Here is a 57,149-nt window from a genome sequence, read left to right on the forward strand (position 1 = left end):
TTCAAATATCCTCAGGTATTAAAAGTAACACTGGCAGTAGATCGCCAATTACCATGGGGTATCATCGGTACATTAGAAGCCAATTACTCTAAAGATATCAATGCCGTATATTTCCAGAACGTAAATCTTCCTTCTACCGGGTTCCAGCTGGACAGCACACCTGATCACCGTCTCCGCTACAGCGGTTCAAAGATTTACGGAGCAGGTACCAGCCTGGGAAATCCTAACATCAGCGATGCTATCCTGATGCGTAACACCAGTAAAGGATACTCTTATTTTGCTACTATACAGCTGCAGAGAAATGTAAATAATCTTTACCTGAGTGCCGCCTATACCTACAGCAAGGCGCGCAGCGTAAACGATGGTGGTTCCATTGCACAGAGCAACTGGCGTGATCGTCCGGTTCAGGGAGATCCTAATGAAAATGTATTGGGATATTCCAACTATTACATGCCCCATCGTGTGGTGGCTGCTGCTACTTACAGATTTACCTGGGCTAAACATTTTGCCACTTCCGTTGGTATGATCTACGAAGCCGCGCCTAGTGTGAACGTACTTTACAGCGCTACTTCTTATACTTACAATGGCGATCTGAATAATGATGGTTCCGGCGGTAACAATGACCTGATCTATATTCCGAAAACCAGGAATGATATCAAACTGGTACCAGTAGGTTATGGTGACAAAGGATTTGATCCAGCTACTGCTGCTGATAAACGCACCGCCACTATTATTTGGAACCAGCTGGATAACTTCATTAAACAGGATAGTTACCTGAGCAGTCACCGCGGTGAGTATGCAGAACGCAATGCGGTGGTATTACCTTTCGCTAAGAGAATGGATGTAAATATTACACAGGATATCTTTGTATACAGTGGCAAGGAAAAAAACAAGCATACTATCCGTATCAGTTTCGACATTATTAACTTCGGTAACTTCCTAAATAAGAACTGGGGCATTTCCAAAATACCTAATGTACCTTCTTTCCTGAAGTATGAAGGTCAGTTTAAAGATCCTACCGGTGCTACCACCAATGCAGCCGCTTTCTCCTTCCCATACCAGGATGCAGCTAACCAGATTCCGGTTACTAATTCGTGGAGAGATAATACGAATGTGATTTCACGTTGGCAGGGTCAGGTGGGAATAAAGTATTTATTTAATTAATAAAAACAGACATTGTATAAAATGAGAAAAGTCCGGGTAATCCGGACTTTCTCTTTTACATGACTTTATCTTTTACATAAAAAAAATATAACGACTGTTCATCCTGTGCATAATAAAAATCATTCCTCAAACAATTTCTCCAATATACTATGCGTTAATAGAAATGAAAGCTAGAAATAGCATCTGTACTATCCCTCCCTGAAGATTTCCTGATTTTAATGTAAATCACTCTTTATATAGAGGCAGCTTTAAAAAAAAGACCTGCAAGCTAAAAAACCCGCAGGTGTTCATAACCTATGCCAACTTTAGAGTAATCGTTAAAACTTAAACTGTTAATAATCTATAAAGCTTAAGTCCTGTAATATTTTGAGTATTGTTCTTTTTTGTATTTGAGTGTTTGTAGATATAACGTAATGGAAAATGTATTTGTTCAAAAATTTATAAAATAATTTTGGTCTTATCTTTTTTGTGCCCTTTTGGGGGGTGTTTCATAATTACTTACGAAGGGATAATTCCTTTGGATTGCTAAAATGGAAAAAAAGTTAAAAAATTTATTATTATTTATATTTGAAATATATAAGTAAATGTCTACTTGATCTCCTGACAAATCTCTATCAAAACTCCGTTACTATGCTTTGGATGCAGGAAACAGATCAGTTTATTATCCGCCCCCTTTTTTGGTGTTTCCTGTAATAAAACAAACCCTTCTTCCTGTAATCTCTTCATTTCCGCATAAATATCTGCCACCTCAAAAGCGATATGATGCATCCCTTCTCCCTTTTTATCCAGGAATTTGGCAATGGCACTGCCTGGACCGGTTGCTTCCAGCAGTTCTATTTTGGTTTCTCCCTGTTGAAAAAAAGCCGTCATCACCTGTTCACTACTCACTTCTTCCTGTTTATAACAGCCGGTATTCAGCAGCTTTTCAAACAGTGGAACGGAGTCTGACAATGAGTTTACCGCGATACCAATATGTTCTACCCTGAGCATGTTTAATAGTTTATCGATGTAGTTGAAATGCAGTATCCGTAAAGCTTTTTCGGAATATGCTTAACCCGGTAAAAATAGAACTTATGTTGTAAATTTGTTTGGTTCGGATTTTAATATAAATAGAAAGATAAATATGTTACAGCTGCCTGTTTACCTGGACAACAACGCCACCACCCCCTGCGACCCAAGGGTTGTAGCTGCCATGTTACCTTACTTCACGGAAGTATATGGTAATGCCGCCAGCCGCAGTCACCCGTTTGGATGGGCAGCAGAGGAAGCGGTAGACTATGCCCGTGAGCAGGTAGCGAAGCTGATTGGTGCGGAGCCCAAAGAAATCGTGTTTACCTCCGGGGCAACGGAAGCTGTTAACCTCGCCATCAAAGGCGTATATGAAATGTATGCCGGCAAAGGTCAGCATATTATTACCGCCGTTACCGAACACAAAGCGGTACTGGATACCTGTAAACACCTGGAAAAGCAAGGGGCGCAAATCACCTGGCTACCGGTGAACCGGGAAGGAGAAATAGATCTGGCGGAACTGGAAGCTGCCATTACGCCGCAAACCATCCTTATTAGTATCATGTATGCTAATAATGAGGTAGGGGTGATCCAGCCAATACGTGCCATCAGCGATATAGCCAGAAAGCATGGCGTTCTGTTTATGACCGATGCCACACAGGCTGTTGGGAAAATCCCCGTAGACGTCAATACAAACGGTATAGACCTGCTCACCCTCAGCGCGCATAAAATGTATGGTCCCAAAGGAATAGGGGCGCTATACGTGCGCAGACGGTCACCACGTGTAAAACTCACCGCTCAGATAGATGGAGGCGGACATGAAAGGGGGATGCGTTCCGGCACCCTGAATGTACCCGGTATTGTAGGCCTGGGAAAAGCCTGCGAACTATGCCAGGCAGAAATGGCGGCAGATGCCGCAAGGATAACACCTATGAGAGACCGCCTGGAAAAAGCCTTGCTGGAACTGGAACAGTCTTATGTAAACGGTTCCGTTTCCCATCGCCTGCCACATACCACTAACCTGTCTTTTAAGTATGTAGAAGGAGAAGCCCTGATGATGGGCTTTAATAAAAACATTGCCCTCTCTACCGGTTCCGCCTGTACGTCGGCATCACTGGAACCCAGCTATGTGCTGAAAGCACTGGGCCTGAGCGATGACCTCGCACATGCCTCCCTCCGTTTCGGACTGGGACGTTTTACCACAGATGAACAAATAGATTACGCCATCCGAACCATTACCGATGCGGTCAATAAACTGAGGAGTATGAGTCCTGTCTGGGAAATGTATAAAGATGGTGTAGACCTCGATACAATAGCCTAAAAGGTAATAGCGTTTAGCTATATTTGTATCTTTACTAATATCCTAATCCTTACAAACTGTTCATGCTAGCCATCTTTAAGAAAGAGATAAACCAGTTTTTCAGCAGCGTCACCGGCTATGTAGCCATCATCCTGTTTTTGCTGGCAAACGGATTATTACTTTTCGTTTTCCCGGAAACCAGTTTGCTCGACACCGGCTACGCCAACCTGGATCCGCTATTCAACCTGGCGCCACTCATTTACCTCCTGCTCATCCCCGCCATCACCATGCGTTGTTTTGCGGATGAATTTAAAAGCGGTACCATGGAATTACTCAGTACCAAACCACTCACCGGCTGGCAAATCGTAATGGGTAAATTCTGGGGCAGCATGGTCATTGTGCTCATTTCCCTGGTGCCTACCATTGTATATTATTTCGCCATCCGGCAGTTAAGTGTAGATGCCCAACAACTGGATACCGGCGGCATCATAGGGTCTTATATAGGACTTTTACTGCTGGGCGCAACATTTACAGCTACCGGCATATGGTCATCTTCCTTAACCAACAATGCGATGATCGCCTTTCTCATTGCGCTTTTTACCTGCTTTATACTTTATAATGGTTTTGATGCCATCAGCAAAATACCTGCTTTCAGCGGCGGGGCAGATTATTACCTGCAAATGGCTGGTATCAAGTTCCATTATACTTCCATCAGCCGTGGCGTAATCGATAGTCGTGACATCGTCTATTTTATCAGCATCATCGGCCTGATGCTCTATCTCACTAAATTATCCCTCCAAAGAAAACTCTGGCAAAACGGGTAAAGACCTGCCTTACTAAATGATATGGCTACACGAAAAAAATACATACAACGTGCAATAGCAGTAATACTGGTACTCACGGGCATTAATATAGCAGCCGCTTACTTTCATAGCAGATGGGATCTGACAAGCGAAAAAAGATATACACTCACCAACAATACGCGGCAAATGCTGCGGAAGCTGGACAGTCCGGTTGATATTGAAGTTTTCCTGAAAGGCGATTATCCCGCCAGCTTCCGGCAGTTGGCACAGGCCACTACCGAATTACTGGAAGAGTTCCGTGAATATGGCAAACAAAACCTACGGTTTACTTTTATCAATCCCGGACAGGGCATGACAGATACTGCCCGCATGAAGTTCCTCGGAGAACTGACGGCGCAGGGCATCATGCCTTTTAATATGAAAGTACAGCAGGAGGCCAATGACGGCTTCGCGGAAAAACTCATTTTCCCCGGTGCACTGGTGCATTATAAAGGGAAAACGATGGGGGTAAACCTGTTAAAGAACCAGGGAGGACAAGATCCGCTGCAAACCATGAACAACTCGGAAGCTTTGCTGGAATACCAGTTTGCCAACGCTATCAGCAAATTGCAGGAAAAAGAAAAGCCACTCGTAGGGTATATGCTCGGACATGGTGAATCATTAGGAGCAGAAGTATATGATGCGCTGAGCACCCTGCAAACCAACTACGCACTGGATACACTTACTTTACAGGCCGCCTCCTTTATTTCACCCGAATTTGATGTGATCCTCTTTGCCAAGCCTGCCGGCGCTTTCAGCGATGCAGACAAACTCAAAATAGATCAATATGTGATGAATGGCGGTAAAGTGCTGTGGTTTATTGACGAGTCCAGCGCTACCATGGACAGCTTACATCAACACAATGAATTTGCGGCTGTTGATCGTGGATTAAACCTGGAAGATCTGCTGTTCCGCTATGGTGTGCGTATTAACCAGGACCTGGTGATGGATCTGCAGAGTGATGTAGTGCCACTGGTGGTAGGCAACGTAGGCAACCGGCCACAGATACAGCCGGTACCGTTTCCCTACTTTCCGATGCTCATGCCTACCAAAGCACATCCTATTGTAAAAAACCTGGATATGGTGCTGAGTCGTTTTGTGAGTTCTATAGACACGATAAAAAATGACGCTATCAGGAAAACTATTTTACTGACCACTTCCCACAACAGTCGTACTACCAGGCTGCCGGCGGAAATCAGCTGGGACGTGGTAAAAACACAACCCAATCCCCGTGAATACCGTCAACAGTATATACCAACGGCTGTTTTACTGGAAGGACACTTTACATCTTTATTCCATAACCGTCAGGATCCCGCAGTAGTAAGTGAGCTGCAACGGGCATCCGGCAAGCCTTTCCGGGATGTTACCGATACCATTAACAAGATGATTGTAGTGAGTGACGGTGATTTGATTGCCAACGCTGTATCCCGTAAAGAAGGCCCATTACAAATGGGTATCAACGAATTTAACCCGGGCTTTGCCTTTGCCAATAAAGAGTTTTTCCTCAACTGCCTGGAATACCTCAGTGGTAACAGTGGCATCATGGAAGCGCGCAACAAAGAACTGACGCTGCGCCTGCTTGATAACGAAAAAATCAGACAGGAAAAAACCAAGTGGCAGGTGATCTGCTTCCTGGTACCTATTGGGCTGGTACTGTTGTTCGCAATGGTTTTCCAGTTTGTGCGGCAACGGAAATTCGCAGATTAATACCGCCAACATATTAGCTTTTAGCGTTTCTATACACAATCTTTGGCAGAAACACTAAAAGCTAACTCCTAAATGCTAACAGCCGTTTTCTTATCTTTGCTCCTTCATAAAAAAAAATCGTCACATGACATCCATACAATGGACCTATCTCATATTCTTTATTGTGGTAGTCATTGCATTAATTTTTGATCTTGGTTTATTTAGTAAAAAAAACGAGAAGACTAGTATCAAAACCGCGCTATGGCAAAGCATTTTCTGGGTAGGCCTTTCCGTTTTGTTTTTTGGATTCATGTGGATTGTTGATGGTTCTGAAAAGGCAGTCAGTTTTATGAGTGCTTATCTGATGGAGAAGTCATTATCCATGGATAATATTTTTGTATTCATTCTCATATTTGGTTTTTTTAAGATAAAAGAAGAATACTATGCCCGGGTGTTACTGATCGGTATCATATTGGCGATTGTTTTCAGGGCGATCTTTATCAGTGTTGGCGTAGTGCTGATACAGCAGTTCGAGTGGATCCTGTATATTTTTGGCGCATTTCTGCTGTATACCGGTTACAAAATGTTTACCGCCAACAGTGATGATGAATTCAAACCGGAAGAAAATTTTGCTTACCGGTTCATGAATAAATATATGCGGGTAACAACAGAAGAGCCAAAAGGGCGTTTTGTTATTCGTAAACATAATAAGGCGTATCTCACCACGTTATCATTAGTAGTGGTAATGCTCGCGGTCACTGATATTATATTTGCACTGGATTCTATTCCAGCTGTATTTGCCATATCGAAAGAACCAGTAGTGGTGTATACCTCCAATATATTTGCGGTATTAGGACTCAGGTCCTTATTCTTTTTACTGAGGGGAGCGGTAGATAAATTTGATTATCTGCCTCAGGGTATTGCAATTGTGCTTATTTTCATTGGACTGAAAATGCTCATAGAATCTTTCGTTCACATACCCGTATTGGCAAAGTATTATATTCACATACCGGTATATGTATCGTTAATCGTAATTATACTATGCCTTGGAGGTTCCATCCTCTATTCTCTCTATCATGAGAAGAAAAAATTACCGGAAGCAGAAGAGAAGTAAAAAGCAGCTGTAGACAATGTTTTTGCGGCCGCTAAGTGATTATTCAAACCTGATAAACGTGTATAACGCAGCAAGCATCAACAAGACTTTGAAAGGGGAATTGTTGCAAGAGACCGGATTTACTGAAATTGACCATCTTTTATTGGACAGCAGGAAGCTCAGCTTCCCCGAAACATCTCTGTTCATTTCTTTGGTTAGCCCACGGCGCAATGCGCATCAATACATTGAAGAATTGTACCGCAAGGGAGTGAGTAATTTTATTGTGAGTGAACCTGTGCCACTGGAAAAATATCCAAAAGCCACTTTCATCCTGGTAAAAGATACATTACAAGCCTTGCATGCACTGGTGGCCTTTCACCGTCACCATTTTCATATCCCTGTTATTGGCATTACCGGCAGCAATGGAAAAACCATTGTGAAGGAATGGCTGTACCAGTTACTGGAAAAGGATTACAACATTGTACGCAGTCCTAAAAGTTATAACTCCCAGATCGGCGTCCCCTTGTCTGTATGGCAAATGAAGCCGGAACACCAGCTGGCTATCTTTGAAGCGGGCATTTCACAACCCGGTGAAATGGTGAACCTGGAAAAGATTATCCGTCCTACTATCGGCATTTTCACCAACATCGGTGAAGCCCACAGTGAAGGATTTTTAAATATCCGGCAGAAGATCAATGAGAAGCTGGTATTATTTGCCAAAAGCGATATCCTCATTTACTGCAAAGATTATCTTGCCCTGAATGAGTGTGTGCTGGCCTTTCATAACCAGGTAGGTAAAAAGGAAAACCAGGAAGGTGGTCCTGAATTGTTCTCCTGGTCCAGGAAAACAGATGCCGACCTGCGCGTGACCAGCGTAGATAAAAAAGATAACCATACCCGCATAGATGCCCTGTACAAGCAGGAACCACTTCACTTCACTATTCCTTTTGTGGATGAAGGCTCTATTGAAAATGCCATTCACTGCGCCGCACTGATGCTCTACCTGGGCAAGGAACAAACGGTGATACAACAACGGATGGATCAGTTGAGCAACATCGCTATGCGACTTGAACTGAAGCAGGGTATTAATAACTGTTCTGTTATCAACGACAGCTACAGCCTGGATCTGGGTTCTTTAACCATTGCCCTGGACTTCCTGCAACAGCAGCAACAGCACGCTACCCGTACTGTTATTCTCAGCGATATCCTGCAAAGTGGCAAGAGTGATGCTACCCTCTATGAAGAAGTAGCGGATCTGTTACAGAAAAAAGGCATCAATAAATTGCTTGCCATTGGTAAAAACATTGGCCGTGAAAAGAAAAGCTTTCAGCAGATAGAAGGACTGAAAACACAGTTCTTTACTACTACTGATGAATATATACAACAGTTTAATGCGGACGACTTCCAGAATGAAACCATACTGGTAAAAGGTTCCCGCATATTTCAATTTGAACGTATCGGCAAACTGCTGGAGCAGAAAGCACATCAGACTATCCTGGAGATTAACCTGACCGCTATATCACATAACGTAAAGCTGTATCAGTCGCTGTTAAAGCCTAATACCAAATTAATGGCCATGGTGAAAGCATTTTCCTATGGTAGCGGTAGTTTTGAGATAGCCAATCTCCTGCAGTTTCATGGCGTTGACTATCTCGCGGTAGCCTATGCGGATGAAGGTGTGGAGTTAAGGAGAGCAGGTATTACCATGCCTATTATGGTGATGAATCCTGAGCCAGCCAGTTTTGACGCCATTCTTCACTGGAACCTGGAACCGGAAATTTATTCCATGCAGATATTACTGCAGTTTATGGAAGAAGTAACTGCAGCGGGCAAAACAGATTTCCCTGTTCATATTAAACTGGACACAGGTATGCACAGACTGGGCTTTGTGAAAAGTGAAATTGCAGAACTGGCGCAGATCCTGACGGCCACCCCGTTAATGAAAGTACAATCCATATTCAGCCACCTGGCCGCGAGCGAAGATCCGGAGAAGGATGCGTTCACACAGCAGCAGGGCCGGTTGTTTTATGATATGAGCCATGAATTGCAGAAAGCACTGGGCTATGCGGTGATCCGTCATATTTCCAATAGTGCTGCTATTACCCGCCATCCTGATTTACAGCTGGATATGGTCCGGTTAGGCATCGGCATGTATGGTATCGACAGCAGCAATGGTATGCAGGATCAGCTCCGTAATGTAAGTACCCTGAAAACCACCGTTGCGCAGTTAAAGCACCTGGATGCAGGCGATTCCGTGGGTTATGGCGCCACCTGGGTGGCCAAAGGCCCATCCGTTACGGCTACCGTGCGTATCGGCTATGCCGATGGTTATCCAAGAAGATTGGGTAAGGGCGTGGGCAAAATGCTGGTACGGGGCAAACTGGCGCCTGTAGTAGGCGTAGTAGCCATGGATATGCTGATGCTGGATGTAACACATATTCCGGATGTGGAAGAAGGGGATGAAGCGATTGTTTTTGGCCAGGATTTGTCCGTACAGGAGCTCTCCGCCTGGGCTGAAACCATTCCCTATGAAATATTAACAGGAATTTCACAGCGGGTAAAAAGGGTATATTTCCAGGAATAATGATATTGCAGGCTTCGACTTTGAAATAAACTATTATTTTTGATAAAATTCTAATATCAGTTGAAATATCGTCACGTAGTATTTATCGTTATCCTGATCCTCGCCATTGACCAGACCCTGAAGTTCTGGATCAAAACGCATATGTTTATGCAGCAGGAATTTGTGATTTTCCCCAATTGGTTCCGGATCCATTTTATTGAGAACGAAGGAATGGCCTATGGGCTTAAGTTTGGAGGAGACTTTGGCAAGATTCTGCTTACCATGTTCCGCTTAGTAGCGGTGGTGGTAGGGTTCGTGTACATGAAGAAACTTATTAAAGAAAAGTACAGTACCGGCCTGCTGATCTGCGGTTCCCTGATTCTGGCTGGTGCAGCCGGCAACCTGATAGACAGTATGTTTTATGGTTTGATCTTCAACGACAGCGTAGGTTACGAAGTAGCTAAGTTTATGCCTTCCGGCGGTGGATATGGCAGCTTTTTACACGGTCGGGTAGTGGATATGCTGTATTTTCCCATCTATGAAGGCTATTTGCCCAAGTGGCTGCCATTCAAAGGAGGCGATTATTTCGTATTTTTCCGCCCGGTATTCAACGTAGCAGATGCAGCTATTTCCACTGGCGTAGTGGCTATCCTGTTGTTCCAGAAACGCTTTTTCGGCAAACACATGCAGCCTAAAGAGATAGAACAGCCAGTGGCAAAGGATCATGTAGCTTAACTTTTTTTATAAATATTTATAGGGAGAAGCGTTCGCCGTTGGCGAACGCTTTCTTTTTTAGGGACAGGCCATTATTCCAAATCATCACCTTTCCGGATGATTCCTTTCCTCTCCAGTTAAAAAAATTTCCGATACAGCCTCCAGCCCGGTACGTCCTCATTCCCAATGGGTTAAAGCGCCCGCTGCGGCGCGGTTACAATCATCCCCACTGCAATTTTCCAATAAATACGCCTATTTGCTTTGAAATGAAAAATACCCGGACTATATTTGTCTACTAATTCTATAGACTATATGATAATGACTTTTACAAAACAAGCTGCTACTACCCGATGTTGAGGCACGACAACGGTTTACATCCCCTTATCAATTTTATCTTTCCAGAATCTATAATGTTGACAACACTATGCAAAAGTTCTTACCTATACTGGCAAAATACCTTTTTGCAATATTGGTATTCAGTCCGGTACTAGTACAGGCACAGCTCAATGGCTCTTATGTAATTCAGGGCACTATTACAGATGACCATGGCAATGCCCTTCCCGGCGCATCTGTTCAGATCAAAGGCACTTCTTTTGGCTCACAAACAGACGCCAAAGGCCATTTTGAAGTAACCACCAACGCCAAATTCCCACTGAAACTTGTATTCAGGCTGATAGGCTATCAACCCCAGGAATTTGATGTAAAAAGCAGCAGCAGCAAACTGGCTATCCAGTTATATACGCAATCACTGCTGGTAAATGAGGTAGTTGTATCTGCCTCCCGTCAGCAGGAAAAGTTGCTCCGCTCCCCGGTAGCCATCGAAAAGCTGGACATCCGGGCTTTGAAGGAAACGCCGTCTTCTACCTTTTATGACGCCCTCGGCAACCTGAAAGGTGTACAAATGACCACTGCAGGTCTGACGTTCAAAGTATTCAATACCCGTGGCTTCAACGTTCCCAACAACTTCCGCTTCATGCAACTGGTAGATGGTGTGGACAACCAGGCAGCCACACTGGGTGTACCACTGGGTAACGCCATCGGACCCACGGAGCTGGATATTTCCAGCGTAGAAGTAACACCCGGTGCATCTTCTGCCTTATACGGTATGAACGCTATCAATGGTATGTCTAACCTCGTCACCAAAAACCCGTTCCAATACCAGGGTGTAAGTGTATACCAGAAAGTAGCGGTAAACCATGTAGGTGACAACGGCGGCGCCAAATTACTCACGGAAACGGCCGTACGTTACGCACAGGCCTATTCTTCCTGGTTTGCCTGGAAGGTGAACCTAAGCTACATGCAGGGCACCGACTGGTATGCAGATAACCACAGCGACTTTTCCCCACAATCAAAAGCCAACCCCGATTTCCCGCAACTAAGCGGTGCGAACAACATCGCTAACGATGCATGGAATAAATACGGGGACAACTCCAACCTCCAGGTAATCGATAAAGACGGACGCGCATACAACGTACACCGTACCGGCTACTGGGAGAAAGATATAGTAGGTGATTTCACCGTAAAAAACAAAAAAGCCGACTTCTCTTTCAACTTCCGCTTACCCCGTAAACTGGAGTTATCTGCGTCCTACCGTTATGGTGAAATGGACGGATTCTTCCAGCGCGGTAACCGTATCGGCCTGAGAGGCGTGACCGTGCAAAATGCAAAACTGGAACTGGTACACCCGGACTTCACCGTAAGATCCTATATCTCCATTGAAAATACCGGAGACTCCTACAACATGAACCCACTGGCTGATAACCTGGAAAAATCTTTCAAGCCAGATAAAAAATGGCTGGCGGATTATACCTCCGGCTTAAACAATGCGCTGACAGCTGGTTCCGACCTCGTTGCAGCTCATCAGGCGGCCCGCGCCTTTGCAGATGCCGGCAGATGGACGCCGGGTACTCCTGCCTTTGACGCACAGGTAGCTAAAATTAAAAGCATTAACGACTGGGATATTTACCCTACTTCCAAAGACCCTAACAATACCAGCGGTGGCGCTGCACTCCTGCAAAGGAGCCGTTTCTACCATACAGAAGGTACATGGAACCTGCGTAAATACATCCACTTCGCCGATGTACTGGTAGGCGCGGATTACCGCACCTACGAAATCATCCCGGATGGTAACAACTTCGTAGATTTTTCCCGCCCTGCTGATAAACGTAACACACCAGGCGGCAAAAATATATGGTACGGAAAATATGGTGGCTTTGCACAAATCAGCAAAACATTTTTCAACGATGCACTGAAGCTCACCGGCTCCCTGCGCTACGATAAAAATGAGCAGTTCGATGGTAAAATAAACCCTCGTATTGCGGCGGTTTATAGCATTAAAGACAAACATAACTTCCGCGTTTCCTGGCAGAATGGATTCCGTTTCCCTTCCCTGTTTGAAGCTTACTCCTTCGTAAACAACGGCCAGGTAAGACGTGTAGGCGGCCTTGCTTTCATTGAAGAAGGACTCGGCTACTTCAAAAACTCCTTCCTCACCAGCACAGTAGATGCGTTTGGGGTAGCGGTAAATAAAACCATCAATGCAGAACACATCTCCAAAGATGCTGCTGCTGCAAAAAATGCCGGCATACTAAAAGTTGCTAACCTGGATCCTATCGTTCCGGAACAGATCACTTCATTCGAAGCAGGCTATAAAGCCGTATTACTGGACAACAAATTATTTGTGGATCTGGATGGTTACTATAGCTCCTACAAACATTTCATCGGACAAATAGAAGCAGTAGTACCCAAAACAGGTAACGTAAACACACCTGATCAGACAGTACTGAACCAGATGCTGGACAAGGCACAACAAGACCGCTACCGCGTTTGGACGAATAGTAAATCTACCGTAAACAACTACGGCTTTGCCCTCGCTGTTACCTACGATATCTATAAAGGCTACACCGTAAGTGGCAACGCCAACTACAATAAACTGGCGCAGGATAAAACCAAAGACGATGCATTGATTCCTGGTTTTAATACGCCTGATTGGTTTACCAACGTGAGCCTTGGTAACCGTAACGTAGTGAAAAATATCGGCTTTAACGTGGTATGGCACTGGCAGAATACGTTCTACTGGCAGAACCTCTTTGGTAACGGCGATGTACCTGCTTACAGCACCGTAGATGCGCAGATTACCTACCGCGTACCAAAGATCAATACCTCTTTTAAACTGGGAGCCTCCAACATCCTGAATTCTAAATACTTTCAGTATGTGGGTGGTCCCACTATCGGCGGACTGTACTACTTAACGGTAACGTATGATAATGTTTTCAAGAAGATTAACAGATAATTATTTCGGCGATGCAGATATTCCATCTGCATCGCTGTTTTTTTTCACCTCTCAATGTAACTGATATGACTACACGATCAACGGCCGTAGCAGGCACAGTAACAGCAAAGCAGCAGTCCCACTACAAATGGTGGCAGATTGCCGGCATATCGCTGATCGCGGTCGTTGTATTGGTGGTGCTATATCAATTCCAGGTGCCCACTGCTGTTCAGGGCAAAGTATACCAGTTCATTGAATCGTTGTTTACAACAGAGTTGTTGTTTTATATTATTGTTGGTCTGTGTGCACAACTGGTAGATGGAGCATTGGGCATGGCTTACGGCGCTACTTCCTCGTCCCTGCTGTTGGGTCTGGGTGTATCTCCTTCTGTGAGCAGCGCCAGCGTACATGTAGCTGAAGTATTTACCACGGGTGCATCTGGGTTTGCTCATTTCAAGCTGGGCAATGTGAACAAGAAACTATTTTTATGCCTGTTGATTCCAGGCATGATTGGCGCCATTACAGGCGCTTATCTCTTATCCGACAAGATAGATGGCGATGTAATAAAACCCTTTATCAGTGCTTATTTACTTGTGTTGGGTATTATCGTGATCCGGAAAGGCATCCAGAAAAACAAGCGGAAAAGCAAAACAAAAAGATTGGGACCGCTGGCCTTTGTGGGTGGATTTATGGATGCTATTGGCGGCGGAGGCTGGGGACCGATTGTTACCTCTACCTTATTGAGCAAGGGCCGTACCGTACATTATACCATTGGCTCTGTGAATGCTGCTGAGTTTTTCATCTCCCTTTCCAGTGCAGCCACCTTCCTGATATTTACAGGTATCTCCAGTTGGCAGGTAATTATGGGTCTGGTGATTGGCGGCGTGATTGCGTCTCCTTTTGCAGCAGTACTGGTAAGAAAAATTAAACGAAAACCTCTCATGATCATGGTAGGTATCCTCATCATTATCCTGAGTTTGCGTACTATCGTTACAACACTACTTCACCTCATTTAAGAGGTCTTCTCCCTTTTCGAAACTACGTATATTGTTTAACGTTACCTCTGCAATCTGTGTTAATGCTTCTTTCGTAAAAAATCCCTGGTGGGCGGTTACCACTACGTTGGGGAAAGTGGTTAATCTTGACAGCACATCATCCTGGATAATACTGCCGGAAAAATTCTGAAAAAACAGGTGTTCTTCCTGTTCATATACATCTATTCCCAGTGCTCCGATATGTCCGTTTTTGAGTGCTTCCACTACTGCTTTGGTGTCAATCAATCCGCCACGACTGGTATTAATCAATACTACGCCGGGTTTCATGGTAGCAATGGTATCTGCATTCACAATATGGCGGGTACTTTCCAACAGCGGGCAATGTAGTGATATCACATCTGCCTTTGAAAAAACAGTGGCCATAGATACATATTCCACACCTGCTTCCTGTAAGGCCGGTTGTTCATAAATATCATGAGCATATACCTTGCAACCAAAACCCTGCATAATGCGGCAAAATACGGCGCCTATATTACCGGTACCTATTACCCCGATAGTTTTGCCAAAGAGATCAAATCCTTCCAGTCCGTTCAGCGTAAAGTTGCCATCACGTACACGATTATACGATTTATATATTTTCCGGTTGAGTGCAAGCAGTAAAGTTACGGCATGTTCTGCCACTGCGTGTGGCGAATAAGCAGGTACCCGTACCACTTTAATACCGGCTGCTGCAGCGGCTTTGAGGTCTACATTATTAAAGCCGGCGCAACGCAGGGCAATTAATTTTATACCTTTCTCTTTCAATATCTGGATGACAGTGGCATCTGCTTTATCATTTACAAATATGCAGATCGCCTGTTCTTCCTTTATCAGTGCAGTATTATCTTCATTCAACGGGGCATCCAGGAAACGAAAGCGATGCACTCCCTGCTGATTAGCCTGATTGAAATACTTTATATCGTAAGCCTGGGCACTATAAAAGAGAATATCCATGGAGCTGTCAGGTATCTGGTTAGTAAAAATAAAAATGCAGCGGGATAAAAGTAGTTTATATACTTCTAATCCTCACTGCATTTCACTAAAAACTAGTAGCTAAAGGCTAATAGCTTACTTTATTTCTCCTACCATGTGAGCGGGCACTACCCATTCATCAAATTCAGCCGGGGTTACATAACCCAGTTTCACGGCCATTTCTTTGAGAGTAGTTCCTTCCTTATGGGCTTTCTGCGCAATTTCAGCTGCTTTATAGTAGCCGATTTTGGTGTTTAATGCAGTTACCAGCATGAGGGAATTTTCCACATGTTTTTTGATGTTGGCTTCAATAGGTTCGATACCTTCAGCACATTTGTCGTTGAAGCTTACGCAACCGTCGCCAATCAGGCGGGCAGAATGCAGGAAGTTGAAGATCATCACTGGTTTAAACACGTTCAGTTCAAAGTGTCCGTTAGAGCCGCCAATGCTGATGGTCACATCGTTACCCATTACCTGTGCAGCAATCATGGTGAGAGCTTCGCACTGTGTAGGGTTTACTTTACCTGGCATGATAGAAGAACCCGGCTCATTATCAGGAATGTGAATTTCGCCGATACCTGCGCGTGGGCCGGAGCTCAGCATACGGATATCGTTGGCTATCTTCATTAAACTTACTGCTACCATTTTCAGTGCGCCATGTGCTTCTACGATAGCATCATGTGCTGCCAGTGCTTCAAATTTATTTTCAGCAGTGATAAAAGGAAGTCCGGTTAACAGGGCAATATTTTTTGCCACGTTCTCGGAATATCCTTTAGGCGTATTGATACCAGTACCAACTGCAGTACCACCCAATGCCAGTTCACTCAGGTGAGCCAGTGAATTGTTGATCGCTTTTAAGCCATGGTTCAGCTGTGCTACATAGCCGCTGATTTCCTGACCCAGTGTAAGCGGAGTAGCATCCATGAAGTGGGTACGACCTATTTTCACTACGTTTTTAAATGCTGCTGCTTTTTTAGCGAGGGTATCGCGCAGTTTTGTAATGCCGGGAATAGTTACTTCCTGCAGCATTTTATAAGCAGCAATGTGCATGGCAGTAGGGAAGGTATCGTTGGAAGACTGAGATTTATTCACATCATCATTGGGATGAACAAATTTATCTTTGTCTGTCAGCTGACCACCATGTAATACGTGTGCGCGGTAAGCTACCACTTCGTTCACATTCATGTTGGACTGCGTACCGGAACCGGTTTGCCAAACTACCAGTGGAAACTGGTCATCCAGTTTACCTTCCAGGATTTCATCGCATACCTGACCAATCAAATCGCTTTTTTCTTTCGGCAGCACACCCGCTTCTACGTTAGTGATGGCAGCCGCTTTCTTCAGATAAGCAAATGCCTTGATAATTTCTTTCGGCATTTTGTTGATATCCTGGGCGATCTTGAAATTTTCAATGGAGCGCTGTGTTTGAGCGCCATAATAGGCATTTACAGGCACTTTCACCTCGCCCATTGTGTCTTTCTCTATTCTGAATTCCATGACTTAAACTTTTAAGGGTACAAAAGTACGGCTTTACGGATAGGGCAGCAAGCTATTCTCCTTTAAAATTCGCTTGTCTTTTCTGGATAAAGGCTGCGGCGCCCTCCTGTAAATCCTTCGTGGCAAAGCAGGCTCCGAATTCCTTCAGTTCAAGTTCAAATCCGTCCTGATTTTTGTCCAGTGCGGCATTGGCGCATTTAATCACGCGGGCAATGGCCAGCGGTGCCTTTGTTTGTATTTTTTGTAAGATGGAAATGGCTTTGGGCAGCAATTCTTCAAGCTTTACCACGTGATTAACGAGGCCCCAGGCCTGCGCTTCTGCTGCAGTAATCATATCACCCGTCATCATCAGCTCCAGCGCTTTGCCTTTGCCAATGAGCTGTGTAAGCCGTTGAGTACCGCCGTAGCCAGGAATCAGGCCCAGGTTTACTTCCGGCTGCCCGAATTTTGCATTTTCGCTGGCTATGCGGAAATGACAGGCCATTGCCAGTTCACAACCGCCCCCCAGGGCGAAACCATTTACGGCAGCTATGATGGGCTTGGGGCAGCTTTCTATCCGTTGAAAAATCACATGGCCCTTCTTGGCCAGTTCTTCGCCTTGTTTATCTGATAAAGTAAGAAACTCACTGATATCTGCACCCGCTACAAAAGCCTTTTCTCCTGAACCAGTAATAACAGCTCCTTTGATGTCCCTGTTACCATAAATTTCGTCTACCACCAATGCTAACTCGGCCAGCACCTGCTGATTGAGCGCATTCATTTTTTCCGGGCGGTTGATCGTAATCGTCAGGATATTATTCTCCAGTTGTGTGCTTAACGTTTGATACATGGCCGAATTTTTAGTTGCTCAATATTAAGCAATATTCAATAACCTAACGAATCAGCCCGATAGCCGCCTCCAACTGCTTATCCTGCCCTCTGTCCAGGGCGGCAGCATCATATTTCACTTCTACATCCGGAGGAAATCCAATGCCTTCATATATTTTACCATCACGGTATTTGAGCATCAGGGAAGATGTATATGCCAGCTGGATATAATCCGTTTTAAACTGTCCACCGTTGAAATATATATTATTGATCAGCGGGCCATTGGCACCCCAGGTACGCTCTCCTACAAAATGTCCGTTGGGGAGAGCTTTTACAGCCATGGTGGTCATTTCCGCCATACTTACCGACCAGGCATCCGCCAACACAACTATGGGTCCGGTAATATTGCGTGCCCCTGCCTGCGGAGTTACAAAAGCCGGCGCCCAGGGAGAATAGTCGAGGCGGCCATTGCCTTGCTTGGAACGGGTAGTGCCAAAATCCAGTTGCTTATCTATCATTCTTCCCACTAAAAAATCAAGATCGGCCAAAGCGCCGCCACCATTACCCCGCACATCAATAATGACGCCTTTGATGTTGGTAGTGCTCTGTAGTTTATCAAAGAAATACTGCAATACTCTTTTTACACCATTCGTGGTATCTGTATTATACAGCTCTTTCAGTCTAAATCCATTGCAAAAGAAATATAAGGTATTCTGATTAATAGTACCAGATACGGCCACAAACTGCCTCCCATCGCCTGTATTGGTAAAACCTCTCCTGGACCCGGCATCAAGATAATTTTGAGGAATGTCGTTATAAAAATTAAAGATGCTGATGGGATCATGATAATCCGGACTGGCCAATTTACGTTGGTAAGCCGGATTTATACTGGCAGAATCTGCGAGCCAGGAGTCATTGAAAGTAAGATCGTAGTGCGAATCCACCAACCCAGCGGTCATCTGCTTAAAATAAGTATATCCTTTTCTTACATCCACAGAGTCATACAGATTCAATTTTGCAAACAAGGGTTTATATTGCTTGTACACATTGTCCCAATTCACCGTGTCAATATCCCAGAACACATAGTTATTATTCATGCCATTCCAGTAGGAATCAAATACCTCACTAAAGTTGCCGGAGATGGTGTTTGAAGGATCATTGATTTGTGGAATCTCTTTGCGGCAAGCAGTCACAGAGAACAGCACAATGATGGCAATCATATATTTATGAAGATGTTTCATCTTATTATTATTAAAGGTTAGCAAAAAATTATTCAGCAGCGGAGGCCTGGGAAGAATGAAAGATATTTTTGATGTTGAAGAGACATCCTGCCTGAATGACATAGGTGTCGTTGTACCGGGGGATCTGGTTGATCATGTAATTTTTTTGCTGATCAGATAAGCCATAGTAGTAGCGGGCTTCCACAAAAAAACGATATTTCTGCTGTAACAGGTATTCTACACCGGCACCGGCTACAAGACCAAATTCCACCCGGCGGTCGCGGCGACTGTCGAAGTTATATTTCTCGTTATAATTATAGGCCTTGTCAAACTGAAAAAAATTATACACCTGCTGATTATCCGGAAGATCCGGTGCATTGTTAAACACATTGGCCATCGCACCTTTTATGCGGCCACCAGCCCAATAAGCGCCATATCCACCCGCATTGAAAAAGCCTTTCAGCTTTTTGCCGCCAAAAGAAAAATGGGCCATGACGGGCAGTTGGATGTAAGTGTTGGTACTCCTCTGGTAAATCCCGTCAAAAAAATGATTCCGGCTTTGCTCATAATTCTTCTGAATGTAGGAGGGGTCGGCCTGAATGGCCAGCCAGTCGTTGAAATGATATTGTATGGGAATCCCCACCACAAAACCACTTAATGCATCGTACTTAGTAAAGGCCCGGTACCCGCTGCTCGTTTGCAGGTAATTTTTATTGTATCCACCTGATACACCGATTTCAAACTGGGCTTGTGCAGCATCAAAGCACAATAATAGCGTGGCTAAAAAGATAAGACTTCGTTTCATATGGTTTCCATTTTGGTGTTATTGGCTGTCGACAAAACAAAAAAACCGGAACTAATTAAATTAGTTCCGGTTACGGAAAATAACGTTTATCTATCTTAATAGTTTACTTCAAACTCTGCTTTGCCACTTTTCATCTTCATATAGTGTCTTTTCTTCTTTACTTTAAAATAATTAATACCGCTAAAATTATATCCCAGTGTTACAAAAATCAGGTTTGCTTCCAGGTTTTTATAGGGATAAACGGTGTTGCCCCCTTTATCTTTTGTTTTGAAGTCCTGGTTAAAAAAGTTCTGGGGGTAGTACTGTACTTTCAGTCCAAAACCCGGGTTCACCCTGATTCCCGCAAAAAGAGAAGGCATCAGCAGTGGTGTACGATCGCTGAACCATTCGTTGAATTTATGGACCTTGTCTCCATCCACAAATTGTTTTTCTTTATAATTAATGGCCAGATCAATTTCACCACCGGCAAAAAAGAAAAAGCTGCCTCCGGTTACATCGCCGATCTTAATACCCAGCGGAACGCCAACAGTATATACCCGTTGTTTCAGCTTCAGGGAATCGGTGGGTTTGGAGATCAGCCCTATATTTTTAAGATTGAGGCCTGTGAAAATGCCGAAGTTTTTAGAGAAATCTTTATTGAAATTGCTGCCTACATTAAAAAAGATCGTAAAACGCGGAATATTACGGATATGCTCTCCATTATCCTTCATGGAGCCGAAAGACAGCAATGGGCCCTCTCCACCGTGGGTAACGTATACCCCTTCCCGGTGCTTGGGATATTTCCCAAAAATGAGGGTAAAGGCAGTTGTTTTCTCTACGGTTTTCTCTATCGTGGTATCAGTGGCAGCTGTGCTGACTGAATCTTTCTTATCCTGTGCAAACACGCTACAACCAATCAGCAACAGTACCAGGGAAAGCGGGAGTAACTTATAATTCATAATACGGGTTGTGGTTTTTTAGATTTGGTGGATTACTAATCTGAAGACGACCCGGTTAAAGAAATGTTACGGCGATCCCTAAATATTTTTAAAAATTTCTGTGAATGGCCACCCAGCTGGTGATATACTCGGAGATATCCTTGGTATTGGTACCCGGAGGGAAGAGTTTACCCACCCCCATTTCCTGGAGGGTTGCCATATCCTCGTCCGGTATAATGCCCCCACCGGTCAATAACACATCATTGAGTCCTTTTTCCTTCATCTGGGCAATAATTTTGGGGAATACGGTCATATGGGCGCCGGAAAGGATACTGATGCCAATGGCATCCACATCTTCCTGCAGGGCGGCATTTACCACCATTTCCGGGGTTTGACGCAGGCCGGTATATATTACTTCCATGCCGGCATCCCGCAGTGCTGCGGCAATTACTTTTGCTCCACGATCATGGCCATCAAGGCCCACTTTGGCTACCAATACACGAACAGGACGATTTAACGGGTTGACCATACCAATTATCATATTAAGGAAGTAAATGTACGAAAAAGCAGAAAGCATAAGCTTTCCGCTTTTTCGTACATTTGCCGTCCAAGATAAAAAGCACTATGAGCGAAGAAAGATCCCTCAACTTTATAGAACAAATTGTTGAAGAAGACATTGCGAACGGCGTAAATGATGGTCGTGTACTGACGCGTTTCCCGCCGGAACCGAATGGCTACCTGCATATCGGGCATGCCAAATCCATTGCACTGAACTTTGGACTGGCCCAGAAATATAACGGTAAAACCAATCTCCGCTTCGATGATACCAACCCGGTAACAGAAGACACCGAATACGTGGATTCTATCAAGGAAGATATCCACTGGCTGGGGTTTGAGTGGGAAAAAGAACTGTATGCCTCCGATTATTTCGAGCAATTGTACGCTTATGCCGTAAAGTTGATAGAAAAAGGACTGGCCTACGTAGAAGACGCCACTGCGGAACAAATAGCCGCTGCCAAAGGTACCCCCACGGTTCCAGGCACGCCTACACCAGCCAGAAGCCGCTCTGTAGCGGAAAACCTGGACCTGTTCACCCGCATGCGCAATGGAGAATTCAAAGACGGAGAAAAAACCCTCCGCGCCAAAGTAGACCTGGCCTCCCCTAATATGCATATGCGCGACCCGCTGATGTATCGTATTAAACATGCCCATCACCACCGTACTGGCGACAAATGGTGCATCTATCCGATGTACGACTTCGCCCACGGCCAAAGTGACAGCATTGAAAATATTACCCATTCCATTTGTACCCTGGAGTTTATTCCACATCGCCCGCTGTACGATTGGTTTATCAACGAGCTGGAAATATTTCCCAGCCATCAATACGAGTTTTCCCGTTTAAACCTCACCTATACGGTGATGAGTAAACGAAAACTCAAACAACTGGTGGAGGAGAATTATGTAAGCGGCTGGGACGATCCCCGTATGCCTACCATCAGCGGCTTACGCCGCCGGGGTTATACACCTGCCAGCATCCGCATGTTCAACGAACGTGTAGGCGTACAGAAACGCGACCAGATGATTGAATTGAGTCTGCTGGAATTCTGTATCCGCGAAGAGCTGAACAAAACCGCCAACCGCGTAATGGCAGTGCTGGATCCGGTTAAACTGGTGATCACCAACTATCCGGAAGGACAGGTAGAAGAAATGACCGCAGACAATAATCCGGAAGATGAAAGCGCAGGATCCCGTACCCTGCATTTCAGCAACACCCTGTATATTGAACGTGAAGATTTCATGGAAAATCCACCTAAGAAATTCTTCCGTCTCGGTCCAGGTAACATGGTGCGCTTAAAGAATGCTTATATCATTAAAGGAGAAAGCTTCGATAAAGATGCCGATGGCAATATCACCACCATCTATGCTACCTATTTACCTGAAAGCAAAAGTGGTGGCGACCAGAGCGGCTTAACCGTTAAAGGAACCATTCATTGGGTAAGTGCAGCACATGCTGCTACTGCTGAAGTACGTATCTACGATCGCTTATTCACTTCTGAAAACCCAGCTGCAGAAGAAGCCGATTTCAAAACGCTGATTAATACGGATTCCTTACAAGTTATCAAAGAAGCGTTTGTAGAACCAGGTCTGCTACAAGCTAAGCCAGGTGAACGTTTCCAGTTCCTTCGCAAAGGATACTTCTCCGTAGATCCAGATAGCACGCCAGAAAAAGTGGTGTTCAACAGAACGGTGACACTGAAAGATGCATGGGCGAAAGAAAGCGCAAAAGGGAAGTAATATTTTTTTGAAATAAAGTGCAGGCCGGGCAGTTACTGTCCGGCCTTTTTATGTGTATATTATTATGTATTTTTATTGATAATAGTAAACCATTCTTTATGGCAAAAGCAAGAGCCAATATAAACCAGGTAAACTTAGTAAACTTAGATCCTGAGCTGATCAAAGAAGCAATGAAGCTCAATAAAGGAAAAACACAAGAAGAGGTGTTGAATAAGGCATTGAGAGATTATATTCTCGGTGTTAAAAACAGAGAATTGCTGGCGATGAAAGGTAAGATCTATTGGGACGGCGATCTGAATGAAATGCGAGGCGCATGAAAAATCCACTCATCTTTGACACCTCCGTTTGGATTGACTACGCAGGAAAAAAAGAAACGCCGCAAACCCTTCTGTTAGCTTATTATTTAAAAAACAGATTTGAGACACCCCTTGTGCCTATCGTTGCACAAGAGTTTTTACAAGGGATAAAAGAAGATGCCCAGCATAAAAAACTGAAAGAAATTCTCCGCTGGCATACCAAACTAGAACTACCTCACATGATGGCTGCTATGGGAGCCGGAACACTATACAGGGCGCTCCGGAAAAAAGGCGTAACCATTCGTAGTGGTAATGATTGTGTCATTGCTTTCTACGCCATGAGTTTTGACCTGGAAGTAGTTCATAATGACAGCGACTTTGACTTAATCAGCTCTCACACCGGCCTAAAAATCTGGCAAAATAATAAAGGCTAAACGATCCGCATCGTTTAGCCTTTATCTATATAACTACTAACAATTCTACTTAAAAGCTTCCAATCCCTTTGCTATCCTGTTGCGTGTTTCCGCTATACCCAGTGTAGCTACGATATCAAAAACAGGAGGTCCGAATTTACCACCGGTCAGCATGATGCGGAAAGGCAGTTGCACGTCTCCCATTTTCAGGTTCTTTTCAGTAGCCAGGGCTTTGAAAGCAGCTTCCAGATCTGCCGCAGGAGCAGCGGTTAAGCTATCCAGCTGTGCAGACCAGGCAGTGAAAAATGCTTCTTTATCTGCATTCCACTTTGGTTTTACAGCGGCTTCATCATAGCTCGTTGGGCTTTGGAAGAAGAAGAAACCGTGGTCCCAGATTTCATTCACGAAGTAACAACGTTCTTTCACCAGGCCTGCCACAGTGGCTACATAGGCAGGATCTGCGCTAACACCTTTTTCTGCCAGTACTGGTTGAAAAAGGGCTGCCAGGCTTTCGTTGTCTTTATGATGGATATACTGATGGTTAAACCATTTGGCTTTTTCGTAGTCGAATTTGGCGCCGGCTTTATGCACCCGCTCCAGGGAGAACTTCTGAATCAGTTCCTCTATAGAGAATATTTCCTGTTCAGTACCGTCATTCCAGCCCAGCATCACCAGCATATTAATGAATGCTTCCGGCAGGAAGCCCAGCTCACGGAACCCTTTCGTTACTTCCTGGGTGGCGGGATCTGTCCAGTTCATAGCATATACGGGAAAGCCTAAACGATCTCCGTCACGTTTGCTGAGTTTACCGTTACCATCAGGTTTCAGGATCAGCGGAAGATGTGCCCATTGCGGCATATCAGCTTCCCAGCCCAGGTATTTCCAGAGCAGGAGATGTACTGGTGCAGATGGCAACCATTCTTCTCCGCGGAAAGCGTGGGTAATTTTCATCAGGTAATCATCTACTACCACTGCGAGGTGATAGGTAGGCATTCCGTCTGCTTTCAGCAATACTTTATCATCTACCTGCGATGTATGAAAAGTAACTTCACCACGTACCAGGTCGGTAAAGGTGAGTTCTTCATCGGCAGGCATATTAATACGGATAACATGCGGTGTATTCTTCACCAGTAATTCCTGTACTTCTGCATCAGACAGGGTGAGGGAATTACGCATTTTTTCTCTTACGAGGTGGTTGTACTGGGGAGAATGATTGTCGGGACCTTTCAGCCTTTCGCGCATACTTTCCAGTTCTTCCGGTGTATCGAAAGCATAATAGGCGTGGCCGGATTTTACCAGTTGCTCTGCATACTGGCGATACATTGGCTTGCGCTCACTCTGGCGATAAGGACCATACGGACCACCTAACGCGGGACTTTCATCCGGCGTGAGGCCACACCAGCTCAAACATTCGCTGATGTACTCTTCCGCACCCGCAACGTAGCGGGTTTGGTCAGTATCTTCAATACGCAGCACAAAATCGCCTTTATGCTGTTTTGCAAACAAATAGTTGAACAATACAGTGCGTACACCTCCAAGATGTAGGCCACCAGTAGGACTGGGCGCAAAACGCACTCTTACTTTTTTGTGATCCATAGGCGACAAAGATAAGGATTTAGCGTTTAGCTCCCAGTGATTCGTGAGGGGAGAAATGCGGAAGATTAAAATTTTTTAATACGATATCCCGCTTTCACACATTAAGTATATTGCAGTATCAAGCACCATTGCGCTATGTTCTATCTTACTAAAACACCCGGCATCCTGAAAGCCCTGTATAAAAGCTGTGTCTGGAATATGTCTCCGGCCGGCAACAAAGTATACCTCACTTTTGACGATGGCCCGCATCCACAGGCAACACCCTTTGTGCTGGAACAACTGGCCAGATATGATGCGAAAGGAACTTTTTTCTGTATCGGTAAAAATGTGGTGGAGCACCCCACTATTTACCAGCAGATACTGGAAGCGGGCCATGCTACCGGCAATCATACCCACAATCATCTGAATGGCTGGAAAACAAATACAGAAAAGTACCTGGAAAATGTGCTGGAAGCTGCTAAGTATATTCCCTCTCCGCTATTCCGGCCTCCTTATGGCAGGATTACTCCCTTCCAGATCCGGCAGATAAAGAATAAGATTCCGGGGGCTAAAATTATTATGTGGGATCTGTTGAGCGGTGATTTTGATACGGAACTCAACGGGGAAGCCTGTGTGCAAAATGTGGTGTTTAAATTGCAACCCGGCTCTATTGTGGTATTTCATGACAGCACCAAGGCCTGGGATCGGCTGGAATATGCGCTGCCACGGGTGCTGGAGTATTGCAAAAAGCAAAAATATGAACTGGCTGCGATCGTATAATGATCTGGTGCTGATACAAGGCTGTATCAGCACCAGGTAAAATTTATGGTTTCAGTTTAATTTCTTTCGCTTTATCACCTACTGTTATAGTAGCTACATCATCGCATGTTCCATCTCCATAATCAATTACACCGGAAGCATTGTTGAAGTCTACTTTCAGTTTACCCTTGGAAATATACTGACAGCTCCATGCTTTAATAAGTGATGATTGTGTAGTGAAAGTTGCCGTAAGGCCTGTAGCAGGCCCTTTCTCATAGCTAAGACTGGCAGTACCATCTACACTGTATACATCATCAGACAGGTTCCTGAATGGCCTGTCCAGCTCAAAGCCGGCTATTTGTTTCACCGTTTTTTTGCAGGCATAGTTGATGATCAGTGTATCCGCAAGGGTTATTTTACCACCGGTTAATTCTGTTGTATACTGCATACCAGCTGTAAGACTGAAGGAGGCGTTACTGATCACAAAACGTCCGGCTACGGCTTTTCCGTTGATTTTATAATTGGATGGCTCCACGGTGATGGTGGAGGTGGGGTTGAAAAGCGGGCCACTGAACGTTACATTCAGGATGCCACTGCGATAAACGCCAAATCTGTCGAGGCAGGATTCTCCAAAATCTATTGCTACGCGTTTAGGCCAGGTAGCACCTGTACCATCCAGCAGCTCAGAAGATGGGCAGGAGGGCTTGGGAACATCCGCCATTTCAGTCCCATTGGGATTTGCCTGGCGACCGGTAAACATACCCTGGTCGATACCTACGCTGGCTACCGTTTCGAACCAATCATTGTACATAGCGCTTACCACGGCTTCATGTTGCACCACGCCAATCGTCTTATTATCTGTTTCGTTGTTGGGAGCGGTGTCTGTGGTTACTTCCTTCTTACACGCAAAGAAAATAGTGGCTACTGCCACGCCGGTGATGGTCCACGCCAGCACACGATTTGTACTGAAATAGCTTTTCATAGTTTAGGTTTTATTAGCAATTAGGTTTTTCGGTCTTTACCTTTGTAGGTATAAAGATATCCTTTAAATATTAAAGAAATTACAAATTTAATAAATAAATTATTATGCGCTGGATAGATACCCACACCCACCTGTATTCCGAAGAATTTGAGGCAGACCGGGAAGAGATGGTAGCGCGGGCCATAGCAGCGGGAGTAGATCAACTGTTTTTGCCTAATATAGACGAGAGTTCTATAGAAGGGATGCTGGAGCTGGAAGCCAGGCACCCGGAGCATATATATGCCATGATGGGGATACACCCCTGCTATGTAAAGGAGAACGTAGCCGCTCAGCTGGACCTGGTAAAAGCCTGGCTGCAGCAACGACCATTCAAAGCCATCGGGGAAATAGGACTGGATTTTTACTGGGATAAGTCCTTGTTAACCCAGCAATACCAGGCCTTCCAGGAACAATTGCTGCTGGCAAGGGAATACCAGCTACCGGTATCCATTCATAGCCGGGAAGCCACACGGGAATGTATCAACGAAGTAAAGGGCTTACAGGATGGCCGCTTAAGCGGCGTATTCCACTGTTTTTCCGGCACGCTGGACGAGGCAAAGGAAATCATTGACCTGGGCTTCTATCTGGGTATCGGCGGCGTAGTGACGTTTAAGAAGTCAGGGTTGGATAAACTACTGGAAGAAATAGACCTGGCGCACATTATAATGGAAACAGATGCACCTTATTTAGCACCGGTACCTTACCGGGGTAAACGCAATGAAAGTGCCTACCTCCCGCTGGCAGGAGAAAAGGTGGCAGATATAAAAAATCTAAAAATAGCAGACGTAGCAGCTATAACAAGCAGCAATGCCCTGAAATTATTCAAAATGCTCTAACTGTTTAGGTAATACCTTTGCAGGCAATGGCTACTAGCACAATGAGTAAAATACTGATTATTTACACAGGCGGTACAGTGGGTATGATCTATGATGATAAGACCAAAGCACTGCGCCCTATCGGATTCAACGAAATACGGAATAATTTACCGGAACTCTACCGGATGGGTATCGATTTTTATGTGTACGCATTTAATCCGCCTATAGATTCATCAGACATGCAGCCTGAGATCTGGGTAGAACTGGCCAGTATTATTGAGGACCGATACGACCGATACGATGGGTTTGTGATTCTGCATGGTTCTGACACCATGGCTTTTACTGCTTCCGCACTGAGCTTTATGCTGGAGAACCTGTCGAAACCTGTTATTTTAACCGGCTCACAGCTGCCTATAGGCAAAATACGTACAGATGCCAAGGAGAACATCATTACTGCCATGGAAATAGCCTGTAGCAGGCATAACGGCACTAATATATCCCTGGTTCCGGAAGTATGCATTTATTTTGACTTCTCCCTTTTCAGAGGTAACCGTTCCAAAAAATATAATGCGGAAAAGTTTGAGGCATTCTATACCATGAATTATCCTCAGCTGGCCGAAGCCGGCATTGATATTAAATTCAAACACCAGTTCATTTTACCACCACCTACACAACCGCTGAAGGTGCATAAAGAACTGGAAACAAATATTACGGTATTGAAGTTATTTCCGGGCATCAGCAGAAGGGCAGTAGAAGCCACTCTGAGCGTGTCTGGCCTGAAAGGCGTTATCATGGAAACATTTGGTAGCGGCAATACTAATACGCAACCCTGGTTTATTGAAAGCATTAAAAAAGTAATTGATAATGGTGCACTGGTAGTGGATATTACGCAATGTGATGGTGGGTCTGTAGAGTTGGGAAAATATGAAACCAGTCAACATCTTGTGGAAATCGGCGTAGTAAGCGGCCATGATATGACCTTTGAGGCAGCTGTCACCAAACTGATGTTTGTATTGGGACAAGGCCTGTCACCGGCAGAAACCCGGAAGCTGATAGAAGCACCGCTGCGTGGTGAATTAACACCTATCGAAGTATATTGAGCTCCTTGCAGAGGTATACAAGCGGGAAGCACTTTAGTTGTGCTTCCTGCTTTTTTTTATCTTGAATATTTGCGGTAAATTTAATTATCACCAATTTCATATTCCCCGATTTCCAATCACCACAAAATCTTTCTCTCTATGGCAGTTTCATTATCTCAGAAATGTATTGCAGAATTTTTTGGCACTTTTGTTTTAGTATTTATGGGTTGTGGCAGTGCGGTATTAGCCGGCACACATGTAGGATTCCTGGGTATTGCTTTTGCGTTTGGGTTATCGGTAGTTACTATGGCCTATGCTGTTGGTCATATCTCCGGTTGCCATCTTAATCCCGCTATTACGATTTCCCTGTTGTCTACCGGCAAAATATCCGGTAAAGATGCAGGCGCGTACATTGTTTCCCAAATCATAGGAGCTATTGTGGCTTCTGCGGTGCTGTATTTTATTGCCCAGGGCAAGGCCGACTACTCCCTTGCCGCCAACGGATTAGGCGCAAATGGAGTAGAACAGGGATCACCAGACCACTATTCGCTGATAACTGGTCTCGTAGCCGAAATAGTATTAACCACTATCTTCCTGGTAGTAGTACATGGCAGTACCAGTAAAAACAATGGCAATGGTGCATTTGCAGGCCTCGCCATTGGCTTGTGCCTTACCATGATTCACATTGTAGGCATTCCGGTAACAGGGGTATCTGTTAACCCGGCCCGCAGTATCGGACCTGCTATTTTTGTAGGTGGACAAGCACTATCCAATCTCTGGGTATTTATTGTAGGACCTATTGTGGGTGGGCTTTTAGGGGCAGGCATCTGGAAGCTGTACGACAAGAATTAAACTTTTTTTTGAAATATAAACTAAAGGATTATCTTTGCAACCCTGAATTGGAAAAAACAACCTTTCCATTTTTACTCAGGAAAAGATAATCGGAGAAGTGCGGGAGTGGTTGAACCGGCACGCCTGGAAAGTGTGTAAGCTTGAAAGGGCTTCAAGGGTTCGAATCCCTTCTTCTCCGCAGCTTTAAAAGCCTTGGTCTCTTAATTGAAATCAGGGCTTTTTTGGCACAGCACAAAATATCGAAGCAGGTTAAAAACCTAAGGAAGCATCATAAAGTTTAGTTTAGTCTATCTGTAAAAAATTTACACCCCTGGGTCCTTGCAGTCTATTATGAAGGACCTTATTTTTTGTTAAAGAAGTCGAGAATGACCAGATGAATTCATTTAAAGGAAAATTTTCTATCGTATAAAACAAAACGACTTTAAAACTGTTACAATACTAACTTGAGATCTCATGAGATCATCTAAGTAGATTATGATTTAAAATTATTACCCCATATCTTTATTGCCAGACTCAACCATTAAAGAGAATCAATCATTGTCATTTTAGCATAATTGTGTCCCTAAAACATTAACATAAATGACCATTCTGGAACAAAAAATTAAAATCTCCGAAAACAGTGTTGTCCGGGAAATGGGCGCTGGTATTGTCATTCTGAATTTAAATACGGAACGTTTTTATGAACTCGACGAAGTCGGAAAACGCTTTTGGGAATTATTATCTGGTGATCAGGAATACGCGTTTGCCCTCCGTGTATTGCAGGATGAATATGAGGTAAGTGCAGAACGACTTCAGGATGATATCACCCGATTAATAGACGAGCTTAGAAAGGCTGAATTAATTACTACTTACTGATGTATTCAGATCATGATTTAATTAACTTAAACAGATCTTTAAGAGCATACGATCGTATGTTTTTCCGGGCTCGTATTCTTACCATCTTAACAGAAGTATGCCTCCGTTTTACAAGTTTAAAAACGACAGAGAGATTACTTTCTTTCTTTATGAAACAAGTCCCCTTGCCAGATCACAACGAAACGGTTGTTATTCTTGACAAATACGCAACCATCTTTAATCAGATGAACCTGTTGCCTCTGCTAAAGGGACGATGCTTATCTCAGTCACTGGTCATGCGTTTTTTACTAAACAGAAAAGGCATTCCTTCGGAACTCAAAATTGGTGTGAATCAAAAAATGGGAAAGTTTGATGCTCATGCATGGTTAGAGAAAGAAGGGATTCTCTTAAATGACCACCCTTCAATCATTGCTAATTATTTCGTTTTACCAGCAGGTAAACTAAACGCTATCCTTAAATTTAAATGAGCGGATTCATTGGAATAATATCTTCTCAGCTCCAAAAAACCGATAGCGCATTGCTTGACGTTTCTACAGCGGTCATTGCATCCTGTTGCAACGACTACTTGGGTGCATGGAGCAGTAATCAGGCTGATTTGCGGTTTGGTTGGCTTAAAACCTGTGACGATACAGCAGAAGAGCAACTCCCCTTTACAGTTGATGAAAATCTCTGGATTGCAGGAGATGTGCGTTTGGATAGACGCATCGAATTAGTGAAAGAACTTGGCTCATATTTTAGTGCTATCAGTAATACTACCCCTGATGCTTACCTAATCCTATATGCCTATAAACATTGGGGCGAGGATTGTCTGCAACATATTTCAGGAGATTACGCTTTTGCCATCTGGAATGAGCAGGCAAGTTATCTTTTTTGTGCCCGTGATCATTTTGGGCTGATCCCTTTTTATTACACGCAATCTGATAACCGGTTTCTTTTCACAAATTTTTACCGCTCTCTTAAAGACATCCCCAATCTGATGTCCGACCTGAATGATGATGTATTGCGGGATTATCTGGAAAATGGGGCAAACAGACGTTTCGATCAAACGATCTATAAAAAGATAAAAAAACTTCCACCGGCTCACAAATTAATTTATAAAGATGGAGAAATTCTTATCAGTTGTTATTGGGAAATCCCTTCCAATATCAAACCTATTCGTTACAAAACGACCAAAGAATATGTGAGCCATTTCTATCGTTTATTTGAGCAATCTATTATAGACCGTACCCGTAACAATAAAATATCCTGCTCACTAAGTGGCGGCATGGACAGCTCATCTATAACGGCTATTACGAAAAAAGTACTTGATGCCAGCTATGGCAGTAATAATACAGTCGTTTCATTTAATATTGGCTACCGGCATCTGGTAACTGAAAAGGAAGGATATTTTGGAAAGCTGACGGCCAACCATCTTAGAATACCGATCCAACAATACATGGCAGAGGACTATGTGAAAAATGTTGCCCAGCCAATGACGTCCTGGATTCCCGAACCAATCGCCATTCCAGATGCAACAGCAGAATCTCAAATATTTATTGATGCTGCTTCTTTTTCAAGAGTGTATTTGACAGGCTTTGGGGGAGACCCCTTGTTTGAGTATGAACCACATTCACGCCGCAGACTCGCAGCTCAGGGATACTTTGTTCAGCCATATCTGGATGACCTGATGTTCTATAAAACATTTAGCAGTTTTGCCAGAACAGTCAGGCAAAAAATAAAGAAATGGGTGAAGAAAACTCCCATCACCAATACGACTATACCTCCCTGGTACGATTCCACTTTCTTTCCCACAGATTATACGCCATTTAAACCAAATAAAGACGGCATTTCAATGCGTTCCAATTTCGCAATGACAGGTAACCCCTTCTGGTCCTGGTTATCTGAGACTTCTCACCCAGGTTTTACCGGCAATAAAATAAAGATCAGACAACCTTTTTTTTCATTGGAGTTACTCCTTTTTATACTGGCACTCCCCCCACATCTATTGTATAAAAAGTCATTGCTACGAATGGCTATGATACCTTACCTACCGGAAGAAATAGTAAGAAGGCCCAAAACACTCCTTTTTGGGAATCCTCTTTCTCAAAACCTAAAAACACAGGAAATACACGATCTGCTGGAAAAAAAAATATCGGAATCCAGTGGTTTTTTAAGTGGTAAAATAGATATACAGCGTCTATTGGCAGCCATCAGAAATCCTGGATGTTCATCAACATCCTACAACAACATTTTGCCTATTTTACATGTTTTATCATGGAGCAATTACAACCCCTAATAATTTCACTATTTAAAAAAACACATTATGCAAAAAGAAGTAATTACCCAAGGAGAAAAAAAAATTTATCAGCCCCCTAAATTAAAAGATCTCGGAAAAATCGGCGAAGTAACAAACACAAGTAGTCCCAGTGGAGGAGCTAATGATGGTGGTACTGGACCAAATTATACTTCATAATTAATTGAAAAATTTGTTTGTGCATTTCGCTATAAAATTTAATAATTTAAGTTATACCGACTTTGTCGAACTGAAGGAGAAAATTGCATTTAATGCACTTAAGCGCTCTCCTTCTTTATCGAATTTTGGCGAAAATGTTTATTCGGGAAACACTTCTGACAATAAGAAGTGTTTCCTGTTTGAATATTGCGGTGACCAAAAACCAGCGGTGAGCTTCATTATCTTATCTGAAGGAAAAAACGTTTTCTATCACTTCACCAATAGCGCCTCCCAGCAAATCGTCCAATCGCTAATTCGGGGGAATATTACTAAGTTTTGCTTGCAGGAGCAGGGGTATTTTTGTTTACATGCATCTGCCATGTGTATCAATGATAAAGTAGTTTTATTTATGGGCCCAAAAGGAGCCGGCAAATCTACGCTGGCTACCTATTTTCACCTTAAAGGGCATGCAATATGGTGTGATGACTATGCTATGCTACATCAGGAGAATAACTCTTTTTGCGTATCACAGGGAGAAACCTCCTTGAAGATTAGTCCAGATATAGCATCTTCCTTATCTATTCCGCGGATAAACCTTAAATGGGTATTCGAATTGCCTGCTGATTTAAAAAAGACGGCAGAATCAGATATCATCCCTCCCAAATACTATTTCAATCAGCAAGTACCTTCCACGGATGTTCTTCCCAGACAGGTTACAGCTGTGTTCTTTATAAATCCAAGAGTACCTGAACCAGAAAAAGTGATCACCACCGTAAAAAGAATAGATGCACTTTCTGTGTTGATGAATGAGATATTGCTTCCAGGGCTTAATTCCAGAGAGTACCTAAAAACCTATTTTCAATCAGCAATGAGCTTCCTGGAAATTGTGCCTTCTTATAATATACACTCTCCGGATAATATCCTACGTATCCATGAAGTGTACGATTCGATACTTGAAACTATAAGTATTTCCTGAAATGAAACAAGTGTCTGATGAATACTCGCTTTTAAAAGCGACAGGGAGTTTTTGTGATGCTCTCCCTCAAATCCTGGTGTCACCAGCACAGCGGGCGTTGTTGAAAAAGGCAGCAGATTTTTTTCCTCCGCTTATCAGATTTGGATTAGAATGTCGCCTCTACGACCAGGAACAGGTGGATCTACAACTCTGCATACGTAGAGACGAAGATGACCTTCGTTCTATTTCAGCATGGTTTCAAAACAAGTTTACCGGAGATCAGGAACATGAAAAAATCTGCTATTTCTTAAAAAACTGGGCGGATAAATCATCGGCCTATCATAAAAACATTGCGGAAGTTTTTCTGGAACTGGATGTTCTTCCATCAGGTATAAAAACCCCTTTGCTATTCTTCGAATTGCAGACTGGCCTTGATGACGCTCAATTAAAGGGTTTTTGCTTTTCTATGCTAAAGGAAACATTGGGAGAAAATCAATGTTTTCTTAGTCTCTTCGATGCAATCCTCGATGCGTGTCCTCCCCCTGCTTTCATTGCGTATATGGGAATTCTATTTTCCAGAGAAGTAGAAGTACTACGGGTAAATATCAAAAAATTGTCCGTTACTGCAATAGCTCCATTTTTAAAAAAAATAGGCTATGCCTGGACGGGACCGGCACTTGACCATTGGATATCCTTTGTTTACAATTATGCCGACCGGGTAACGTTATGCATTGACATCGGAACGAGTATCTTCCCCAAAATTGGCTTTGAATGCTTTTGGGATAGACAGCCGCCCGCAGAAACATATTGGCGCTTTTTTATAGAAAAGCTCAATACACAAAACCATTACAAAAAAGATAAAATAGAAGCAATATTACACTGGGATGAAGAAATATTCCCCGGACAAGTCAATGATTGGCCCGAACATTTATGGATAGCGTCCTTAAGTAAACCCGAAAACGAATTTACTTTTCTAAAGAAAAAGATTTCTCATTTGAAATTATCCTATTGTCCGGATAAGGATATAGAGTTAAAGGCTTATCTGGGTTATGGAAGTTTATGGAAAGTTAAAACGCCATTAGAATTTAATAGTCTAAAGAGAGAACCTCCCGAACCTAAAACCACTCCTGATATTAAACAGGCTATCAGTAAGGGAGTTGATTATCTACTCTCAAGCCAGCAACAATCAGGATGGTGGAAGGATTATTGCCTGAAAGCCGGTTACAGCGATGAGTGGGTTACCGCCTACGTTGCCTGCCATTTGGCCCGTTTTAAAAGTCCCAAAACCAGTGAAGCGCTGAATAGGGCATGGCAAATATTGAAAACCAGGTATAGAAAAAATGAAGGATGGGGCTATAATGCTATAAACCAGGCAGATGCCGACAGTACTATCTGGACCTGGCTTTTTGCAAATACAGCAGCATTCACCGATGATTTTCCGGAACCTGGTTTTGATATGATGAATAGGTATGTCACTCAAGATGGCGGCATCATCACTTATGCCCTAAATGAACCGATCGGAAAAATTCATGATCCACATTTTAATGGTTGGAAAATACCGCATTACTGCGTTACCGCCGCCTATGCCTTAGCTGGCATACAACACTCCATTGATTACTTATTGGATCATCAAAATACTGCGGGGTACTGGTACAGTTACTGGTGGGATGGCCCCGAATATGCTACAGCACTTAGCGTTGAAGCCTTATTTAATAAAGATGCCGATAAATACAAAGACACAATTGATATCTCCGTAAACTGGGCTTGTGATGCAGCTCAAAAAGAATTGGATAGTCTCGTTCCAAACGATTTTAAAATAGCGCTTTTATTGAAAATAATATTATGCTCCCATCACAAAGAAAAGCATCATCAACTAACAAAAGTGATGTTAAATTTCCTCCTCAATTCTCAACAAGCCGCTGGACACTGGAATCCTTCTGCTGAACTGAGAATTCCGAGTTCTGATAATGCTGATCACGAAACAGGAGGAAATATATTTGTAACAAAAGATGAAAAAAAGAACTTTGCTACCATAACAATACTAGATGCACTAAATAAGTATGATCAGTTTAACGTTTCTTAGCTATATACGAATATAGAAATCTGAGAGATTTCGCAGGCACAATGAATGGAATGGTCCACGCAGGTGCATCCGTCCGGGACAAATCATTTAAATTAGGGATCAATAGAAATAAACGCGCTTTCAGGCTAAATTTCACCTTTCCCAGGAACGATCGCTGTAAGTTTGCAATCCTGATTCTATTAAAAAAAATGCTGCGTCCAGTCCTGATTTCAGTGGCTGTAAACAGATGGTAGGTCATTTTAGGCGTGTTTGATACGGGCAATTGAAGCCCGGTTATTTCGGCTATCGCATTCATTCCCGACCATAAAAAAGGAGAGAAGTCGTATAACTTAAAGTGCAGACTTATTGCTTCCCAATCCAGCTGGCCGCGTGAATTCTGAACGATACTAGCTAAATCAATTAAATACTTAAATTTCATCAGTGGCTCTCTGATGAGATGATTAGAGGCTACACATAAAAAATCGTAGGTCGGAGTTAAGCCAACATAAGAGGTGCCCTCAATGGCTGTATAGGATTGTAAATGTTGTACAAAAAAATCATGCTGATGAAATTTTCCAAAATAACGCTCCAGCAGCCTCCATTTTAGCTCTACAGAACAAGTAATGCCCATCCTGTCTTTTGGTGATTTAAAGGGGAACTCTCTGTGAAAGCGCAATATAAACCCTATTTGATGTCCTGATATATTATACTTTGGCTCATACCCGTTTTCATTAAGGTATCTTTTTAACTGCAGAAGCTCATCCTTATTTATCAGAAAATCTATATCCGAACTTTCTCTGAAAAAAGGGGCTTTGTAATATCGTGTGGCTAGCGCGTTTCCTTTATACTGAATAACAGTTATTCCTAACTTTTCAAACTCACGCGCTAAATGGGCTGCTAAACTTGCCTGGTAAGATCCCAACAAAGTAATCCCCATGGCATCCTTTTTTAAGGTATCGTAGATCTGCTGATCGATCTGTAACTCAGAAACAGTTATGACGTTGTAAATAAAACCTCTGATATCATTATGGGAAATAAGTTTATAAAATAAACGCCAGTCAATTACTCCTTTATCCAGGAACTCCCGTACAACTTCAATCTCCTGCGTATCAAAGTACAAACGGGTCAATAAAATAACCAATACCTGTTCATTTGTATAGGTACACTTCAATATATCGAGATTCAACATACACAATTGCTAATAAAATAAATTTATCCCGATCAGGAATATTTAAGCCAACGCATATCCCAATCAATTTGAAAAGCCTTTTTAAGTTCCTCTATAGAAAAAGGAAGATTTTCCTGTACAGAAAGGTTTACGAGATCTTCAAACGTTACGAGAACGGTGGAGGTTTCGTTTTCCTTCTCTCGGATTTGCTGTATTATTTTTAGTGCGTTTTGAACTGACACTTATTTCTCTGTAATTAATAGTTATTTCGTGAACATGGGGGTCAAGTTACTTGCAATATATTCCCTACGTCAAAAGGTGACGTTATATTTATTAAACTTGATCTTACTGTTGTTTGGATTCAACAATATATGCTAACATACGAATTAATTAGTTAATTATGAACACTTCCCCCAGCCCCTAAGAAATGGCGGCCCTCCATAAAAATGACTTCCCGGAAAATGGTGCTCCTGCAAAATCGGATTTCCATCTGGTTACGTACATACCAATGAGCAACCTAAAACCATATCATCTCATGAGAAAAGTTTTCCTCTCCTTAATATTTAGCATCAGTCTTACCGCCTGTATGAAGAACGACCAGGAAAATCCCCCAGACAAAATTATCGTCATTTATGAGCTGGAATCCAATACGGCCATTCCTTTCACTGAAATAAAATATGGCAGCGGCCCTGCAGGGCCCACTAAAAGCTGGGACATTTCCGGCATTGGTATCTTTCAAAGAACAGATACGATAAAAAAGGGAATAAGTATTTCTTTTGAGGCACGGCACCCCAGCAGTAATAAGTGGAAGATCCGGATAAAAACGCCCGATGAATCTTTACTCGTTGAAGGCCCGGTGAAATTTGCCTCCGGCACACCCAGCTACTACTATAGCTCCATAAATGCGGCTGTTAACTAACCAATACCCTGCAAAAATATAGCAGCAGCCACCGATTCCCAGCTGTTTTAAATGTCATAACACACAACAATATTAGCGCTACATCAACAAAAATCTGTAAATTAGAAAACAGATCATCTAAACCTTTGTATATCTAAACCCGATCCTTTCTATTACTAATTGCTGTATTACCTGCCATGTACATGCAGCACACTCACCGCTATCATAAGGGGCCGCTGAAAACCTTCAGAAAAGAGTAAGCAACTACATTTCTTGAGAAAAAACCGTTTTATGAAAAAGAAGATTAAAAAAAAATTAGACATCAGCAAAATGAAAATCTCCAAACTATCTGAACCCGGCGGAAAAAAAGCGGAGAAAGCCACTATTCCACCCCATACTTTCTGGTGTACTACTACAGGGCTCGTTTAATGTTTGTGTCTCACGCAATTTTTTAAAAGGATGGCCATCGGGCTATCCTTTTTACTATTTCCCAATCTCTTGCTACAGTTTCCCTATGGCTATACCGCTGTCATAAGGGGCCGCTGAAAACCTTCAGAAAAGAGTAAACAACTATATTTCTTCAGAAAACCTGTTTTATGAAAAAGAAACTCAAAAAAAAATTAGACATCAGCAAAATGAAAATCTCCAGACTATCTGAGCCTGGTGATAAAAAAATGGAGAAAGCCACTTTTCCACCGCGTACTTTCTGGTGTGAGACCGTAGTAATCATTTAATGTTTGTATCTCACACAATTTTTTAAGGGAGGGCCATCGGCTGTCCCTTTTCTATTTATGTAATCCGCTCAGCGCAGACGTCGTTAAGTAAGGATAAAACATACTGGAAAAAATATGGCTGTAATGTGCGATTGCCTTACGCCCTCTCAGTTTTAATGTCAATTCATTATTTGACAGCCAGAAATCTCCCAAAATAAAAATCTGTGTAATAAGCGCCTGCAAAACTTCCGCTGGTATATCTTTCCTGAAAATTCCATCCGCTTTAAATTTTTCAAATATCGCCAGAAACTCCTTTTCCCTTCGCTGCGTGAGCTGATAATAATCTTTCTTAATAGCAGGAATACGCATACTTATCTCTACAAAATGTAAAAATATAAAGCGATACTTATACATCAGCTCAAACGACCGCTCTACGAAGCTCATTACAGTTACCAGATCAATACCCGGCAGCGATGCAATCGCTAATACGATGGCGTCGAAATCAACCGACAACCGGTCATACAGGGTTTTGATGATTTCGTCAGTATGCTTAAAATGATAATGCAAATTCCCCCCGCTGATACCCATTTCCGCCGCGATATGCCTGCTGGTAATAGTATGTACCCCCTGGTCGTTATACAGTTCCATGGCGGTTTTGAGAATGCGTTCCTTCGTGTCCATACACAAATTTAGAACAAATGATCTAATTTTTGAAATAATTAGTACATTTGTTCTAAATATAGGAAATGGAAAACGAAACAACTGATCAGACATCAGAGGATATTTCTCTATTTCAGCGGCTAAGAAATAGCATACTGCCCATAAAACCGACTGATGCAGTACCGGTAAAAATACTCAAGGAAGGTGGGTTCTATTTGTTTGCAGTAATGATCCTGCTTATTTCATTAACACTTGGCGGGGCCATCATGTTTGTACTATAGGATGAAAAAATTATTCGATCCTCTATTTATTACTTACTGCCTGGTATGGATAGTGATTCATATGTGCCGATACCTGCAACAGCCGGTTCCGCTGCTGAATGGCTATCTGACTGATTTTATTGCAGTACCTGCCATGGCGCATATCACCCTCACATTTACACGCAGGTATATTGTCCAAAACAACGATTATACTTATCCGTTACACTACCTGCTTTTCATTGCAGTCTATACATCCGTTATGTTTGAATGGATAATGCCTCAGTTTTCTTCCCGTTATACCAGCGATTGGTGGGATGTGCTCACCTATTTTGCCGGAAGTTTATTCTATTACCGTTTCCATGGAAAGCGTTTGACTAAAGCGTTCAAGGCGCCTGAAGAAAATGTAGACTTCACCAGAGTCCCTGGCTCGTAAAGCGATTACTTCTTTACCTCCATGTTCTCAAAATGAAAAAAGAAAAAGACCACCGCAGCCCATTCTTTCTTTATACCAGAAGCGTAACCAATGGTACTATAACTCTTGTTTTGAACGGTTCCATCTTTTTTAATATAACCAATAATGGAATAGCTGGCATTTTGTACAGTACCATCTGCTTTAACGTATCCTACAATAGAATAGCTGCTGTTTTGAATGGCTCCACTGCTGGTAATATAGCCAATGGTGGAATAACTTCCATTCTGAATGGTGCCATCGCTCTTAATGTAACCAACTGAACTATAGCTACGACTCTCTATTTTACCGCTGCTACTGATACTCCCAACGGTGCCATAATTATCCGATTGGATTTTCTGCGCCTGCAAAAAGCCAGCAACAAATAATGAAATCGTTAGTAGTAGTATTTTCCTCATTTAATAATGATACCTGAAAATAATGATATTTCATCCTACATCTTATCCCGGCAGGTTACAGCTGCCCAGGCCCGGCATTTTCTTCTTCCCTTGTCTTTATTTTTGATAAAATCTTCTTATCTACATAGAAGGTCCCAAAAGGAGTAATGCAGGCTAACAGTACCTTCCAGGTAGTAGTGCTGAATTTCCATTTATACGCAATTCCCACACTCATGGTATTTAGCACAAAAAAAAAAAGAGCAAACCGAGTATAGGGCCCATGGCTTTTACAAAGAAGGATCATAATAAGCATATTTCAGTGGCATGCCTACGCCCACCAGCAACAGTAAAGAAACGCCTTCCAGGAAAGCGATCATCCGCAGTCTTCCGGGTTTCGTTTTAAATAATTTCAGCATCGTTAAAATGATCTTAGGTATGGCCGGTTTGCCAACGGCGTTGATAAAGTAATACCTGAGGAATAAAAGAAAAAATAAGCAATATAACGGCTATTGCTATTTTCCTGGCTTTTAAAGCGTATCAAAAAATACGGAAACTTCTGTGGCAGACCAGGAGCGAAATGCCCCTAAAAGGCGCTTAAATACGGATGATATGATATTATGGGGGAACGATGGCCGCGGCAGTCAGCGGGATAACCATTGCCGTTATACTTTATCATTTGTCAACGAATAACATAAAATCCTCGTCATATCTTCTTCTTTTTCGAGACGTTGCCTGAGTGCATCATCTATCGTAAAATGAAATCGTTCCAGGAGTTTGATGGAACGTTCGTTTGCATCGAAAGGTAAAGCAGTAATTTTTCTGAGTTGCATCACTTCAAATCCAAACCGGAGGACTTCAGGAATTACTTCCTGCATAACACCTTTTCTGAAAAATGCAGATTGCAGTTCGTAGCCTATTTCCGCTTCGTCCAGTTCCGGAACTAGGTTCCAGAAGCAGATGGTACCTATGGGCCTGTTATGATCTTTTTCCGTGATAACCCAGTACATGCTTTTATGGGTGCTGATGTTGGCCATTATCATTCCCAGGAACTTTTCTGCAGCTTCTATTGTAACGGTAGGCGGCCGGTCAAGGAATTGATTTACCAGTGGATCTGAGCGCATAATGACAAATTCAGGAGCATCAGATAATACAGGTGCTCTTAGTAGAAAACGGGAAGTAGTCAGCTCGGAGTATGGGTTAAATTGAAATGTTAACATGCACTAAATTTAGCAATTATCCGGTAATAAAAAAAGCCGTGGATGAGTATATTTGCCCGCAACAAAATCTAAATCTATACTAATGGAAAAGTTATTAAAAGAAGTCCGGATATTGAAGATCTATGCGCTTACGCTTACTGTCATTTTCGCTTTATTTTTATTCATGTCTTTCAGGGCCGATATTACCCGTCAGAAGTTCCAGGAAATTGATGTGGAACGCATTAATGTGGTAGAGAAAGATGGTACGCTGAAAATGGTGATCTCCAATAAAGCCCGGCAGCATCCCGGCATGATGGATGGCAAAGACATACCTAAACGTGACCGCCCGGCAGGTATGATATTCTTCAATGGTGTGGGCGATGAATGTGGCGGTCTAATATATGAGGCAGACAAACAATCTGCCGGCATGGTTTATTCCGTGGATCAATATAAAAATGACCAGGTCATGCAGCTACAATATGCCGAGAATGTGACCGGCGACAAAAAAGATCGCTCCTATGGTTTAAAAATATGGGATCAGTCAGAGGATTTTCCATTATCGGCAAAAGCAAAAGTGTTTGATTCGCTCGCCGCACTTAAAAATGATGCTGTTTATGAAAAGGAAGTACAACGGATGGCCGATGCCGGATTACTAACCAAAGAGCGCCTGTTTATAGGCAAAACCAAAAGGGGAGAAGTAGGTTTATTTATTCGTGATGAAAAAGGGAAAACAAGAATAAAACTGTATGTAGATAAAGATAATAAAACGGTGATAGAGATGCTCGATGAAAAAGGGCAGGCCATATCCAGGTAATTCATCTCTTTTAAAAATAATAGCCTGAATGGATCACAGCAATCGCTGTCCATTCAGGCTATTATTTTTAAAAGATCAGGAGTAAAACGAACACTATACAGGCCACGGGTTCTGGTAGGTGGAATTATTCAACTTCACTTCCCGGGATGACAGGGTTAACTGAATCTGTAAAGGTTGCTCATTGTTAGAATTAAACAGTTCTGAATAGGCTACGCAATAAGCATCCGTAAACTTCAGCTCCTTTAGCCTGGACATGGAGTCGCGCCGGAAGAAGGTTATGCTGCCATTTTTTGTTTGGGTATTGGAGATCATCCAGTCAAACAAACTGGTTTCCCCGGCAGACTCTATCAGTAAATCAATGGAACCTCCTTTTGGGCGGGCAGCGGGCTTTCCATTATGGTCTGTGTTTTGGGTAAATGAAAACCTACATTCGAGGACATTCATTTCTTCCCCATCGATGTTGAGAACAGCTTTAAAAGACATAACTTATCTGGTTAACAAGCCCGTTGCAAGGCGCAACAGACAGGCACAAAAATATGGTATACAGAATGAAAATACACTTTTCTGTTTACATGCAGAAAAATGGCGGGTTATTTTTTCCGATACCGTCAAAACACCTATCTGTACTATCTTTCAGTATACCAATGATATAATATATAATATCTATATAAGGTCAAATGCCTGCGCGAAACTGGTCAGGTCGTAACTGGATTGGGCCCCGATTTTTGCTTTAATATTGCGTCGGTGAGTAACGGCTGTTTTTTCGGAAATATTGGCTTTTGCTGCAATTTCTGCGGCACTCAGTCCCAGCGCCAGCAGGCGCAGGATTTCCTTCTCCCTCCTGGTAAGGGAGGCAAAAATATGCTGATTACGGCGCAGGAAATTATTTTCTTCCAGCAAGCGGTTTACTTTACTGGTCACGTGGTGTAACGGATCAATGGGAGTAGCGCAGGTAATTACATGGGTAGGCATCCCGTTGGCATCCCGTATAAATACCCTGGTAGAGCCCAGGTGCCAGGCCCAGGCCCGTGAACCCGCCATCCTTACCTGTTGAAAAAAAGTAACAGTCATATTCGCTTCTACCGGTGCATCCAGCATAGCTATTATCTTTGGCACATAGTCTGCCACATCATGCGGATTAAAGAAGGTATCGTAATACTTTGGCCCCATTTCCCGCAGCTCATCCAGCGTAACGCCTAATTCCCTGCAGCCCCGTGGCGACATATACTCTACGTAGCTTTTCAATACATTCATGACTATTACCACTACCGGAAGTTCTTTGTCTATGGACTTTAAAGCGTTCAACTTATCATCCAGCCCGGATTCATCATTTCTAATTGCAGCGTGCTCCATCATGTACCTGATATAAATCTTGTATAGGAATTTCTCTTAGACGTTGGTTGATTACTATGCTCCTGGAACAAATGTAGGTAAAAATAAGAAAGGGTCCCTCACGAAGAAGAGACCCTTTTTTGGGGATAGAAAATACGGTGATTGACTAAATCAGGTGGATGACTTTATAATGAGGTAAGTGAAATCAGATTACTTTCACAAAGGTATGTTAAAGTATAGGGGAATCAAATACCTAATTGTGAGTATTTTTAAAAAACAAATGCACCTTCATGTTATGAAATCTACCCCGCAACATTTGCTGGAAAGTCTCTCCCACATAGCGCCCATGGACGCCGGGACAATGGCGCTATTTTTAGATGGAGCGCAACAACAGATAGTAAAAAGAGATGACTATCTACTACAGGAAGGTCATCGCTGCCACTATATCTGGTTCATTGAAACCGGTGCCTGCAGAGCGTTTTACGACAATGGCAAAAAAGAAACCAACACCGCATTTTATTTTGAAAATACCTTTTTAACCAACTTAAGCAGCCTGCGGAACAACGTTTCCTCGGAATATAATATCCAGGCAATGGAGGCTACTACTTTATGGAGATGGCATAAAGATGAGCTGTCCCGTCTCTACGGTATATCGCCCGGGATCGTTGTCTTTGGCCGCCAGTGGCTGGAGCACCTGTTGATTACACAGGAAACACATAACGACTGGCTCAAAAAAAATAACCCGGAAGAAAGATACCAATCCATTTTAACCCATCACCCCGAACTGATACAACGTGTAACTCTTACACAACTCAGTTCCTACCTGGGTATCTCCCGGGAAACACTCAGTCGCATCCGCCGCCGGCTTCAATAGGTACAGAATGTGACGTTTGACACAATTGCACCAACTCCGGCGGTATACCTTTGTATGGTAAAACTAACGGTCATGACTATACAACAACAAAAAGATTTCATCGGGGAATATATCAACATCATCTGGAACCAGGGCGACACCTCCCGCCTGAACGAATTCCTTCACCCCGCATTCACCGATCATTCCATTCCCACCAACCTGCCAGGCAATGCCGACGGGCTAAAACAATGGGTGGCAATCACACACAGCTCCTTTGTTCCGGAAACAATTATAGAAGAACAAGTGGCTGAAGATCAGAAAAGCATGATTAAAATAACCATGCGCATGAAACACATCGGAATATGGCGGGGAATACCACCCACCGGACTAACGGTAACGACTAAAGGTTACCGTTGCTTTCGATTGCTGGATAACCGGATCATCGAACATTGGGCGCTGATAGATGGCGCCGCATTGGAACAGGCACTGCTGGGAACAACGCATGCATGCGCCAGATAACTGTTAGCCGGTACCAGTATCAACCTGCCCTTGGCTCCTTTCAGAGATAACATAAAAGGCCACTTTATCCAGCCACTCTTTATACATTCCAATGATCAGCTCCGCCGGGTAATATAAAACTAACCGTACCATGGGTGGTATCCCACACGTTACCTCCCATGGTACGGTGCCCCGGACTGTTTACGTACCAGGTAATACTGATCACAACACCGCGTTCATAACCGTCCCGTATAAACGAACGCATTTTTTCAAACGGCACTCCGTTAACTAATCCTAAGACACCCATATATACTAAGCTAATTGTGCCGGTATCAGGATACTGGTTTTTCTGTTTTGAGCCACCGCGTTAAGCCGGCAAATAAAACACAGGAACATCAGGCGTATCCATAGTAATAGACACGCCTTCTTAACGCGGCTCATTTAGCACAAAAAAAACGCATTATTATAGTACTATTTTATCTTTTAATTACACTTTGATAATTATACAAAATAAGTGTATAACACACACCCATACCTTTACATTCCCTTATATACCTGCATTAATGACATTATGATAAATTAAGTAAAAATTGTTTTTTACACAGGATACTATTATTTTTATAATGCTTTTTTATCATCATCCACCATTACAATAAGTAGTCATTATTAGATAATATTCCACGTAACGCCCGCTGTTCAGGCACAAACCAGGTTAATTATGCAAAGCAAATTATTAAGAGAAATCACGCCGCTGACCCAAAGTGATTGCTTCACATTATTTTCCAGGGAGAAGAAAGATTTTGATTTCCCGTTGCATTACCATGACGAATTCGAGCTAACCTTTATTCAACACGCCAAAGGAGCCAAGCGGATTATCGGGGATCATATAGAAGAAATTGGCGACCTGGAACTGGTGCTGGTAGGGCCTAATTTGCAACACGGCTGGTTTAACAACAAACATGAAGGAGGTACTATTAAAGAAATAACCATTCAGTTTCACCGCGATCTGTTTGACGATAAATTTTTACAGCGCAACCAGATGAACTTCATCAAAACCATGTTTGAGCGTTCCTTGCGGGGTATTCTTTTCTCTGCAGAAACAACCCTGCAAATTATGCCTCGCCTCATTCGTTTGCCGCAGCAACAAGGTTTTGATTCCGTATTGGAGTTGATGTCAATATTACACGATTTATCTACCAGCCGTAATATGCGCATCCTCTCTGATTCTACATTCGGTAATAAGGAAACGTTTTCTTATAATAGTCGCCGGATAGAAAAGATCATGGCTTATCTCAATGCCAATTTCGATAAAAACATTTCCCTTGGAGAGGCCGCTAAATTAGCCGCGATGACGGAAGTTGCTTTCAGCCGGTTTTTTAAAGCCCGGATTGGCAAAACGTTTGTTGACACCCTGATAGAAATCCGGCTGGGGCATGCCTCCCGCCTGTTAATTGAAACCACCCATACCGTCAATGAAATCGCTTCCAGATGCGGATTCAATAATATCTCCAATTTCAACCGCATCTTTAAAAAGAAAAAAGACTGTACCCCTAAAGCATTCAGACACGCATATACTTCCTCCGGCACCCGGACCTTTGTATAAGCTCATCTACATTCATTAGTCGTGTTTATTTTACTAAATGTAAAATAAACTTGTCTTTTTGTAAGAAATACTTATCTTTATAAAAAGACCTATATCATGAAATCACGTTATTTACTACCTCATCTCTACAAGAAAATCGGAGGCATTTTATTCCTCATGTTTCTAACATTGTACCTGATTACCCTTACAGGCATTAGCATTAAATGGTTGAACACGGAGAAGGGCGAGTTCTCTGTGGATGGTTTTGCTGATGAAATGATCGTGACTGGCCTTGTTATCAGCTTGTTAATGATTGCCTTTTCTAAAGAAAAAAATGAAGATGAATTTATCGCTACAGTTCGCCTGGAGTCCCTACAATGGGGTATTTACATTAACTATGGCTTGCTGGTAATTGCGACCTGGGCATTTTATGGCTTGAATTTCTTTTCAGTCATGATCTATAATATGTTTACTCCCCTGGTATTTTTCATCCTTCGTTTTCACTACGTAATTATTAAAAACCGCCGAACCTTACCTTCATGAAAAACACGATAAAAGTGCAGCGGGCCATTCATAATATGACGCAGGAAGAGCTGGCGAAAAAAACCGGAGTTTCCCGCCAAACCATCAACACCATTGAATCCGGCAAATACGTACCCTCTACCGTGCTGGCCCTGAAGATGGCGGGAATATTTAATATACCTGTGGAAGAAATCTTCTCCCTGGAAGCGTCAGATGAATAAAGTATAAAATGCTTATATCTTCTTTTTCCACTCACTAATCTTTAAAGCTTACGGTAAAGTCGTACCTTTGCGGCATTCATGCAGACTTCTACTTTATTAAAGCCGAGTTGCTACGTAAACGATGCCGCTTTTGACTGGTTGTATCCTGAAAAGATACAACAACTATCAAGGCGCCACTGGACGCCGATTAGCATTGCTAAAACAGCCGCCCGTTTTCTTGCTAATGAACCAGGGAAAAAAATCCTGGATATTGGTAGCGGAGTTGGGAAATTTTGCCTGGTGGGTGCCCGTTTTTACCCGGAATCTACTTTTTTTGGTATAGAACAACGGGAAGAATTGCATCAGCAAGCCATGGAAGCTAAAGAGGTGATGCAGGCACGCAATGCACATTTTATTCACGGCAATTTTACGCAGACAGACTTATCGGCATACGATGGTTTTTACTTCTATAATTCCTTCTTTGAAAACCTGGTCGATCAGGATCAGATAGACGACAAAGTGGAACAATCAACAAGTTTATATAATTATTATAGCCGCTACTTATTTAAGAAGTTAGAAAGTAGTGCAAGCGGCACAAGACTCGTGACCTTTCATAGTCTTGAAGATGAGGTACCACCCTGTTATCAGCTGGTGGATACTTCTATGGATTTAATGCTCAAAATGTGGATCAGAAGATAGGAATAAGCAATAAAAAATTTATTACCATGACGACAGATGAACATGCATTACTGATAGTTGCACAACTCGGTACTGCAAAGGACTATACGCAGGCAGATCAGATCCTGTCAGCAGCTGAAAAAAATCATCAACTGTTATTTAAAGACATCCTCACTTCCCTCCAGGAAAAAATAGAAAACTTATCACCGCTGGACTGCAACAGTTCACAGTGGAGCATTTATCGCTATACACTGATGTGTATACACTCCATGATGGAACCCGCCTGATTTTCAGGCACTGATAGCCAGCTTCTTGTCGATCGCAGCTACCAGCGTTTCCGGTGAAAATGATTCCTGTAAGTACAGATCAACAAATGTGTAACTGATTTCCAGCGATGGCGTAACCAGGTAGATGGCCGGCACAGGCACGTCTGCGTTTACACCGGATACAAAACCCCAGATAGGGTCTGACTCCCTGTAAATGCCTGCTTTCCTGGCAATGCGGTGCTGTGCGTCATGCACTACATCGAAAGACAATGGTCCGGGATTTACGGTGGTAAAGTGCTTTTTGTCTTCACTGGATACTACCAGCAAACGTGCACCTGCAGCCTCAATAGCAGCATGGCTTTGCTGCAGCTGTGCGATCAAACGATCACCATATCCATTCCAGTGCCAGGAATAAAAAGCAATCACCAGCGGCTGTGCCGTGATATGATGCAGCGATGCTCCCTGGTCTACATGACTCAATAAAGCAGCACTATTAATAATGCGGGATTCTTCCAACAAAAATTCGGGGAAATAATTACCGGTAGACAAAGGGTTAATCTTCTCCCGGGCTCTTATAGGACTGGGGAAATTTTCCGGAGTAGGGATCGGTAAGTAATCGGCGTATCTGTAGAGCGTTGACAGTGATGACATAATAAAGGCTTTTTTTAATGGCTGATAAAATGGCCGCTGTTATAGGTTTGGTGAATATCTTTTGCTATGATGAAACAAATATAGGGAGAATATTTTAATTACCCTACTATTCCTATAGACTATTAGAGGATTAAAATATAAATAATTGATTTCTAAAGAGATAATATTCCCATTTTTTTTATTTAATTTGAAATAAGACCGTTTACCCAAAAAAATACTGCAAGAATATGCTGCTGAAACACAGACTATCACTCAGCCAGATCTTTTCCTTTACCTGGAAAGTAGATCTCATGTTGCTGGGATGCTGTACCCTCGTGTATTTACTGGACACCTACTGGCTGGCATCACATGTATCCATCCCCGTCACCGTTTCTGCTGTATTGGGTACTGCCATCGCTTTTTTTATAGGATTTAATAACAACCAGGCCTACGACCGATGGTGGGAGGCCCGCAAAATATGGGGAGCACTCGTAAACGATTCCCGCTCCTGGGGCCGTAGCATGTTATATTATGCCACCGCCCCCGGCGATCCGGCTACCCAGGCAGTAGTCCGGCACCTGATTTACCGCCACCTGGCATTCATTTGCGCCCTCAAAGCCTCCCTGCGCAAGCGCCCGGACGATTATTACACCCGCTACCTCACACAGGAAGAAATTGCAGATGTACAAAAACAAAGCAATATCCCCAATGCTCTCCTGAACATGCAAACCCGTGACCTGCAACAACTCAGGGAATCCGGCGCCATAGACGGATTCCGTTTTATTGAGCTCAATCAGATCCTCGTAAGACATTGCGATGCTATGGGACAGTCCGAAAGAATAAAAAATACCGTATTCCCTCCCAGCTACGTATACTTCACCCAAATGTTCATCTGGTTTTACGTTATCATGAATACCCTCATGATGACCGAATCCATAGGGATGTGGGCCATCCCCTTCGGATGGATGTTTGGATTCGTATTCCATGTCACCCACCTGAATGGTATCACCCTCATGAATCCCTTTGAATTCCAACCCCTGGCCATTCCGCTGGATAACATCTCCAGGACGATAGAAATCAACATCATAGAGCTGCTGGGAGATGAACCCGTGCCCGCACCAGTACAACCAAGACTGGATGGGCTTTATATTATGTAAAAGCGGAAAAGAAGGCCTCCGCCCTTTGCATTTAAACAGGATTAAATTGATTTTGATAATTTTAATTTCTATAAAAAGAAATAAAATCACCAGAATCAGTCTGATTCTGAGCAAAGAAAATGCGCCGAAGGCGCACCCCATCCGCAGTAATTCCTTATTTTTACAGCTATGACGTATGACCAATTATGTAATCTATATGCCCAGTCAGTAACACTCAAGATACTCCGGGCACGTAGCGCGCCAATGATGCTGTCATTTTTTCATTACACATTCAAGGAAAAAAACCAAACGACCATTTCCAATGTGGAACTGGTAACCCGTTTATCAGATTATCTGGGCGTAACCGGTTATCAGACCACTGATGATGAAATAGACGCTACCAGCCTGCTGGAAAACGATGATGTGAAAGCCAGGAAATATATTGATCAATGGAGCAACAAAGGCTTCCTCCGCAAATACCCTGACGACGACGGACTGGATATCCATGAACTCAGCAGCGACATGGAAAAAGTAATGCACTGGGTATCCACTCTCCAGAAACGCGAATTTGTTGGAACTGAAAGCCGCTTCAAAGATATTTTCTCTAAACTCAAAGAACTCATCGATCAGAGTAACAAAGACCCTGAACAAAGGATTCAGGAGCTGGAGAAAAAGAAATATGAAATAGAACAGGAAATAAAAGCCATCACCATCACCGGTAAAGTACAAGTGTTTGATGATACCCAGATAAAAGAAAGATTTTACGATGTAAACCGCATGTCGCGCGAACTCCTGAGCGATTTTAAAGAAGTAGAACAAAACTTTGAACAGATCACCCAGGAAATTTACCGCAAACAAAGCGAAAGAGATATCGCCAAAGGCGCCCTGCTGGCTTATACACTGGACTCCTTCGAAGCCCTCCGGCAAAAAGACCAGGGCAAAAGCTTCTATTCCTTCTGGCAATTCCTGATGGATGAAAACAAACAGGAAGAAATGCGGGAGCTCATAGAAAAATTGTACGAGTTGCTGGAAGACCGGAACATCGAATACAAAAATGACCGCTTCCTCAAAAAACTCAAACAATTCCTCCACGCCTCCGGGAAAAAAGTAATTGATGCCAACAAAAAGCTGAGCGATAAACTCAGCCGGGTACTCAGCGAAAACAATCTTACCGACCACAGGAAAGCCATGGAACTCATCAACGATATCCGGCAACTGGCGTTTCAGTCGCTCGATAACCAGCCTGGTGAAGAATTTTTCATAGAGATAGAAAGCGATCCGGAAATAGACCTCCTGGACCGCTGGGAAATGGCCGATGAGAAAAAACCAAATGTGGAAGTGGAATTCCCTGATGGCATGGGCGGCACTGAATTTGACGCCAATGACCTCAACGCATTATTTAACCATTTCAATATAGACCGCGCCCTGCTGGAAGATCGCATCTCCACACAGCTGCAAAACAAAAAGCAGGTCAGCCTCAAAGAACTGGTAGACATCTATGGCGCCGAAAAAGGACTCACAGAACTGATCACCTATTTCTCCATCGCCAGCCAGTCGGCTCACCATATCATACTGGAAACGCCAGACCCGGTGATGCTGGGCAGCCGCACCATCAACATGCCCATGGTGCTGTTCACAAATTCACAAAACTAAAAACATGGCCGAGAAAAATATATCTCCCTTTGCACACGTGTTTCTAAAACTCATGCAGGGACCCGTATACGAAGAAGATAAATCTTACTGGAAAGACCTGCTCGGATGGCAGACAGAACTGAGCAAATACCTCCAGCAAACAGGTTTACAACTCATCGTCAGCGAAGCAGACGGATTTGCACGCATCGTACAACCCGAGGCAGATGATACCACAGAAAAAGCACTGCCCCGCCTCATGCGCAAAACCAGGCTTACCTACGAAGCTACACTACTCTGTATTGTACTCCGGGAAGCCCTCGATGAATTCGATATCCAGGGAAATGGTACCCGTCTTTTTATGACCCAAAAAGAAATCAAAGAAAGACTGGCCCTCTTCTTCAAAGAACGACACAACAAATCAAAACTGCTGAAAGATCTCAACAAACCTATCAACAGCCTGCTAAACATAGGTGTGCTGAAAATTACCCGGGAGGACGCTGCCAATAAGGAGCTACATCAATACGAGGTAAAAAGAATCATCAAAGCACTGGTTAATAACGAGAAACTGGAAGAAATAAAATCAAAATTAAAACTGCATGTCCACCCTGTTCAATAGTGATTCAAAAGAAAGTGGATTCCGGTTGCATTACCTCGAAATATACAACTGGGGCACTTTCCATAATAAAATATACCGGCTCAATACCAATGGTAACACCTCCCTGCTCACAGGCGCCAACGGTAGCGGCAAAACAACACTCATCGATGCCCTGCTGACACTACTCGTGCCCGCCGGCAAACGCTTCTATAACCAATCATCCGGTACCGAACAACGGAAAGACCGCGGCGAAGAATCCTACTTCTGGGGCTACTACGGAAAAACATTTTCCGAAGACTCCCTCCAGTCAAAAACAGAACAACTCCGCCACAAAGAAAACAATCCGTACTCCGTACTGCTCGCATACTTTTATAATGCAGCCACCATGCACCAGATCACCCTCGCACAGGTGAGATGGCATTCCGGCGAACTCAAAAGACAATACATCGTATCTCCGCACAAACTCAATATCAATGACCATTTCGGCAATGGTAAATTTGATGTGAAAGGAGATTGGAAAAAAAGACTGCGCCTCGAATTTCCCAAAACGGAAATCACCGATAGCTTCAAAGAATACGCTGCCCTGTTCAGCAACATATTCGGCCTGAGAAGCGAAAAAGCCCTGTCTCTCTTTAACCAAACAGTAGGTATCAAAGTACTCGGCGACCTGAACACTTTTATCCGTGGACAGATGCTGGAAGAAACAGATAGTGAAAATGAATTCCTGAAACTGCGCGAAAACTACGACAGTCTGCTTACCAGCCATCGCGCCATACAGAAAGATGAAACCCAGTTGAAAATGCTGGGCCCTATCATCGATAATAAGGCCGCCTGGCAACAACTACAGGACCGCAACCGCGAACTGCAGATGCTACAGGATATCCTGCCCACCTGGTTCAACAAACAGGAAAAAGATATCCTGGAGAAAGAACTGGAAATACTGCAGAAAGAACAACAGGTCACCAGCAGTACTCTCAATAGTATCAACGAACACCTGCAATCTATCAACCTGCGTAAAGATGAACTGATAGCCCAGAAAGCCAATAACAGCGTGGACGAACAGCTACGTTCCATTGAAAAATCCATCCACTACGAACAAAAGGCACTCGAAGCCAAGCGTAACAAGATGGAAGAATATAACATGCTGGCAGACAGACTGGAACTCGCTCCCAACCCGGACGAACAACAGTTCCATGAAAATATTACCGGCGCTGAGCAACTGAAAGCAGGACACGATAAACAGCTGGAAACATTACAGGAAGAAATGTTCCATCATAAAAGCAGTCTGGCCGCCGAAAGAACACAGGCATCCCGGCTGGAAGAAGAAATCGACTCCTTCCTTCACCGGAAAAATAATATCCCTTATGAACTGATCCGCATCCGTCAGCAACTGGCGGATATGCTGGAGGTACAGGAAGAAGATCTTCCCTTCGCCGGCGAACTGATCAAAGTAAAAGATGCGGAAATCCACTGGGAAAACGCCATCGAAAAGGTATTGCATAACTTCGGTCTGCGCCTCCTCGTACCCGAAGAATATATCATGGACATCAACCGGTATATCAATTCCAACAACCTGCAAACCCGCCTCGTATACCACAAAGTAGAAGAGGAGAGTTATACCATGTTGCGGATGCCTACCGAGAAAGAAAGTCTGCTGCAGAAAATAGATATCAAACCCGGTACCCACTTCAAAGAATGGCTGCAAAACCAGCTGCTCGACCAGTTTGATTATACCTGCACAGATGATATGGCCGTATTTAACCGGTCGCGCAAAGCAGTTACTTCCAACGGACTAACGCGGCAGGCTACACGCCACGAAAAAGATGACCGCCCTAACCGTTCCCAGCAAAACAATTATGTACTGGGATGGAATAATAAAAACAAACTCCGCCTGTTAAAAGAAGAACAGGACGAATGCAATAATAATATTGCTACCATACAGCATAACATTTCGCAGTTGGAAGAAAGCCGCAAGGCCGTTACCACCATCAATACACTGCTGAACGCATTTCTGTCGCTGCGCAACTACAGCGAAATCAGCTGGCAGTCACATGCCGGCGTTATCGAATCCTTTGCACGCGAAAAATCACAGTTGCTGCAAACCAGCGATAAATACCAGGTGATCTGCGATCAACTGGATGATGTTATCGCACAACTGCAGGGCAAAGAAAAAGAAAAAGAAAAAACCCTGCAGGAAAAGGGCAGACTGGATGATAAAGCGGCAGAAAAATTGCGTCATTTCAACCAGTTGAAAGTCAATAAACTCGATGATATTTCCCTGCAATACGTGCTGGAATACCTCACCGACCTGTCATTGACAGAACCTGCGGAAACAACCCTCGAACTGGCTTCTTACCGCAAGCGGGCAGACGACAACATGAAAGCAACCCTGCAGGACGCCATGCGCCAATCTGCTGAAAAAGAAGCCGAGATTACCCGGCAGCTCTCCGCTTTCGTAATGCCGCCTAAAGCGATCCACGATGCCTATCCTGACTGGCTCGGTGATGTCACCGACCTGCAGCCTCATGTGAAATACATCGAGGAATTTGCCTCCCTGTATGAACGTATCAAATTCCAACGCCTCATTGAACATAAAGAACGGTTCCGCAAATACATGGACACCAGCATGCTCAATGCCATCACTAACTACCGGGCATGGATATACGGACAGGAAGACCTGATCCGCGAAGTAATGGAAGACCTGAATGAACCATTGCGTAACATTACCTTCAACAAAAATCCGGATACATATCTGCAGCTGGAATGCCGTCACGTAAAGGACGTGGAAATACGCAACTTCAAAGAAAAACTCAGCAACGCTGTACCTGATTCCTACAAATATCACATGGAAAAGGATGAGGCCTACGGTGATCAGTTATTCGAAAACATAAAACTGCTCATCCATGAATTACAGCAAAATGAAGCATGGCGCCGTAAAGTAACAGATGTGCGCAACTGGCTGGACTTCGGCGCCAAAGAGTTTTATATCGCAGATAACAAGGCCTTCAAATATTATGAAGATACTGCCAGTCTTTCCGGTGGTGAAAAGGCGCAGTTTACCTACACCATCCTGGGAGCTGCTATTGCCTACCAGTTTGGTATCAACGAAGCCAACAGGCAGCACCGCAGCTTACGCTTCATCACCGTGGATGAGGCATTCAGCAAACTGGATCCGGAAAAAAGTCACTACCTGATGGAATACTGCGGACAGTTAAATCTCCAGCTGCTGGTAGTAACCCCATTGGATAAACTGAATATCGCAGAACCATATATACATGCCTGTCACTTTGTAGCGAATAAAAACAAACGCGATTCAGTGGTGTATAATTTTACCATGGAAGAATACAGAGACAGGAAGAAAGAATTTGAAGCCATGGCGGTGATGTCGTAACATCATCAGCGCTTAAAAATACGATGGACTGATCCATCCGTAAAGGTAGATCAGTCCATTTTTTTATGTTTACTCAATCCTGCAAACAAGCGAAACCCTGAATTACATAATAGGTTGGGCTGATAGATCCATCTGACCATTCATAATGATAAAAGCAGCGGAACCGGATAGGATTACCTGGTATCGTTTGTGATGACGTGTAGTGAATCTGTCCCCATTCACATACGCCATTGATACACTTCTTGTTTACGGCAGTGCAGTTTAAACAGTCATCCGCCGTTTTTGTGTTTGCATAGGTTGGTGATACATTAGCGGCAACGGCAACATTACCAACAAACCGATGGTTCTGAGAGTGCAACACCCCCATCACACCACATGCCAGTAAGGCAGGTACAAAGAATTTTTTCATAGATTAATTTTGAGGTGAGGAAAATATTAGATGGTTAACAATATTAAATTTCCGGGTAACAGGTTAGTATAAAAATACGCATTGTTTTTTGTAGAAATTTCCCTGGCAGCAGCTTTTTTTCCACATGAAAAGTAGGAAGAAATAGCTTCTTCAAAAACAAGTGGATGGGTTAACTTTTCAGCAATTTATTCTGCAACAAGTTCCTGCAATACCGGCTCGCACAATGGCTCCCTCCCCATCTGTTTTCTGCCCCATTCACTCAGCAGCATAATAAAAGGCAACAACTCTTTGCCTGTATCAGTTAACTGGTATTCTACCCGCGGAGGTACTTCCAGGTATACATGCCGGGTTAACAGGTTATCTTCTTCCAGTTCGCGCAGCACCTGTGTCAGCATCTTGGCTGTAATTCCGGTCACCAGGCGGCGTAATTCCCCATATCTCTTTATGCCGTTTCTCAGCTGGTAAATAACACGGCCTTTGTGCTTGCCGCCAATACGCTGAAAAGCATAATCTACTGCACAAACCGTATCGGGATAAATATTTTTTTCAGATTTCTTCATTTTTTTGGC

Annotated in this window: 61 protein-coding genes and 1 tRNA gene (1 of these 62 running past the window's edge); 40 read left to right on the plus strand and 22 right to left on the minus strand. The window is 43.3% G+C overall.

Going from position 1 to position 57,149, the window contains the following annotated elements; genetic code table 11:
• Positions 1–1,164, plus strand: partial view of a TonB-dependent receptor gene (locus tag AC1DCV_RS11865; RefSeq protein ID WP_477023376.1) — the 3' portion only. Its footprint begins 2,184 nt before the window's first position; the window shows 1,164 of its 3,348 coding nt (coding positions 2,185–3,348); its start codon lies off the left edge, out of view; the stop codon is at positions 1,162–1,164.
• Between the two features lie 588 nt (positions 1,165–1,752).
• Here AC1DCV_RS11865 and mce read toward each other — a convergent pair.
• Positions 1,753–2,154, minus strand: a complete 402-nt coding sequence (gene mce / locus AC1DCV_RS11870; protein WP_477023377.1) for a methylmalonyl-CoA epimerase — start codon at positions 2,152–2,154, stop codon at positions 1,753–1,755.
• Between the two features lie 133 nt (positions 2,155–2,287).
• Between mce and AC1DCV_RS11875 the strand changes: the two genes are divergently transcribed.
• The 8 genes from AC1DCV_RS11875 to AC1DCV_RS11910 all read left to right on the plus strand — a co-directional run bounded on the left by AC1DCV_RS11875 (position 2,288) and on the right by AC1DCV_RS11910 (position 14,657).
• Positions 2,288–3,493, plus strand: a complete 1,206-nt coding sequence (locus AC1DCV_RS11875; RefSeq protein ID WP_477023378.1) for an IscS subfamily cysteine desulfurase — start codon at positions 2,288–2,290, stop codon at positions 3,491–3,493.
• A 62-nt stretch (positions 3,494–3,555) separates the two neighbouring features.
• The gene (gene gldF / locus AC1DCV_RS11880; protein ID WP_441573216.1) at positions 3,556–4,296 is read left to right on the plus strand and encodes a gliding motility-associated ABC transporter permease subunit GldF; all 741 of its coding nucleotides are present in this window, start codon (positions 3,556–3,558) and stop codon (positions 4,294–4,296) included.
• Between the two features lie 21 nt (positions 4,297–4,317).
• Complete coding sequence (gene gldG / locus AC1DCV_RS11885; protein ID WP_477023379.1) at positions 4,318–6,021, plus strand: gliding motility-associated ABC transporter substrate-binding protein GldG; 1,704 nt, start codon at positions 4,318–4,320, stop codon at positions 6,019–6,021.
• 124 nt (positions 6,022–6,145) lie between these two features.
• Positions 6,146–7,114: a TerC/Alx family metal homeostasis membrane protein gene (locus AC1DCV_RS11890; RefSeq protein ID WP_477023380.1), complete on the plus strand. Its 969-nt coding sequence runs from the start codon at positions 6,146–6,148 to the stop codon at positions 7,112–7,114.
• Between the two features lie 58 nt (positions 7,115–7,172).
• Positions 7,173–9,677, plus strand: coding sequence for a bifunctional UDP-N-acetylmuramoyl-tripeptide:D-alanyl-D-alanine ligase/alanine racemase (locus tag AC1DCV_RS11895; protein WP_477023381.1), 2,505 nt, complete (start codon positions 7,173–7,175; stop codon positions 9,675–9,677).
• A gap of 60 nt (positions 9,678–9,737) precedes the next feature.
• Positions 9,738–10,391, plus strand: a complete 654-nt coding sequence (locus AC1DCV_RS11900; protein ID WP_441573212.1) for a lipoprotein signal peptidase — start codon at positions 9,738–9,740, stop codon at positions 10,389–10,391.
• Positions 10,392–10,794: 403 nt separating this feature from the next.
• The gene (locus tag AC1DCV_RS11905; RefSeq protein WP_477023382.1) at positions 10,795–13,662 is read left to right on the plus strand and encodes a TonB-dependent receptor; all 2,868 of its coding nucleotides are present in this window, start codon (positions 10,795–10,797) and stop codon (positions 13,660–13,662) included.
• 65 nt (positions 13,663–13,727) lie between these two features.
• Positions 13,728–14,657, plus strand: a complete 930-nt coding sequence (locus AC1DCV_RS11910) for a sulfite exporter TauE/SafE family protein (protein WP_477023383.1) — start codon at positions 13,728–13,730, stop codon at positions 14,655–14,657.
• On the opposite strand, the gene AC1DCV_RS11915 is transcribed toward AC1DCV_RS11910, so the two are convergent.
• The 7 genes from AC1DCV_RS11915 to AC1DCV_RS11945 all read right to left on the minus strand — a co-directional run bounded on the left by AC1DCV_RS11915 (position 14,640) and on the right by AC1DCV_RS11945 (position 21,422).
• The gene (locus AC1DCV_RS11915) at positions 14,640–15,629 is read right to left on the minus strand and encodes a 2-hydroxyacid dehydrogenase (protein ID WP_477023384.1); all 990 of its coding nucleotides are present in this window, start codon (positions 15,627–15,629) and stop codon (positions 14,640–14,642) included. The two genes, AC1DCV_RS11910 and AC1DCV_RS11915, sit on opposite strands and share 18 nt — an antisense overlap.
• Positions 15,630–15,743: 114 nt before the next feature.
• Positions 15,744–17,144: a class II fumarate hydratase gene (fumC, locus tag AC1DCV_RS11920; protein WP_477023385.1), complete on the minus strand. Its 1,401-nt coding sequence runs from the start codon at positions 17,142–17,144 to the stop codon at positions 15,744–15,746.
• Between the two features lie 52 nt (positions 17,145–17,196).
• A complete protein-coding gene (locus tag AC1DCV_RS11925; protein ID WP_477023386.1) occupies positions 17,197–17,973 on the minus strand; it encodes an enoyl-CoA hydratase/isomerase family protein in 777 nt (258 codons plus the stop codon).
• 43 nt (positions 17,974–18,016) lie between these two features.
• On the minus strand, positions 18,017–19,192 hold the full coding sequence (locus tag AC1DCV_RS11930; RefSeq protein ID WP_477023387.1) for a S41 family peptidase: 1,176 nt from the start codon (positions 19,190–19,192) through the stop codon (positions 18,017–18,019).
• A 28-nt stretch (positions 19,193–19,220) separates the two neighbouring features.
• Positions 19,221–19,976: a porin family protein gene (locus AC1DCV_RS11935; RefSeq protein WP_477023388.1), complete on the minus strand. Its 756-nt coding sequence runs from the start codon at positions 19,974–19,976 to the stop codon at positions 19,221–19,223.
• 95 nt (positions 19,977–20,071) lie between these two features.
• Positions 20,072–20,914 (minus strand): hypothetical protein, encoded by an 843-nt coding sequence (locus tag AC1DCV_RS11940; RefSeq protein ID WP_477023389.1) that lies wholly within the window; start codon positions 20,912–20,914, stop codon positions 20,072–20,074.
• 88 nt (positions 20,915–21,002) lie between these two features.
• The gene (locus tag AC1DCV_RS11945) at positions 21,003–21,422 is read right to left on the minus strand and encodes a cobalamin B12-binding domain-containing protein (RefSeq protein WP_477023390.1); all 420 of its coding nucleotides are present in this window, start codon (positions 21,420–21,422) and stop codon (positions 21,003–21,005) included.
• A 95-nt stretch (positions 21,423–21,517) separates the two neighbouring features.
• On the opposite strand from AC1DCV_RS11945, the gene AC1DCV_RS11950 reads away from it, so the two are divergent.
• The 3 genes from AC1DCV_RS11950 to vapC all read left to right on the plus strand — a co-directional run bounded on the left by AC1DCV_RS11950 (position 21,518) and on the right by vapC (position 23,918).
• A complete protein-coding gene (locus AC1DCV_RS11950; RefSeq protein WP_477023391.1) occupies positions 21,518–23,188 on the plus strand; it encodes a glutamine--tRNA ligase/YqeY domain fusion protein in 1,671 nt (556 codons plus the stop codon).
• A gap of 98 nt (positions 23,189–23,286) precedes the next feature.
• On the plus strand, positions 23,287–23,505 hold the full coding sequence (locus AC1DCV_RS11955) for a type II toxin-antitoxin system VapB family antitoxin (protein WP_477023392.1): 219 nt from the start codon (positions 23,287–23,289) through the stop codon (positions 23,503–23,505).
• The gene (gene vapC / locus AC1DCV_RS11960) at positions 23,502–23,918 is read left to right on the plus strand and encodes a type II toxin-antitoxin system VapC family toxin (protein WP_477023393.1); all 417 of its coding nucleotides are present in this window, start codon (positions 23,502–23,504) and stop codon (positions 23,916–23,918) included. Before AC1DCV_RS11955 ends, vapC begins: the two co-directional genes overlap by 4 nt.
• Before the next feature lie 45 nt (positions 23,919–23,963).
• Here the strand turns inward: vapC and gltX are convergent, their stop codons facing one another.
• The gene (gene gltX / locus AC1DCV_RS11965; protein ID WP_477023394.1) at positions 23,964–25,493 is read right to left on the minus strand and encodes a glutamate--tRNA ligase; all 1,530 of its coding nucleotides are present in this window, start codon (positions 25,491–25,493) and stop codon (positions 23,964–23,966) included.
• Between the two features lie 135 nt (positions 25,494–25,628).
• Here gltX and AC1DCV_RS11970 point away from each other — a divergent pair, with 135 nt between their 5' ends.
• Positions 25,629–26,252, plus strand: a complete 624-nt coding sequence (locus AC1DCV_RS11970) for a polysaccharide deacetylase family protein (RefSeq protein WP_477023395.1) — start codon at positions 25,629–25,631, stop codon at positions 26,250–26,252.
• A gap of 43 nt (positions 26,253–26,295) precedes the next feature.
• Here AC1DCV_RS11970 and AC1DCV_RS11975 read toward each other — a convergent pair whose 3' ends face one another.
• A complete protein-coding gene (locus AC1DCV_RS11975) occupies positions 26,296–27,213 on the minus strand; it encodes a hypothetical protein (RefSeq protein WP_477023396.1) in 918 nt (305 codons plus the stop codon).
• A 104-nt stretch (positions 27,214–27,317) separates the two neighbouring features.
• Here AC1DCV_RS11975 and AC1DCV_RS11980 point away from each other — a divergent pair, with 104 nt between their 5' ends.
• The 10 genes from AC1DCV_RS11980 to AC1DCV_RS12025 all read left to right on the plus strand — a co-directional run bounded on the left by AC1DCV_RS11980 (position 27,318) and on the right by AC1DCV_RS12025 (position 36,322).
• On the plus strand, positions 27,318–28,088 hold the full coding sequence (locus tag AC1DCV_RS11980) for a TatD family hydrolase (protein WP_477023397.1): 771 nt from the start codon (positions 27,318–27,320) through the stop codon (positions 28,086–28,088).
• A gap of 26 nt (positions 28,089–28,114) precedes the next feature.
• Positions 28,115–29,167: an asparaginase gene (locus AC1DCV_RS11985; RefSeq protein ID WP_477023398.1), complete on the plus strand. Its 1,053-nt coding sequence runs from the start codon at positions 28,115–28,117 to the stop codon at positions 29,165–29,167.
• Positions 29,168–29,305: 138 nt separating this feature from the next.
• Positions 29,306–29,998, plus strand: a complete 693-nt coding sequence (gene aqpZ, locus AC1DCV_RS11990; protein ID WP_477023399.1) for an aquaporin Z — start codon at positions 29,306–29,308, stop codon at positions 29,996–29,998.
• Between the two features lie 91 nt (positions 29,999–30,089).
• Positions 30,090–30,176 (plus strand) — tRNA-Ser (locus AC1DCV_RS11995).
• Positions 30,177–30,577: 401 nt separating this feature from the next.
• The gene (locus AC1DCV_RS12000) at positions 30,578–30,853 is read left to right on the plus strand and encodes a PqqD family protein (protein WP_477023400.1); all 276 of its coding nucleotides are present in this window, start codon (positions 30,578–30,580) and stop codon (positions 30,851–30,853) included.
• 56 nt (positions 30,854–30,909) lie between these two features.
• Positions 30,910–31,320: a lasso peptide biosynthesis B2 protein gene (locus AC1DCV_RS12005; RefSeq protein WP_477023432.1), complete on the plus strand. Its 411-nt coding sequence runs from the start codon at positions 30,910–30,912 to the stop codon at positions 31,318–31,320.
• Positions 31,317–33,128, plus strand: coding sequence for an asparagine synthetase B family protein (locus AC1DCV_RS12010; protein ID WP_477023401.1), 1,812 nt, complete (start codon positions 31,317–31,319; stop codon positions 33,126–33,128). The genes AC1DCV_RS12005 and AC1DCV_RS12010 overlap by 4 nt, the downstream gene beginning before the upstream one ends.
• Before the next feature lie 27 nt (positions 33,129–33,155).
• The gene (locus tag AC1DCV_RS12015; protein ID WP_477023402.1) at positions 33,156–33,305 is read left to right on the plus strand and encodes a hypothetical protein; all 150 of its coding nucleotides are present in this window, start codon (positions 33,156–33,158) and stop codon (positions 33,303–33,305) included.
• Between the two features lie 19 nt (positions 33,306–33,324).
• Complete coding sequence (locus AC1DCV_RS12020; protein WP_477023403.1) at positions 33,325–34,260, plus strand: hypothetical protein; 936 nt, start codon at positions 33,325–33,327, stop codon at positions 34,258–34,260.
• A gap of 1 nt (position 34,261) precedes the next feature.
• Positions 34,262–36,322 (plus strand): prenyltransferase/squalene oxidase repeat-containing protein, encoded by a 2,061-nt coding sequence (locus tag AC1DCV_RS12025; RefSeq protein WP_477023404.1) that lies wholly within the window; start codon positions 34,262–34,264, stop codon positions 36,320–36,322.
• On the opposite strand, the gene AC1DCV_RS12030 is transcribed toward AC1DCV_RS12025, so the two are convergent.
• Positions 36,309–37,490 carry a nucleotidyltransferase family protein gene (locus AC1DCV_RS12030; protein ID WP_477023405.1) on the minus strand — a complete coding sequence of 394 codons (1,182 nt, stop codon included), beginning with the start codon at positions 37,488–37,490 and terminating at the stop codon, positions 36,309–36,311. The genes AC1DCV_RS12025 and AC1DCV_RS12030 overlap by 14 nt on opposite strands.
• Before the next feature lie 514 nt (positions 37,491–38,004).
• On the opposite strand from AC1DCV_RS12030, the gene AC1DCV_RS12035 reads away from it, so the two are divergent.
• The 3 genes from AC1DCV_RS12035 (at position 38,005) to AC1DCV_RS12045 (ending at position 39,101) form a co-directional block, all read left to right on the plus strand.
• Positions 38,005–38,388, plus strand: a complete 384-nt coding sequence (locus AC1DCV_RS12035; RefSeq protein WP_477023406.1) for a hypothetical protein — start codon at positions 38,005–38,007, stop codon at positions 38,386–38,388.
• Positions 38,389–38,658: 270 nt separating this feature from the next.
• Positions 38,659–38,796, plus strand: coding sequence for a hypothetical protein (locus AC1DCV_RS12040; protein ID WP_477023407.1), 138 nt, complete (start codon positions 38,659–38,661; stop codon positions 38,794–38,796).
• 167 nt (positions 38,797–38,963) lie between these two features.
• The gene (locus AC1DCV_RS12045) at positions 38,964–39,101 is read left to right on the plus strand and encodes a hypothetical protein (RefSeq protein WP_477023408.1); all 138 of its coding nucleotides are present in this window, start codon (positions 38,964–38,966) and stop codon (positions 39,099–39,101) included.
• 51 nt (positions 39,102–39,152) lie between these two features.
• Here AC1DCV_RS12045 and AC1DCV_RS12050 read toward each other — a convergent pair whose 3' ends face one another.
• A complete protein-coding gene (locus AC1DCV_RS12050; protein ID WP_477023409.1) occupies positions 39,153–39,761 on the minus strand; it encodes a TetR/AcrR family transcriptional regulator in 609 nt (202 codons plus the stop codon).
• Positions 39,762–39,826: 65 nt separating this feature from the next.
• On the opposite strand from AC1DCV_RS12050, the gene AC1DCV_RS12055 reads away from it, so the two are divergent.
• On the plus strand, positions 39,827–40,021 hold the full coding sequence (locus AC1DCV_RS12055; protein ID WP_477023410.1) for a hypothetical protein: 195 nt from the start codon (positions 39,827–39,829) through the stop codon (positions 40,019–40,021).
• Position 40,022: 1 nt separating this feature from the next.
• Positions 40,023–40,433, plus strand: a complete 411-nt coding sequence (locus AC1DCV_RS12060; RefSeq protein WP_477023411.1) for a hypothetical protein — start codon at positions 40,023–40,025, stop codon at positions 40,431–40,433.
• Between the two features lie 5 nt (positions 40,434–40,438).
• Here AC1DCV_RS12060 and AC1DCV_RS12065 read toward each other — a convergent pair whose 3' ends face one another.
• The 4 genes from AC1DCV_RS12065 to AC1DCV_RS12080 form a co-directional block, all read right to left on the minus strand.
• The gene (locus AC1DCV_RS12065; protein ID WP_477023412.1) at positions 40,439–40,867 is read right to left on the minus strand and encodes a 5-fold beta-flower protein; all 429 of its coding nucleotides are present in this window, start codon (positions 40,865–40,867) and stop codon (positions 40,439–40,441) included.
• A gap of 55 nt (positions 40,868–40,922) precedes the next feature.
• Positions 40,923–41,081, minus strand: coding sequence for a DUF3817 domain-containing protein (locus AC1DCV_RS12070; RefSeq protein ID WP_477023413.1), 159 nt, complete (start codon positions 41,079–41,081; stop codon positions 40,923–40,925).
• A gap of 52 nt (positions 41,082–41,133) precedes the next feature.
• Positions 41,134–41,262, minus strand: coding sequence for a DUF3817 domain-containing protein (locus AC1DCV_RS12075; RefSeq protein ID WP_477023414.1), 129 nt, complete (start codon positions 41,260–41,262; stop codon positions 41,134–41,136).
• Between the two features lie 246 nt (positions 41,263–41,508).
• Entirely contained in the window at positions 41,509–42,063 is a 555-nt protein-coding gene (locus AC1DCV_RS12080; protein WP_477023415.1) for a GNAT family N-acetyltransferase, read from the minus strand.
• 82 nt (positions 42,064–42,145) lie between these two features.
• On the opposite strand from AC1DCV_RS12080, the gene AC1DCV_RS12085 reads away from it, so the two are divergent.
• On the plus strand, positions 42,146–42,856 hold the full coding sequence (locus AC1DCV_RS12085) for a hypothetical protein (RefSeq protein ID WP_477023416.1): 711 nt from the start codon (positions 42,146–42,148) through the stop codon (positions 42,854–42,856).
• A 93-nt stretch (positions 42,857–42,949) separates the two neighbouring features.
• Here the strand turns inward: AC1DCV_RS12085 and tssD are convergent, their stop codons facing one another.
• Positions 42,950–43,339 (minus strand): type VI secretion system tube protein TssD, encoded by a 390-nt coding sequence (gene tssD, locus AC1DCV_RS12090; RefSeq protein ID WP_133806803.1) that lies wholly within the window; start codon positions 43,337–43,339, stop codon positions 42,950–42,952.
• A 180-nt stretch (positions 43,340–43,519) separates the two neighbouring features.
• Positions 43,520–44,212, minus strand: coding sequence for a helix-turn-helix transcriptional regulator (locus AC1DCV_RS12095; RefSeq protein ID WP_477023417.1), 693 nt, complete (start codon positions 44,210–44,212; stop codon positions 43,520–43,522).
• Between the two features lie 271 nt (positions 44,213–44,483).
• Between AC1DCV_RS12095 and AC1DCV_RS12100 the strand changes: the two genes are divergently transcribed.
• Complete coding sequence (locus AC1DCV_RS12100) at positions 44,484–45,062, plus strand: Crp/Fnr family transcriptional regulator (protein ID WP_477023418.1); 579 nt, start codon at positions 44,484–44,486, stop codon at positions 45,060–45,062.
• Between the two features lie 72 nt (positions 45,063–45,134).
• Positions 45,135–45,560 carry an ester cyclase gene (locus AC1DCV_RS12105; RefSeq protein WP_477023419.1) on the plus strand — a complete coding sequence of 142 codons (426 nt, stop codon included), beginning with the start codon at positions 45,135–45,137 and terminating at the stop codon, positions 45,558–45,560.
• Between the two features lie 79 nt (positions 45,561–45,639).
• On the opposite strand, the gene AC1DCV_RS12110 is transcribed toward AC1DCV_RS12105, so the two are convergent.
• Entirely contained in the window at positions 45,640–45,804 is a 165-nt protein-coding gene (locus AC1DCV_RS12110) for a hypothetical protein (RefSeq protein WP_477023420.1), read from the minus strand.
• A 453-nt stretch (positions 45,805–46,257) separates the two neighbouring features.
• On the opposite strand from AC1DCV_RS12110, the gene AC1DCV_RS12115 reads away from it, so the two are divergent.
• From AC1DCV_RS12115 to AC1DCV_RS12135, 5 genes are all read left to right on the plus strand, one after another.
• The gene (locus tag AC1DCV_RS12115) at positions 46,258–47,142 is read left to right on the plus strand and encodes a helix-turn-helix domain-containing protein (RefSeq protein ID WP_477023421.1); all 885 of its coding nucleotides are present in this window, start codon (positions 46,258–46,260) and stop codon (positions 47,140–47,142) included.
• Positions 47,143–47,238: 96 nt separating this feature from the next.
• A complete protein-coding gene (locus AC1DCV_RS12120) occupies positions 47,239–47,664 on the plus strand; it encodes a hypothetical protein (RefSeq protein WP_477023422.1) in 426 nt (141 codons plus the stop codon).
• Positions 47,661–47,864, plus strand: coding sequence for a helix-turn-helix transcriptional regulator (locus AC1DCV_RS12125; protein WP_477023423.1), 204 nt, complete (start codon positions 47,661–47,663; stop codon positions 47,862–47,864). Before AC1DCV_RS12120 ends, AC1DCV_RS12125 begins: the two co-directional genes overlap by 4 nt.
• 78 nt (positions 47,865–47,942) lie before the next feature.
• On the plus strand, positions 47,943–48,542 hold the full coding sequence (locus AC1DCV_RS12130) for a methyltransferase domain-containing protein (RefSeq protein ID WP_331956954.1): 600 nt from the start codon (positions 47,943–47,945) through the stop codon (positions 48,540–48,542).
• 26 nt (positions 48,543–48,568) lie between these two features.
• Positions 48,569–48,808, plus strand: a complete 240-nt coding sequence (locus AC1DCV_RS12135) for a hypothetical protein (RefSeq protein WP_441573174.1) — start codon at positions 48,569–48,571, stop codon at positions 48,806–48,808.
• A 3-nt stretch (positions 48,809–48,811) separates the two neighbouring features.
• Here AC1DCV_RS12135 and AC1DCV_RS12140 read toward each other — a convergent pair whose 3' ends face one another.
• Positions 48,812–49,438: a redoxin domain-containing protein gene (locus AC1DCV_RS12140; protein WP_477023424.1), complete on the minus strand. Its 627-nt coding sequence runs from the start codon at positions 49,436–49,438 to the stop codon at positions 48,812–48,814.
• A gap of 227 nt (positions 49,439–49,665) precedes the next feature.
• On the opposite strand from AC1DCV_RS12140, the gene AC1DCV_RS12145 reads away from it, so the two are divergent.
• The 4 genes from AC1DCV_RS12145 to AC1DCV_RS12160 all read left to right on the plus strand — a co-directional run bounded on the left by AC1DCV_RS12145 (position 49,666) and on the right by AC1DCV_RS12160 (position 56,171).
• A complete protein-coding gene (locus AC1DCV_RS12145) occupies positions 49,666–50,574 on the plus strand; it encodes a bestrophin family protein (RefSeq protein ID WP_477023425.1) in 909 nt (302 codons plus the stop codon).
• A 168-nt stretch (positions 50,575–50,742) separates the two neighbouring features.
• On the plus strand, positions 50,743–52,206 hold the full coding sequence (locus AC1DCV_RS12150) for a DUF3375 domain-containing protein (RefSeq protein WP_441573171.1): 1,464 nt from the start codon (positions 50,743–50,745) through the stop codon (positions 52,204–52,206).
• A gap of 4 nt (positions 52,207–52,210) precedes the next feature.
• Positions 52,211–52,801 (plus strand): DUF4194 domain-containing protein, encoded by a 591-nt coding sequence (locus AC1DCV_RS12155; protein WP_477023426.1) that lies wholly within the window; start codon positions 52,211–52,213, stop codon positions 52,799–52,801.
• Entirely contained in the window at positions 52,782–56,171 is a 3,390-nt protein-coding gene (locus tag AC1DCV_RS12160; RefSeq protein WP_477023427.1) for an ATP-binding protein, read from the plus strand. The genes AC1DCV_RS12155 and AC1DCV_RS12160 overlap by 20 nt, the downstream gene beginning before the upstream one ends.
• Before the next feature lie 73 nt (positions 56,172–56,244).
• Here the strand turns inward: AC1DCV_RS12160 and AC1DCV_RS12165 are convergent, their stop codons facing one another.
• Both AC1DCV_RS12165 and AC1DCV_RS12170 read right to left on the minus strand, forming a co-directional pair.
• On the minus strand, positions 56,245–56,580 hold the full coding sequence (locus AC1DCV_RS12165; RefSeq protein ID WP_477023428.1) for a hypothetical protein: 336 nt from the start codon (positions 56,578–56,580) through the stop codon (positions 56,245–56,247).
• 185 nt (positions 56,581–56,765) lie between these two features.
• Complete coding sequence (locus tag AC1DCV_RS12170; RefSeq protein ID WP_477023429.1) at positions 56,766–57,140, minus strand: winged helix-turn-helix transcriptional regulator; 375 nt, start codon at positions 57,138–57,140, stop codon at positions 56,766–56,768.
• Between the last annotated feature and the right edge of the window lie 9 nt (positions 57,141–57,149).

The organism is Chitinophaga sp. 10T418, assembly GCF_056394125.1.

Coding starts and splice junctions, on each gene's coding strand:
- mce (WP_477023377.1), bottom strand. CDS start 2,154: ATGCTCAGGGTAGAACATATTGGTATCGCGGTAAACTCATTGTCAGAC.
- AC1DCV_RS11875 (WP_477023378.1), top strand. CDS start 2,288: ATGTTACAGCTGCCTGTTTACCTGGACAACAACGCCACCACCCCCTGC.
- gldF (WP_441573216.1), top strand. CDS start 3,556: ATGCTAGCCATCTTTAAGAAAGAGATAAACCAGTTTTTCAGCAGCGTC.
- gldG (WP_477023379.1), top strand. CDS start 4,318: ATGGCTACACGAAAAAAATACATACAACGTGCAATAGCAGTAATACTG.
- AC1DCV_RS11890 (WP_477023380.1), top strand. CDS start 6,146: ATGACATCCATACAATGGACCTATCTCATATTCTTTATTGTGGTAGTC.
- AC1DCV_RS11905 (WP_477023382.1), top strand. CDS start 10,795: ATGCAAAAGTTCTTACCTATACTGGCAAAATACCTTTTTGCAATATTG.
- AC1DCV_RS11910 (WP_477023383.1), top strand. CDS start 13,728: ATGACTACACGATCAACGGCCGTAGCAGGCACAGTAACAGCAAAGCAG.
- AC1DCV_RS11915 (WP_477023384.1), bottom strand. CDS start 15,629: ATGGATATTCTCTTTTATAGTGCCCAGGCTTACGATATAAAGTATTTC.
- fumC (WP_477023385.1), bottom strand. CDS start 17,144: ATGGAATTCAGAATAGAGAAAGACACAATGGGCGAGGTGAAAGTGCCT.
- AC1DCV_RS11925 (WP_477023386.1), bottom strand. CDS start 17,973: ATGTATCAAACGTTAAGCACACAACTGGAGAATAATATCCTGACGATT.
- AC1DCV_RS11930 (WP_477023387.1), bottom strand. CDS start 19,192: ATGAAACATCTTCATAAATATATGATTGCCATCATTGTGCTGTTCTCT.
- AC1DCV_RS11935 (WP_477023388.1), bottom strand. CDS start 19,976: ATGAAACGAAGTCTTATCTTTTTAGCCACGCTATTATTGTGCTTTGAT.
- AC1DCV_RS11940 (WP_477023389.1), bottom strand. CDS start 20,914: ATGAATTATAAGTTACTCCCGCTTTCCCTGGTACTGTTGCTGATTGGT.
- AC1DCV_RS11945 (WP_477023390.1), bottom strand. CDS start 21,422: ATGGTCAACCCGTTAAATCGTCCTGTTCGTGTATTGGTAGCCAAAGTG.
- AC1DCV_RS11950 (WP_477023391.1), top strand. CDS start 21,518: ATGAGCGAAGAAAGATCCCTCAACTTTATAGAACAAATTGTTGAAGAA.
- AC1DCV_RS11955 (WP_477023392.1), top strand. CDS start 23,287: ATGGCAAAAGCAAGAGCCAATATAAACCAGGTAAACTTAGTAAACTTA.
- vapC (WP_477023393.1), top strand. CDS start 23,502: ATGAAAAATCCACTCATCTTTGACACCTCCGTTTGGATTGACTACGCA.
- gltX (WP_477023394.1), bottom strand. CDS start 25,493: ATGGATCACAAAAAAGTAAGAGTGCGTTTTGCGCCCAGTCCTACTGGT.
- AC1DCV_RS11970 (WP_477023395.1), top strand. CDS start 25,629: ATGTTCTATCTTACTAAAACACCCGGCATCCTGAAAGCCCTGTATAAA.
- AC1DCV_RS11975 (WP_477023396.1), bottom strand. CDS start 27,213: ATGAAAAGCTATTTCAGTACAAATCGTGTGCTGGCGTGGACCATCACC.
- AC1DCV_RS11980 (WP_477023397.1), top strand. CDS start 27,318: ATGCGCTGGATAGATACCCACACCCACCTGTATTCCGAAGAATTTGAG.
- AC1DCV_RS11985 (WP_477023398.1), top strand. CDS start 28,115: ATGGCTACTAGCACAATGAGTAAAATACTGATTATTTACACAGGCGGT.
- aqpZ (WP_477023399.1), top strand. CDS start 29,306: ATGGCAGTTTCATTATCTCAGAAATGTATTGCAGAATTTTTTGGCACT.
- AC1DCV_RS12000 (WP_477023400.1), top strand. CDS start 30,578: ATGACCATTCTGGAACAAAAAATTAAAATCTCCGAAAACAGTGTTGTC.
- AC1DCV_RS12005 (WP_477023432.1), top strand. CDS start 30,910: ATGTTTTTCCGGGCTCGTATTCTTACCATCTTAACAGAAGTATGCCTC.
- AC1DCV_RS12010 (WP_477023401.1), top strand. CDS start 31,317: ATGAGCGGATTCATTGGAATAATATCTTCTCAGCTCCAAAAAACCGAT.
- AC1DCV_RS12015 (WP_477023402.1), top strand. CDS start 33,156: ATGCAAAAAGAAGTAATTACCCAAGGAGAAAAAAAAATTTATCAGCCC.
- AC1DCV_RS12025 (WP_477023404.1), top strand. CDS start 34,262: ATGAAACAAGTGTCTGATGAATACTCGCTTTTAAAAGCGACAGGGAGT.
- AC1DCV_RS12030 (WP_477023405.1), bottom strand. CDS start 37,490: ATGTTGAATCTCGATATATTGAAGTGTACCTATACAAATGAACAGGTA.
- AC1DCV_RS12035 (WP_477023406.1), top strand. CDS start 38,005: ATGAGAAAAGTTTTCCTCTCCTTAATATTTAGCATCAGTCTTACCGCC.
- AC1DCV_RS12040 (WP_477023407.1), top strand. CDS start 38,659: ATGAAAAAGAAGATTAAAAAAAAATTAGACATCAGCAAAATGAAAATC.
- AC1DCV_RS12045 (WP_477023408.1), top strand. CDS start 38,964: ATGAAAAAGAAACTCAAAAAAAAATTAGACATCAGCAAAATGAAAATC.
- AC1DCV_RS12050 (WP_477023409.1), bottom strand. CDS start 39,761: ATGGACACGAAGGAACGCATTCTCAAAACCGCCATGGAACTGTATAAC.
- AC1DCV_RS12055 (WP_477023410.1), top strand. CDS start 39,827: ATGGAAAACGAAACAACTGATCAGACATCAGAGGATATTTCTCTATTT.
- AC1DCV_RS12060 (WP_477023411.1), top strand. CDS start 40,023: ATGAAAAAATTATTCGATCCTCTATTTATTACTTACTGCCTGGTATGG.
- AC1DCV_RS12065 (WP_477023412.1), bottom strand. CDS start 40,867: ATGAGGAAAATACTACTACTAACGATTTCATTATTTGTTGCTGGCTTT.
- AC1DCV_RS12070 (WP_477023413.1), bottom strand. CDS start 41,081: ATGAGTGTGGGAATTGCGTATAAATGGAAATTCAGCACTACTACCTGG.
- AC1DCV_RS12075 (WP_477023414.1), bottom strand. CDS start 41,262: ATGCTGAAATTATTTAAAACGAAACCCGGAAGACTGCGGATGATCGCT.
- AC1DCV_RS12080 (WP_477023415.1), bottom strand. CDS start 42,063: ATGTTAACATTTCAATTTAACCCATACTCCGAGCTGACTACTTCCCGT.
- AC1DCV_RS12085 (WP_477023416.1), top strand. CDS start 42,146: ATGGAAAAGTTATTAAAAGAAGTCCGGATATTGAAGATCTATGCGCTT.
- tssD (WP_133806803.1), bottom strand. CDS start 43,339: ATGTCTTTTAAAGCTGTTCTCAACATCGATGGGGAAGAAATGAATGTC.
- AC1DCV_RS12095 (WP_477023417.1), bottom strand. CDS start 44,212: ATGATGGAGCACGCTGCAATTAGAAATGATGAATCCGGGCTGGATGAT.
- AC1DCV_RS12100 (WP_477023418.1), top strand. CDS start 44,484: ATGAAATCTACCCCGCAACATTTGCTGGAAAGTCTCTCCCACATAGCG.
- AC1DCV_RS12105 (WP_477023419.1), top strand. CDS start 45,135: ATGACTATACAACAACAAAAAGATTTCATCGGGGAATATATCAACATC.
- AC1DCV_RS12110 (WP_477023420.1), bottom strand. CDS start 45,804: ATGCGTTCGTTTATACGGGACGGTTATGAACGCGGTGTTGTGATCAGT.
- AC1DCV_RS12115 (WP_477023421.1), top strand. CDS start 46,258: ATGCAAAGCAAATTATTAAGAGAAATCACGCCGCTGACCCAAAGTGAT.
- AC1DCV_RS12120 (WP_477023422.1), top strand. CDS start 47,239: ATGAAATCACGTTATTTACTACCTCATCTCTACAAGAAAATCGGAGGC.
- AC1DCV_RS12125 (WP_477023423.1), top strand. CDS start 47,661: ATGAAAAACACGATAAAAGTGCAGCGGGCCATTCATAATATGACGCAG.
- AC1DCV_RS12130 (WP_331956954.1), top strand. CDS start 47,943: ATGCAGACTTCTACTTTATTAAAGCCGAGTTGCTACGTAAACGATGCC.
- AC1DCV_RS12135 (WP_441573174.1), top strand. CDS start 48,569: ATGACGACAGATGAACATGCATTACTGATAGTTGCACAACTCGGTACT.
- AC1DCV_RS12140 (WP_477023424.1), bottom strand. CDS start 49,438: ATGTCATCACTGTCAACGCTCTACAGATACGCCGATTACTTACCGATC.
- AC1DCV_RS12145 (WP_477023425.1), top strand. CDS start 49,666: ATGCTGCTGAAACACAGACTATCACTCAGCCAGATCTTTTCCTTTACC.
- AC1DCV_RS12150 (WP_441573171.1), top strand. CDS start 50,743: ATGACGTATGACCAATTATGTAATCTATATGCCCAGTCAGTAACACTC.
- AC1DCV_RS12155 (WP_477023426.1), top strand. CDS start 52,211: ATGGCCGAGAAAAATATATCTCCCTTTGCACACGTGTTTCTAAAACTC.
- AC1DCV_RS12160 (WP_477023427.1), top strand. CDS start 52,782: ATGTCCACCCTGTTCAATAGTGATTCAAAAGAAAGTGGATTCCGGTTG.
- AC1DCV_RS12165 (WP_477023428.1), bottom strand. CDS start 56,580: ATGAAAAAATTCTTTGTACCTGCCTTACTGGCATGTGGTGTGATGGGG.
- AC1DCV_RS12170 (WP_477023429.1), bottom strand. CDS start 57,140: ATGAAGAAATCTGAAAAAAATATTTATCCCGATACGGTTTGTGCAGTA.